We start from the raw sequence: 56,109 nt of genomic DNA, 5'->3' as shown, positions 1-56,109 counted from the left end.
GCGCCATCAAACGCTGATGGGAGGGATGCTGCGGACACGTTATCCCGTCGTCAATCGGCGTCCAGACCTCGCCCGCCTCCGCGCCCGCCATCGGATGCTCCACCGGCAAGGCCAACACGTAAGACTCGTCCCATAACTGCAGGAATAATTCATCCTTGCAACACATCTCCTCCACCGCCAGCCGGCCATCGCCCTGACAACCCTCTTCCAGGGTCAGGAGCAAATGGGACAATGCTTGATGCGCCATGCGCACAAACGCTTCGACCTGGCTGTCGGCGACATCACCTTCAATACCCAGCGTCAACGGCGCATGGTCCTGGCGACTGCGGAGCAATCGGCTCAACGCCTCGGCTTCTGCCACCATGCGCCGAGCCTGGGGATACAGTACCCGCGCTTCATCGCTGACCTCGACGCCACGGGGCTGGCGCGCAAACAGCGTGGCACCCAGCTCCTTTTCCAGCTGCTTGATGGTCACCGATAACGTCGGCTGGCTGACGAACAACCGTTGCGCGGCGCCCGTGATGTTGCGCTCCTCGAACACGGCGAGGAACGCTTTAAGGTGACGAATATCCATAGGAAATTCCGATTGCTGAGCGCCGCTGGCCACCCTCTCTTGTTGCTGGCGCGTCGAATAGACCGCCTGCAGGCACTGCAACTGCCCAATACGCTCAGTCGCCAGGTCGACATCACCGATCGCGCGGCATTGCTCGCGGCGGTGAGTGAGGCTCAGGGCCAGTTCGGCCCGGCGGATCTATTGATCAACAACGCCGGGGTTATGCTGCTGGGTGAAATGTCCAAACAGGACCCGGCGCAGTGGGACCAGATGTTCGACGTCAACGTGAAGGGTTTGCTCAACGGCCTGCACGCTGTAGTGACCGGGATGGTCGAGCGTAAGCAAGGGACCATCATCAACATCAGCTCGGTGGCCGAGCGCAAAACCTTCCCCCGACACGTTGCCTATGTCGGCAGCAAATTCGCCGTGCATGGTTTGTCGGAAAACCTGCGCGAAGAGCTCTCTGCGCACAAGGTTCGAGTCATCACCATTGCACCGGGCGCCGTAGAAACCGAGTTGCTCGGGCACACTACCGATGAAGCGATCAAAAGTAGCTACCAGGCGTGGAAACAGGAAATGGGCGGCACGGTACTGAACGCTGACGATGTCGCGGCGGCGATCGGGTATGCCTATCAACAGCCGCAGAACGTGTGCATTCGGGAGATTGTATTGGCCGCAACGCGGCAGCAGGCCTGACATCTTTTGCAGGAGCTTGATCACCATTGCCGGCTTACCCGCGATGGTGTCCTCGAAAAAACCGCTAATCCAACCCGCGCAACCGCCCCTCCAGAAACCGCCGTTCCGGCACCTGCTGCGTCAATTCCAGCGCTCGCCCATACGCCGCCCGAGCCTCTTCCACCCGGCCCAACTGCCGGCAGAACTCGGCCCGGGCCGAATGCGCCAGATGGTAATCGAGCAATTCGCCACGCTGCAGAATCCCGTCGACCAGCGTCAACCCCACCAATGGCCCATCACGTCGTGCCAACGCCGCCGCACGATTGAGTTCAACCACCGGTGACGGCACCGCCCGCAGCAACACGTCATACAAACCCACAATCTGCGGCCAATCCGTTTCCTGCGCAATCGACGCCTCGGCGTGCACCGCCGCAATCGCCGCTTGCAGGCAGTAAGGTCCGAAGCGTCCGCCGGACAAAGCACGCTCGATTAACCCGCAGCCTTCGGCGATCAGTCCGGCATCCCACAGCCCGCGGTCCTGCTCGTCCAGCACAATCAACTCGCCATCGGCGCAGGTTCGTGCCGGGCGGCGGGATTCGTGCAGCAGCATCAGCGCCAACAACCCCATTACTTCCGGCTCCGGCAGCAGCTCCATCAACAGACGACCCAGGCGAATGGCTTCGCAAGTCAGATCCTCACGGGTCAATTCGACTCCGACGGACGCCGAGTATCCTTCGTTGAACACCAGGTAAATCACCCGCAACACGCTGTCGAGGCGCTCGGGTAATTCCGTCAGCGTCGGCACTTGGTAAGGGATTTTTGCATCGCGAATCTTCGCCTTGGCCCGAACGATCCGCTGGGCGATGGTGGCGGGTGCAGCGAGGAATGCCCGGGCGATTTCTTCGGTGGTCAGGTCGCAGACTTCTCGCAGCGTCAGCGGCACCTGGGCGTCGGCCGCCAGTGCTGGGTGACAGCAGGTAAAAATCAGCCGCAGGCGATCGTCTTCCACTTCCTCGCCACTCCAGTCGGCCTGCTCCAGTTCCTCCAGTTGCGCGATCAATAGCGGGCGAGAGGCGTTGAAACGGGCACGCCGACGCAACACGTCGATGGCCTTGAAGCGCCCAGTGGACACCAGCCAGGTCCGCGGATTCGCCGGCACACCGTCCCGTTGCCAGCGTTCGACTGCGACGAAGAATGCTTCATGCAGCGCCTCTTCAGCCAGGTCGAAATCACCGAGCAGGCGAATCAACGTCGCCAGGATTCGCCGCGAATCTTCACGGTAAACCTGCTCGACCCGAGCACTGACAGCAGTGCCAGGCATCAGTCCGGCATGCCTTCGGTCACCAGCGTGACCAATCGATCCAGGCTCTGCCCCCAACCATCATGAAAGCCCATGGATTCGTGAGCCTGGCGGTCTGCTTCCGACCAATGCATCGCCCGCGCCGTGTACAGCGTCTTGCCTTCACGTTCTTCGAGCGTCACCTGCGCCGACATGAACGGTTTTCCCGACGGAATCCAGCCAGGAACAAACGCATCGGTAAACACCAGCCGCTCGGGCGCGACGATTTCCAGGAACACCCCCAGGGTCGGGTATTCGGTTCCATCCGGTGCGCGCATCAGGGTGCGAAATTGCCCGCCCACCCACAGGTCCATTTCGCATTCAGGCGTGGTCATTCCGTGGGGCCCCCACCACTGGGAGAGCAAGGCCGGCTCGGTCCAGGCGCGAAAAATTTTGCGCCGCGGCGCATCGATCAGGCGGCTGATGGATAACTCGAAAGCAGCAGGGGTCTGTTGAAGGGCATGCGGACTCATGAAAAATCTCCTGTTGTGATTGTTATTCAGGGATTCAACTGGCGAACGGGACGCACCTCGACACAGCCCACCCGGGCCGCCGGGATATTCCCGGCGACCTGCAAGGCTTCATTAAGGTCCCGGGCATCAATCAGGTAGAAGCCGGCCAACTGCTCCTTGGTCTCGGCAAACGGACCGTCGGTAATTGACACCTTGCCATTGCGCATGCGCACGGTGGTGGCGGTCTGGACCGACTCCAGCGCCTCGGCCGCGATCATCCGACCGCTGCCCTGGATCGACTCGGCATAGGCCATGCACTCTTCGTCTTTGGGGCTCTCTGGCAGCGAATGCAGTTCATGTTCGTTGCTGTAGACCAGGCATAAATACTTCATGGCACACTCCCGGATCGCACGGATCAACTATGGCTCAGTTTGGCGCCCTGGCGCCCTTTCCCGACGACCAGCCCGCAGATCAGGGCTGCAGATCGAACAGCACGGAGCCGCTCGCCATGTCGAACGGAGCTGACCAGTGTTCATGCACGATGCGCCACTGACCTGCGTCGCGACGGTAGCAGGCGGTGACGCGCATCCAGCAGGCCTGGGTCTCGCCCTTCTCGTTGGCACCGCCGCAATGGGTCAGCCAGTGGGCAAAAGCGATGTGCTCGTCGGCGACGATGTTGACGTGGTCAAAGTCGAAGGTGTGCGGGCCCTGGCACATTTCCATGCACTCCAGCCAATGTGCGCGGTAGGCGGCCTTGCCGCGAAATTGCAGGGCCTTGACCGCATCGTAGGAGACGACGTCGTCGGCATACAGGGCCATGATTTTCTCGACATCCTTGCCGATCACCGCTTGGCGGTAAGTATCGATCAGGGCCTGGATTTCGGTGGTCGCAGTCATGAGCGTTCTCCGTGGTTGTTGTGTAGACACCCTTAGTCGTCTGGTGGAATGCCAAATCGACAGTCCAAATAAAAATAAACCCTGCATGCAAAATCGCTAGAATCCGGGAACCATTTCTGTTGGAACAAGGACTCTCCAGTGACAGCCCAACTCGTGCCTTATGAAAGCCTGACGACGCTCCAGCGCCAGCAGGTCGAGGCCATTGAAGTTCATCCGCAGCAGATCCCGTTCTGCGGCGATATCCACGGCGCGCTGCATACCCTGCTGTCCAAGCCGGGCCCAGGGGTCAAGGGATTTGCCCTGCTGGTCGACGGAGTTCCCGTCGCCTTCCTGCTGCTCAAACGCCCGCCGGTGCTGCCTGCCTGGGCCAATGAACACAGCGCCACTTTGCATGCGCTGCAGGTCGATCAAAGGGCTCAAGGCAAGGGCTACGGCAAGGCTTGCCTGCAAGCGCTGCCCGAAGTGGCGCGCCAGGCCTGGCCGGAGATCAGGGGGCTGGAACTGTCGGTGGACGCCGACAATACGGCGGCGATCGCGCTGTACGGGAAGTTCGGCTGGGTCGACAGCGGCGAAGCTTATCGAGGCCGGATCGGCTACGAACGGCGCATGGGCCTGGTATTTGAGGAGTTGGGTCATGCTCAACAGCATTGAAGAATTGGAAGCCCTGTACGGCCTCCCCCACGACCGCGCCGTGCGCAAGCAGATCCCCTTCCTCAACGAGGACTACCAGGCGATGGTCCGCGCTTCGCCGCTAGTGATCATTAGCTCGGTAGGCCCCGACGGCATGGACGGCTCGCCGCGGGGCGACACGCCCGGTTTTGTGCGCATCATCGATTCGCAGACCCTGGCCATCCCCGACCGCCCCGGCAATAACCGCATCGACACGTTGCGCAATGTGGTGCTGGATTCGAGGGTGTCGCTGCTGTTCATCATTCCGGGGATCGGCGAGACACTGCGGGTCAACGGCACGGCGCAAATCAGCGCCGAACCGCAGTTGCTGGAGAGTTTTGCGGTCAACGGCAAGGCGGCGCGTACAGTGATGCTGGTGACCGTGGACGCGGCGTATTTCCATTGCTCGAAGGCGATGGTGCGCTCGGACCTGTGGAACCCGGAGAACTACCTGGATCGCTCGGCACTGCCGACGGCGGGAGCGTTTCACAAGCGGTTGAATGATGGGGCGTTTGATGCGGAGTCGTATGACCGGGACGCACCAGCGCGGGTGAAGGATACGCTCTACTGAATGCCGTACCGAATCCCTGTAGGAGCGAGCTTGCTCGCGAAAAACCTGAGGACGCCGCGGGGTGTCAGGTGCCCAGCGTGATCGTTGACGTCCATCGCGAGCAAGCTCGCTCCTACAGGCGGCGGGGTGCCAGGTGCCCGCTCCCACACGGGAATCGCGCTACAGGGTCAGGATCATCTCATGCCACGCCATCCCGCCATGATCCGACGCCGATGGCTTGATGTAGGCAAAACCGAAACCGGCATACAGCGGGACATGCCGCTTCTTGCACATCAGATGGATGCTCGCCTTGCCCATAGCGCGCATCCGTTCGATGAACTCGCCCAACAACACTTTCGCCAAGCCCTGCCCCTGATAATCCGGGTGCACCACCACCGACATGATCACCACGTTGGGCCCTGCCGGATCGTGGCCGATCAATTCCTTGAAGGCCTCGTCCGACATCTCCACTTCAAACGCCGCACCGGAATTGATGAAACCGGCTACCACACCGTCGCCTTCGGCGACGATGAAACCCTCAGGCCAGGTGGCAATGCGTGTCGCGATCTTTTCCCGGGTCGCGGCTTCATCGCCTTCGTAAGCGACGGTCTCAATGGCATAGCAGCGATCCAGGTCTGCAGGCGTGACGAGGCGGATAACAGGGGTCATGGCAACTCGATGTCAGCGATGAAAAAGGTCGGCGATCATAGATTATTCCGGCTTGAGCGGCAGCCAGATTTCCAGCACGCCGGTGTTCAGTGTCGGGTTGAAGTCTGCGCTGTAGCGCTCGAATTCCGGCGCGTCCGCAGCCTCGCGACCGGATTGTGGTAGCCAGGTTTTCCAGATGTACTGGAAAGTCTGGGGCAACCTGTCCAGCGCGCCTTTGTGCTCGAACACTGCGTATTGCTGGGGCTGAACCTCGACCCAGCGGTATTTCTCGGGCAGGTCATCGAGCTTGCTGATCTCGACGCCGGCAATGTATTCGAAGCCGCCCTTGCCATCGGGATTGCAGCAGATACCGTAGGTCACTTCGCCCTGCTGACCGGGAATATTGCCGATCTCGGGGATGAATTTTTCCCACAGATCGGGGATACCCGCGGTGGTCTCCTGGGTGAATCGTCCGCCAAGCCCTGCAATTAACAGGAAGTGGCCATGCTCGAGGCGAGGCTCAGTCACTTCCACGGTTTTTTGCTCGTCCATGACTCGACTCCTGGAATGTAAAAAATGGGTTCGGCTGGCAGTATAGAAGCCAAACCCGATTCGCCAAATTACAGTGTGTGCAACTGCTCGACGGCTGCGCCACCGAAAAACTCGTTATAGCCGGATAGAACCACATAGACCGCGAAATAGCAGAAGATCGCTGCAGAAGCCATATAGGAATAGCGCAACAGCTTATCGCCCAGCAGCTTGCCGCCATGACTCGCAGCGAAGCACAGGCCGCCGCTCCACAACAACCCGGCGCAGAAGAAACCAACCAGGAACAAGGCCGACCCCAGCGGGCCACCGGCCCCCGAGCGCGCAATCAAGGTGCCGCCCACTGCGGCGAACCAGAGGATGGCGCTGGGCGACGACATGGCCAGGAAGATCCCGCGCAAGAACTCCTTGCGATGGGAGTTCTGCCCCACCTCGGCAGTTTGCGCCAGCACTGCTTCGTGGTGAATGGCCGAATAGATCATCTTCGCCGCGAAGTACACCAGCAGCGCCGAGCCACCGATCCACAACACCCAGCGCACGGTTTCGTATTGCAGCAAAACCGTCATGCCCGCCAGTGCCAGCACGGCGTAGATCAGGTCGCCGACGCAGGTCCCCAAACCCAGGGCAAAACCCTGGAAATAGCCGCGTTGCATCGCCAGGGTGATCATCGCGATATTGGCCACGCCAATGTCCAGGCACAGAGAAAGGCTCAGCAAGAAGCCACTGGTGAATTCCATCTAACGGTTTCCTTCGGAAAATTTTGTTTACAAAGCCACTGGACAGTCTGCCATAGCTGCCCTTACATTCCGCCACAGGCCACCGCAGTGGCCAGCGTCGCTCGGACGGTTCCGGGCGCTTACGTTATCCGAGGCAACAATGGCCGAACAAGGTTCGCCGCGCCGCTTTGCGCGCATAGATCGACTCCCCCCTTATGTTTTCAACATCACCGCCGAGCTGAAAATGGCCGCCCGGCGTCGTGGCGAAGACATTATCGACTTGAGCATGGGCAACCCCGACGGCCCGACGCCGCCGCACATTGTCGAGAAACTGGTCACCGTCGCCCAGCGCGAAGACACCCACGGTTACTCCACGTCCAAGGGCATACCGCGCCTGCGCCGGGCGATTTCCAACTGGTACAAGGATCGCTATCAGGTCGACATCGACCCGGAAACCGAAGCCATTGTCACCATTGGCTCCAAGGAAGGCCTGGCGCACCTGATGCTGGCCACGCTGGATCAGGGCGACACCGTGCTGGTGCCTAACCCCAGCTACCCAATTCACATCTACGGTGCCGTGATAGCCGGCGCCCAGGTGCGGTCGGTGCCACTGATTCCCGGCGTGGACTTCTTCGCCGAGCTGGAACGGGCGATTCGCGGCTCGATTCCCAAGCCGAAGATGATGATTCTCGGTTTCCCGTCCAATCCCACGGCCCAGTGCGTGGAACTGGATTTCTTCGAGCGGGTAATCGCCCTCGCCAAGCAGTACGACGTGCTGGTGGTGCACGACCTGGCTTACGCGGACATCGTCTACGACGGCTGGAAAGCCCCGTCGATCATGCAGGTGCCAGGTGCCAAGGACATTGCGGTGGAGTTTTTCACCCTGTCCAAGAGCTACAACATGGCCGGGTGGCGCATCGGGTTCATGGTCGGCAACTCGGAACTGGTCAATGCCCTGGCACGGATCAAGAGCTACCACGACTACGGCACCTTCACCCCGCTGCAAGTGGCGGCCATCGCCGCGCTTGAGGGGGATCAGCAGTGCGTCAAGGACATCGCCGAGCAGTACCGGCAGCGGCGTAATGTGCTGGTAAAAGGCCTGCATGAACTGGGCTGGATGGTGGAAAACCCGAAAGCGGCGATGTACGTCTGGGCCAAGATTCCCGAGGCTTACGCGCATCTGGGCTCGCTGGAGTTCGCCAAGAAGTTGCTGGCCGAAGCCAAGGTCTGCGTCTCGCCGGGCGTGGGGTTCGGCGAATACGGCGATGATCATGTGCGGTTCGCCCTGATCGAAAACCAGGACCGAATCCGCCAGGCTGTCCGCGGGATTCGCGGGATGTTCCGCGCGGATGGGCTGACCAGCAAAACCAACAGCTAACACACCCTCAGGACCTGGCAGTTCTGATAGTTCACGGAGCAGGGGCACTATGAAATGATGCCTGCTGCCCCGTGGTTTTATCGGACCTGCCCATGCCCCCCAGCAAATACGTTCACTCATCGCAGTAGCTCGCTATTGGTCACCGACCACAAACAGTCGGTACTTGCTGAAATCGCCAGCGGTAGAACCAATCTCTTCGCCTACTCTGCCTACGGCCAGCGATCCTGCAAACAGGTGTCCATGACCGGGCTTGGATTTACTGGCGAACTGCGTGAGGCTGGACTTGATGGGTACATTCTGGGTAATGGATATCGCGCCTATAACCCGAGATTGATGCGATTCCACAGCTCAGACAGGTTCAGCCCGTTTGGCAAGGGAGGGCTGAACGCTTATCTGTATTGTGGTGGCGAGCCGATGATGCGGGCGGATCCGAGTGGCCAAGGTTGGTTTAGCGTATTCGCCACTTTGAATGAGCTTTTTTCGGGAGTGGGCCAGGCAGGTGGAGTGGTGAGCAAAACGAAATCAGTCCAAACCGTTAAGGACAGTGGTTTCAAGACCGCAGTGGGTCGCGTGGTTGATCAACTCTTCGCCAATGCCGACAGCCCTCGCCTAACCCAACAGAAAACAGGAGGTCGTCGAGCACGCGGCGCGCGCTCGAAGAAAGACAGTCACCCCCATTCGGCACCTGGCTTACCTTTACAGACGAGCGTTAATAACCAGCCGCCTGATAGCGGCGCAGGTGCCCCTGGTTTCGTTCTGGCAGGCAACTATGGTCAACGTAATCAAAACGCATACACAAAAATGAGGACGCGGGATGGCCTAACTATCAAGGGCGTTGAATCCGGCAGACATCAAGTTCCTTCAACTTCCAGTGCCAACGACGCCTCCCGCATCCGCCGTGGATAAGAAGTTGATTCACCCCCCGAACACCCACAAAAAAACCGCATCGCTGCGGTTTTTTTGCGCCTGCCAATCGCTTACACGAACATCGACAGCAGCAGAATAAAGCCCAACCCCACCACCGACAGGATGGTTTCCATCGCGGTCCAGGTTTTGAAGGTTTCTGCCACAGTCATGTTGAAGTACTGCTTCACCAGCCAGAAACCGGCGTCGTTAACGTGGGACAGGATCAACGAACCAGCACCAGTGGCCAATACCAGCAGCTCACGGTTCACACCCGGAATCATCCCTACCACCGGTACCACGATGCCTGCACCGGTGATGGTCGCCACCGTGGCCGAACCAGTCGCAATACGGATCACGGCAGCTACCAGCCAGGCCAGCAAAATCGGCGAGATCTGCGCGTTGACGGCCATGTGGCCGATAACGTCACCCACCCCGCTGGTCACCAGCATCTGCTTGAAGCCACCACCGGCACCAATAATCAGAATGATCGCGGCCGTCGGCGCCAGGCTGGAGTCGAGCAATTTGAGAATCTGGTTGGAGCCGATGCCCTGCCGGTGGCCGAAGGTGTACAGCGACAGCAGCAACGCCAGCAACAGCGCCGAGATCGGGTGACCAATCAGGTCCATGAAGGAGCGGAAGAAATTGCCGTCCGCCAGCGCAACATCGGCGAAGGTCTTGAGCAGCATCAGGAACACCGGCAGTAACACGGTGATCAAGGTAATGCTGAAGCTGGGCAGTTCTTTAGCGTCCGGCTCGCGCGCCAGTTGATCCACCAGCTCCTGATTGGGATGGCCGGGAATGTATTTGGATATGAAAGTACCGTAGATCGGCCCAGCAATGATGGCGGTTGGCAGCGCCACGATCAGCCCGTACAGGATAGTCTTGCCAATGTCGGCACCGAACACGCCGATCGCCAGCAATGGACCCGGATGCGGTGGCACCAGGCCGTGCACTGCCGACAGGCCGGCCAGCAGCGGGATGCCGATCTTGATGATCGACACACCGGTACGCCGCGCAACGATGAACACCAGCGGGATCAGGAGTACGAAGCCGATTTCGAAGAACAGCGGGATGCCGACCAGGAAGGCCGCGAACATCATGGCCCACTGCACCTTGTCCTTGCCGAATGCGCGAATCAGGGTCTGGGCGATCTGGTCTGCCCCGCCGGATTCGGCCATCATTTTGCCGAGCATGGTCCCCAGTGCCAGGATGATCCCGACAAAACCCAGCACCCCGCCGAAGCCGTCCTGGAATGCCTTGATGATGGTGCCGATCGGCATGCCCGAGGTCAGGCCGAGAAATGCGGCGGCGATGATCAGGGCAATGAACGGGTGGAATTTGAACTTGGTGATCAGGACGATAAGCCCGATCACCGTGACCACTGCATCAAGCAGCAGGAACGTCTCGTGGGACATGCCAAACATTAGGGGTGTCTCCTGGTTGTTGTTGTTATTAAAGCGGGTAAATCGCAGGCCATCAGGACAGCGCTATCTTTTCGCACAAAACTCATACGGCGAGTTTCAGGCCATGTTCGAGCCACCAGCGGTGTGCTTGAACGGCCAGCTCGTTGACGGAATGACTGGAGGCGTCCAGCGCCAGGGTCAGCGGTTCGCCCTTGGGCGACTCGAGTGTGGCGAACTGGCTGTCGATCAGGGTCGAAGGCATGAAATGGCCGGGCCGGTGCGACACGCGCTCGGCGGCCACTTCAGGGGTCAATTCGAGAAATACAAAACCCAGACCCGGCAACGCGCCGCGCAATACTTCGCGGTAGCTGTGCTTGAGGGCCGAGCAGGTCAGCACCGGGCGTTGGCCCTGAGCGTCGACGCGGCGCAGTTCATCGCACAGGCTGTCGAGCCAGCCGGCACGGTCTTGATCATTGAGGGGGATGCCTGCGCTCATCTTTTCGATGTTGGCAGCAGGATGGAAGGTGTCGCCTTCTATGGCGGTTGCGCCACTGAGCTGGCACAAGGCTTCGCTGACGCAGGTTTTGCCGCAACCGGCTACGCCCATGATGACCAGGGCGGTGATGGGATGATTCATGTAACACCTCAGCACGCAGACAGCGCTACCTTTGTCAGCTTTGACACCGGATCAAAAGCAGAAGTTGCCGACGCCTTCTTGTCATTTTTGTGGGTTGCAACATTTCGTACCCAACGCCGAAAAGCGAGGTTCAGGCAAAACTCGCTTACGCATTTGCAGCTGCTTCGGGACAGCGCTACCTTAGTGCCTCGAATTTTGTTTGGCAAGCCGTCCGATGATCTCACCTAAAAACGATAAAAATACGCGTACCACTGGCCGCCCTACTCTCAACGAAGTGGCGCGCCTGGCCGGTGTCAGCCCGATTACCGCTTCCCGCGCCCTGCGCGGGGTCAGTACAGTGGCCACCGATCTGGTGGAGAAAGTGCAGAAGGCGGCGCTGGAACTCAACTACGTAGTCAACCCCGCCGCCCGTGCCCTCGCCTCTGCACAGGGCCATTCCGTAGTGGTGCTGGTACCGTCGCTGTCCAACCTGCTGTTCATTGAAACCCTGGAAGCCATTCATCAGGTTTTGCGTCCCAAGGGCTTCGAAGTGCTGATCGGTAACTTCCATTACTCGCGCGACGAAGAAGAAAACCTGCTGCGCAACTACATGGCCTATCAGCCCAGGGGCTTGCTGCTGACCGGTTTCGACCGGACTGAAAGCTCGCGACGCATGATCGAGGCCAGCAACATCCCGTGTGTGTACATGATGGAACTGGACAGCGCCGCCGGGGTGAACTGCGTGGGCTTTTCGCAGCTGGCAGCGGGTGAGACGGCGGCGCAGCATTTGCTTTCCCGTGGTCGCAAGCGCCTGGCCTACATCGGCGCCCAGCTGGACCAGCGCACCCTGTTGCGCGGCGAAGGTTTTCGCAAGGCGCTGCAACAGGCCGGGCTGTACGATCCGGATCTGGAGGTCCTGACTCCGCGCGCGTCTTCCGTCGGCCTCGGTGGAGAGTTGTTCATGCAGTTGCTGGCCAGTCATCCCGACGTCGACGCAATTTTTTTCGGCAACGACGACCTGGCCCAGGGTGCGTTGCTGGAAGCCATGCGGTTCGGGATCAAGGTCCCGGAACAGGTGGCTATCCTGGGTTTCAATGACCTGCCGGCCTCCGCGCACATGGTGCCGCGCCTGAGCAGCATCAGTACTCCGCGAGAGGCCATAGGCCGTCGTTCGGCGGAGTTGATGCTGACCTTGCTGGCCGGCAATACCGTAGCCAAGCCGGTGCTGGATATGGGGTTTGAGCTGAAGGTGCGCGAGAGCACGTAATCGCCAGCAGCTACTGCACGATCAGTTGTTGGCCATGTGCTCCACAAACGCCAATGCCCCCTTCTGCAGCGGCTGGCTTTTGAGCCACACCGCATGCACCGGCAGCACCAGGCCATTCTCGATATTGCGGAAGTTCAGGCGCTTGAACCGGCCAGCGTCGAGTAATGGCTGCACCACCGACAGCGGGAAATTGCCCCAACCCAGTCCGGCTTCAACCATATCGAGCGCCATCGCCAGGGTGTCGGTACGCCAATGGGACTCGCCCACCAAAGGCCGCGTCTCACTGATCGGCAGGTCACAGCTGGCGACGATGATCTGGCGCAAGTGCACCAAGTCCTCCAGAAACAGATCTTGCCCCTGTATCAACGGGCAGTCAGCCGCCAGTGTGGCAATCATCCGTTCCGAACCGACGAACTGGAAACGCTCGAGCACGTTCATGCTCAAGCCGGCGAACGCCAGGCAAACACTCACCCGGCCGCTGTGCAGCATGGCCAGCACATCATCCTGTGGCGCACTGAGCAGTTCGACGTCGAGTAGTGGAAAACGCCGGGCAATGACCTTGATCGCTGCCAGCACCGCGCGCTTGTCCATGTCCGCCACCACTGCAATCGACAACTTGCTTTCCAGCCCCAACGACAGCTCGATGGCATGCACCTGCAACTGCTTGAGCTGCTCGGCGATCAGCCGTGCATGGGGCACCAGCGCAGTGGCCATGGCGGTGGGTACCGGTTCGCGATGACTGCGATCAAACAACGGGTAACCCAGTTCGGCTTCCAGGTTGGCGATGCCCATGCTGACCGCCGACGGTACCCTGCCCAGGAATCGGGCTGCAGCAGAAAACGATCCGCGCTCGATGACGGCAAGGAACAGTTCGATGCTGTCGCTGTTGAAATTCATGCTCACCTATCAATAGAACTGAAAGCTTCTGACTTTTTCTGTCATCAACATTGAAGCTATCTTGCGCCGCCTCCGCCAGTCTGTTCAACAAACCTGGCCGTTTATCCGTTCCAAAGAGGTTATATCCGTGCAAGGTGTTAAACGAAAGCTGGTCTACGTGTCGCTGTATGAAATCATCGGAATGACATTCTCGGCACTGGGTCTGGCGCTGTTGTCGGGCTCATCTCCCGGCAGCACCGGCCCCTTGGCCGTGATCATCACCACCATCGCCGTGACTTGGAATCTCATCTACACCTCGCTGTTTGAGCGCTGGGAAAGCCGTCAGGTCTCGCGTACCCGCACCGTGATACGACGCATCGCCCATGCAGTGGGATTTCAACTAACCTTGATAGTGTTTCTGATCCCGTTGATAGCCTGGTGGATGAACATCAGCCTCGTACAAGCCTTCCTGCTGGACGTGGCGCTGATCGTCTTCATCCCCTGCTACACGTTCGCGTTCAACTGGCTGTTTGATCGCACCTTTGGTTTGCCCGCGTCTGCACTACCGGACCCGGCCTGATTGCCAGTCGGCCGACACCCTGTCAGATTCCTGAAGCGGCCGATCGCTAAAGGAGTAGCTCAATGGAACATGCACTGAAAATTCTTGGTAAAGCGTCCTCAATCAACGTCAGAAAAGTCCTGTGGACCTGCGACGAACTGGGCGTTTCCTACGAACGTGAGGACTGGGGCAGCGGATTCGCGTCGACCCACAGCCCTGAGTTCCTCAGGCTCAACCCCAATGCCCAGGTGCCAGTGATCATCGACGACGCTGGCGTGTTGTGGGAATCCAATACCATCTGTCGTTATCTCGCCGGCAAGCACCACAACATCGAACTGTTGCCGACCGAGCCGGCAGCCAGGGCGCGTGTCGAGCAATGGATGGACTGGCAGGCCACTGAACTCAATCGTTCCTGGCGTTACGCGTTCACCGGCCTGGTGCGTCGGGATCCGGAGTGTCTCGACCCGCACTTGATCGCCACCGGGGTGCGCGGTTGGAACCAGAAAATGGCGATACTCGAGCAGCAGCTGAAGGCGACCGGCGCCTATGTCGCCGGGCCGCACTTCACCGTGGCCGATATCGTCATCGGTCTGTCGATCAACCGCTGGCTGATGACGCCAATGGATCGCCCCGACCTGCCCGCCGTCGATGAATACTTTCAACGGCTGGCGCAACGCCCGGGGTTTCTTAAACATGGCTGCAATGGCTTGCCATGAAGTCGCCTGAGTTGCTTGATCGCCAGCGGCCTGCACAGCGGTCCTTGACGTCCATCGCGAGCAGGCTCGCTCCCACTGGTGCTCATTTCAAATTCAGGGGATGTGCACGGACCAAACAAGCGCAGCGCGCCGGCTTGATGCCTTGGTCGGCCCGAAGGCCGCCACGGCGAAGCTGTTGATCGCAGGCGCCCCGTTAACCGCGCTGGCCGAATGCAGGTATTGCGCAGCGCGGCGATCAGTTCAACTGCAGCGTCGAGTTGAACTGGCTGATCGCATCCACCACATGTCGCGAGCCCTGCTGGATTTCCACGATCACCTCCCCCGCCTCGTTCGCCAGTTCGACGCCCAGCCCGGTTCTGCTCAGGCTTGACTGCATGCTCGTCACAGCGCTCAGCGACAGGTCATGGTTTTTGCGCACCACTTCGACAATCTCCAGCGTCGCCTGGCTGGTCCTCGCTGCCAGACTGCGTACTTCGTCGGCCACCACCGCAAAGCCACGGCCGTGCTCTCCCGCACGAGCCGCTTCGATGGCTGCGTTGAGTGCCAGCAGGTTGGTCTGGTCGGCGATGCCGCGAATGGTCTGGACGATGGTGCCGATGATTTCGGACTGTTTGCTCACGGCATCGATGCTCTGCGCCGCCTCGTTCAGGTCCCGGGAAATGTCCTGGATGATCTGGACGGTCTGCTGCACCACCTGAGAGCCCTTCTGTGCACAGGCATCGTTTTGTACCGAGGTGCTGTGGGCCGATTCCGCAGCGGTCTGCAGGGTGGTGACCTGAGACGTGATGTCACTGGCGAACTTGACTACTTTGTACAGGCGCCCCTTGGCGTCGAACAGGGGGTTGTAGGACGCTTCCAGAAATACCGTATGGCCGTACTTGTCCTTGCGCTCGAACCGGTGCGAGTGATACTCGCCGCGATTGAGCGAGGCCCAGAACGCTTTGTAGGCTTGCGTCTCGCTTTCACTGCGATGGCAAAACATGCTGTGGTGCTGGCCGACGACTTCGTTCAGCGAGTAGTGCATGGTTTTCAGGAAGTTATCGTTGGCCGTGATGACGGTACCGTCCGGCTTGAATTCGATGACGGCCATGGAGCGCCCGATAGCGGCGAGCAGGCTGTTGTTTTCGTGCTCATTGTTGATCCGGTCGGTTATGTCCGCCGCTACTTTCATCACGCTGCGGACCTGTCGGTCGGCACCGTACACTGGCAGGTAGCTGGCCTCCAGCCAGACCTCCCGGCCGTTCCTGTCCAGCCGCAAAAATGTGCCGCTGACCGGCTCACCCCGCGCCAGGTCCCGCCACAACTTCGCGTATTCCTCGCTGCGATAAAACGCTTCTTCACAAAAGATCCGGTGGTGCTTGCCGCGAACTTCTTCGGCGGTATAACCCATGGTGCTGCAGAAATTCTCATTGGCATCAATGACGATGCCATCGGGGGTAAACTCGATCATTGCCATCGAACGGCTGACAGCCGCCAGCTTGGCATTGGCTTCGGTCAACGCGCAACTGAAGCGCTCGATTTCCAGCAGGTCAGCCTTGTGATGTAGGTTAAACATGGTCGTATCACCCTAAGCGCGGTCTTTTTGAATGAAGAAAGTTGTTCGGCCTTTCTACGTATCCACCACAGTGTTCCATGGGACAGGCATACGCCCCCTCTGGTGGAGGGTTCGCTCAGGTGATAAATGATGTTCAATCGGAGGGTCCATGATGCGACGCTCTTATCAAGACATCCTTCTCTTGATAGCCCGGAATCGAGCCAACCCCTGACAGTTTCATGAATAATTCCCTTTTGCGTGTGGCTCCTTGACATTACCAATCAGCATAGACAGGCAATAACCGTAATCAAGGCCACTAGTCGGCCAGCACTCAACATAAATTGAACTTTTTCCGTTTTACTGGGCGAACAACACAAACATAGGGGAAAACGCAATGCTGACGATTCTGTCATCGTAAGGCGCCAGCCTGTCCTGACCGTGCACCTCGGTCCATACGCCTGAGGCGCTGGCTTTTTCCGGAATGCTGAAAGGGCAGCAGCCCCGGCCCAGGCGTACTTCCTTAATGTTGCTCATCATCATGTTGCCAATGGCGCCGGGCCCATCGATGCCGAAGATCTTCACGGTGTGGATTTTATTGTTGTGCTGCCAGGACGAGACCTGCTTGCCGAAGTTGTAGTCCGTCAGGTTGACGGGTCGGCTTGAGGGTTTGCTCAACAACGACAACTTCCTGCCGGTGAAACCCGGGTTCTCCCACAGGCACAAATATCCAAAATCACAGATCCCATCCGATTGATGGTTTTCACCGGGGATAGGGAATGTCACGACCACCGCCCCCTCGTCGTACACCACCTGAATTGGACTGACCTGCCTGCCTCCAGCTTTCCTGATGAGTTGCTCATCGATCAGTTGCTGAACCTGCGCAGATTGCGCGGCACTCATATCAGGTTTGAATACGGCGTATCGAGTCGTTCCAGGCGTCGACTGCATCGCAAAAAAGTAGAGGGTGAAAACCGCGACGCACAGGGCCGCAATAACGAGGAACAATCTGATGACCATGCTGAAATACTCCGCTCCTTGAGACGCTGGTAGTCACCAGCTTCGTTCAGGAGCAGAGTCGGATGCTTGTGCATACCTGTCTACTGTCACAATTGACAGCGTCGACCATCGGTATACCGCAGCCGTGCAGCAGGAGCCTGAGGGCCAGGCTCCCTTGTCTCGGGATCAATGGCCGAACACATCCACCTTCTTGGCCTTCTTGTCCGCGCGCTTTTCATCAGCGGTTTTCGCCGGTTTCTTCTTCGCTGCCTTCTTTGAATCCATGCCTTTGGCCATGATACGTACTCCACTCATACGGGATGTGAGATCAGGTATACACCTATCGCCGCGCGCGCGTTCTTTTATAATCGCAGGCTTTGCGCACCGACAGACCGAACCTATGCCCGACACCCAGTACGCCATGCTCGCGGAGCCTTTGTGGCCCCTGATGAACAAGTTTTATCGCAGCCATCAATCGTCGATGAAAGCCGTGCGTGGCGCTCAGCTATGGGTTGCGCGGCGTGAGCAGGTCATCGGTGCATTGTGTTTGCGGCCGGTGGCGGGCGGGCATTGGTTGACGGGGCTGTTGGTTGATCCTGGCTGTCGGAAACAGGGGATCGCTGGCGCGCTGATCGCCGAGGCCATAAAGGATCTGCAGGGGCCGGTGTGGTTGTTCTGTCATCCGGATTTGCGTGAATTCTACGAGCGTCGCGGGTTTACCTTCGACCCGGCGCTGCCCTATGCAATGGCTGAACGGTTAAGCCGTTATGCACGCAGCAAGCCGATGATTGCGATGGGGCTTTGCAGGGGTGGGCCTGCTCGCGATGGCGTCGAATGACGGCAAATTGTTGCTGACTGATGTTCACCAGCAAGCTCACTCCCACAGGATCACTCGTCGGCGTTCGGGTCAAGTTCTGGAAACATCACTTCGGTAAAGCCGAACTTGCTGAAATCGGTGATGCGCGACGGGTACAGGCGCCCGATCAGGTGATCGCATTCGTGCTGCACCACCCGGGCATGAAAGCCTGACGCGAAGCGCACGATCGGTTGACCTTTGGGATCAAAACCTTCGTAGCGGATTTCCCGATACCGATTCACGGAACCGCGCAGGCCCGGGACCGACAGGCAGCCTTCGAAACCCTCCTCCACCACAGGGCTCAATGGCGTGATCAGCGGATTGATCAGGATAGTCTGCGGCACTGCCTCAGCATCCGGGTACCGTTCGCTGTGCTCGAACCCGAAGATCACCAGTTGCAGGTCAACGCCGATTTGTGGAGCGGCAAGGCCGACCCCGCCGACGCTTTCCATGGTCTGGAACATATCGTCGATCAACTGCCACAGCTCGGGCGTGTCGTACATTTCGACAGGCACTGGCGGGGCGATCCGCAGCAATCGCTCATCGCCCATTTTCAGAATTTCACGGATCATTGGATGACTTCGTCAGTGGATGGCTTGATCGAGTGATCCCGACCTAGTCCGGAAACGTGTTGTTTAGGCTCTTCGGCGAACTCTCCGGGGGCTTTTTCTCCCGGGTCCTTGCCTTCGCCGGACATGTGTTCGATCACCGCATTCATTTCCGCGCCCAGCAACAATACGGCAGCAGAAATGTAGAAATAGAGGAGCAACACGATGATCGCGCCGATACTGCCATACATGGCGTTGTAGTTGGCGAACTCCTTGACGTAGAGGCCGAAACCCACGGACGCCAGGATCCACACCACCACCGCCAGCACCGAACCCGGCGTGATGAAACGAAATTCCTGTTTGACGTCAGGCATGACGTAGTAGATCAACGCCACTGCCACCATCAGCAGGATCACTACGACAGGCCAGCGGGCGATGGTCCAAAGGGTCACGATGAAATATTCCATGCCGACCTGTGCAGCGATCCAGCCCATAACCTGCGGCCCAAGCACCATCAGCGCTGCGGCGATCAACAGCATGCCGGCGATGCCGATGGTGTAGAAAATCGACAGCGGAAAGCGTTTCCAGACCGGCCGTCCTTCGACCACGTCGTAGGCAGCATTCATCGCACTCATCATCAAGCGTACGCCGGCAGACGCGGTCCACAACGCGATCACGATACCTACCGAGAGCAAGCCGCCCTTGGATTGCTGCAGCTGGTCGATCACCGGGTTTACCTGCTCCAGAGCTTGGGGCGGCAACACCAGTTCCGACTGCAGGCGCAGCCACGAGAAAAAGTCCGGCAGGTGCAGGAAACCGATAAGGGCGATCAGGAACAGAATGAAGGGGAATAGCGAAAACAACATCTGATAGGCCAGCGCCGACGCATAGGTCGACATCTCGTCATCGATGAACTCTGTGACCGTGCGCACCATCACGCGATGGATGGGCAGACCTTTCATGTCCGGGAAAATCATTAGCGTCTCCTTTCGCCGCAAAATCGGGTTCAAGTCTTGGCGACTCAGGGGCCGTTGCTTTCATCAATGTAGCCTGCATCAAAAATAGCCGTGTTCGGCCACTTTGAAACAAATTCTGTGTTCAAGTTCCAGCTGAAACAAAAACGGCCATCCGCGGATGGCCGTTCATAATAACGTCAAAGGCCATATCAGGCCCCATCGACGCCTTTCTTTACCGCATCTTTGGCTTTGCCCACTGCTTGCTGAACTTCGCCTTTCTTTTCCTGCACGACGCCCTCGGCGCGCATTTTGTCGTTGCCGGTAGCCTTGCCAACGCCTTGCTTGACGTTACCGACCGCTTCGTTGGCTACGCCTTTTACTTTATCGCCAGTGCTGCTCATGGTGTCTCTCCTGTGAACAATTGAACGAACGAAAGTGCTTACAGGAAGATTGACCGGAGGGATTTGCCGGGAGTTTCATTTTTTGTGCTGAACATTTCATCGATCAGGGCAGGTTTGGCTTTATGTTTGCGCGCCAACCCCCGAGAATGTGCAACGTATTCAGGCCAAGGCGCTGAAGAGCCAACCCCGTAGGAATGTTATGAAACTCGATAAAAAGCAGGCCATTGCCCGCAGAAACCAGGAACTCGGCGGTGCTGTGCTTGGCGTCAACAACTGCCATTTCACCGAATTGAACCGTAACCGCAATATCTGGTGGTTCGATATTCCGGTCGCGCGCCTGGCCGTTGGTCAGTACGAATGGATTCACCTGCTGATGCACACCCCCGACACCTACGAACTGCTGCACCTGAAGGTGCCGACGGTGTTCCTGCGCGAGAAGCTCGAGGGTCTGGTCGTGCGCAACGAAGGCAAGCGCAAGGCCGCCTTGAGCCTGGAACTCAGTGCCGACAAGGACTCGTATCTGCAGGACATGCGTCCAGCGGGCACCAACGTGAATTTCGCGCAGTTCCGCCTGTAAAAACACTGTGGCGAGGGAGCTTGCTCCCGCTGGGCTGCGAAGCGGCCCCAAATCGGTACTCGCGGTTCTCCAGACCGATAATGATCCAGGAACCAGGGGTCCGCTACACGGCCCAGCGGGAGCAAGCTCCCTCGCCACAGAGGCGAAAAAAAACCCCGCACCGGCGGGGTTTTCTGTGGCTTACGCGGTAGCTTTCTTCGCGTTGATCTTCTTCAATTCTTCATCACGCAATTCGCGCCGCAAAATCTTGCCGACGTTGGTGGTCGGCAGCGCGTCGCGGAATTCCACGGAGCGCGGCACCTTGTACCCGGTGACATTGGCGCGCATGTGCTCCATCACCTGTTCCTTGGTCAGGGTCACGCCCGGCTTGGCAACGATGAAGATCTTGATCGCTTCCCCCGACTTCTCGTCCGGCACGCCGATCGCTGCGCACTGCAACACGCCCGGCAGTATCGCCAGCACGTCTTCCAGCTCGTTGGGATACACGTTGAAGCCGGACACCAGGATCATGTCTTTCTTGCGATCGACAATACGCATGTAACCATCCGGCTGGATCAGGGCGATGTCACCGGTCTTCAGCCAGCCTTCACTGTCGAGGATTTCATCGGTGGCGTCCTGGCGCTGCCAGTACCCCTTCATCACCTGCGGCCCTTTCACGCACAGTTCACCAATTTCACCCAATGGCTGTTCCGCGCCGGCATCGTTGATGATCTTGCACAGGGTCGACGGCACCGGAATGCCGATAGTGCCGATCTGGATATTCTGGATCGGATTCACCGTGGCCACCGGACTGGTTTCGGTCATGCCGTACCCTTCACAGATGGAGCAACCGGTCACCGCCTTCCAGCGTTCGGCAGCCGCCAGTTGCAGGGCCATGCCGCCCGACAGGGTCACCTTCAGCGCCGAGAAGTCCAGCTTGCGGAAACCCTCGTTGTTGCACAGCGCAACGAAAAGAGTATTGAGGCCGACGAAACCGCTGAACTTCCACTTCGACAGCTCCTTGACCATCGCCGGCAAGTCGCGCGGGTTGCTGATCAAGATGTTGTGGTTGCCGATCAGCATCATCGCCATGCAATGAAAGGTGAAGGCATAGATGTGGTAGAGCGGCAGCGGCGTGATCAGGATCTCGCAACCTTCATTCAGGTTGGAACCCATCAACGCCTTGCACTGCAGCATGTTCGCCACCAGGTTACGATGGGTCAGCATCGCACCCTTGGCCACGCCGGTGGTGCCGCCGGTGTATTGCAACACGGCCACATCGCTGCTGGCCGGGCTGGCTTCGGTAACTGGCTGGCCGTGGCCCTTGCTCAATACGTCGTTGAACTTGATCGACTTGGGCAAGTGATAGGCCGGGACCATTTTCTTCACGTACTTGATGACACTGTTGATCAGCAGGCGCTTGAGCGGCGGCAGCAGGTCGGCGACTTCGGTAACGATGACGTGCTTGACCCCGGTTTTGGGCACCACGGCCTGCGCCAGATGCGCCATGTTGGCCAGGCAGACCAGTGCCTTGGCACCGGAGTCGTTGAATTGATGTTCCATTTCCCGCGCGGTATAGAGCGGGTTGGTGTTGACCACGATCAGCCCGGCGCGGATCGCACCAAATACGGCCACCGGGTATTGCAACACGTTCGGCAATTGCACGGCGATTCGATCGCCAGGCTGCAAGTCGGTATGCTGTTGCAGATAAGCGGCAAAGGCTCCGGACAGTTCGTACAGTTCACCGTAGGTGATTGTCTTGCCCAGGTTGCTGAATGCCGGCTTGTTGGCGAAGCGTTGGCAGGACTGCTTGAGCACTGCCTGAATATTCGGGTACTCGTCCGGATTGATGTCGGCAGCAACCCCGGCCGGGTACTTATCCTTCCAAAAGTCTTCGATCATGGAAGCCCACTCCTCAGCAACGCGAATTCAGCACCGCATTTGATGCGATTATTATTGGTGTTTGGTCAGGGGCAAATCCGGTGTTTTGAACAGGCCGGGAAGTCCCAAAGCGCGCCGAGAGTAGCAGCTTTGCCAGGGGTCGACTAGAGCCAAAAGCGGGCTCTATAGTCACATTAATGACTCTTGAATATCTTATAGTCAGTTTTAGAGCAAAGATTCTATAGGTCACTTAAAAGCAAAAGATCGCAGCCTTCGGCAGCGCCTACAGACGAGCGCATTCTCCTGCAGGAGCTGCCGAAGGCTGCGATCTTTTAGCGTCGTCTGACCCTAACGATATCTAAGCAATATCCCGCAACTCCCGCCGCAAGATCTTGCCCACAGGCGTCATCGGCAACGACTCACGCAACACAATATGCTTGGGTACTTTGTAAGCAGTGAAGTTTTCCTTGCAGTAGGCCTTCAGCTCTTCAAGGCTGACTCCGGACTCGCGCGCCACCACAAACAACTTCACCGCCTCCCCCGAGCGCTCGTCCGGTACGCCGATCACCGCGCAGTTGGCGACTTTCGGGTGGGCCATGACCACGTCCTCGATCTCGTTCGGATACACGTTGAAGCCCGAGACGATGATCATGTCCTTCTTGCGATCGACGATGCGCACAAAACCATCCGGGTCGATCACCGCGATATCACCGGACTTGAACCAGCCCTCGGCATCCAGCACCTCGGCTGTCGCCTCAGGCTTGTGCCAGTAGCCCTTCATGATCTGCGGCCCCTTTATGCACAGCTCGCCGCGCTCACCCAAGGCTTGCTCGACGCCCTCATCGTTGATGATTTTCAGCGTGGTGCCCGGCACTGGCAGCCCCACCGTACCGATGCGCGACTTGTCACCGTAGGGGTTGGTGCAGGCCACCGGCGAAGTTTCGGTCAAACCGTAACCTTCGGTGATGCGGCATCCGGTGAGTTTTTCCCAGCGTTCGGCAGTGGCCTTGACCAACGCAGTGCCGCCGGAATTGGTCAGTTTGAGGCTGGAGAAATCCAGGGTCTTGAAATCCGGATGATCCATCAATGCGACAAACAGCGTGTTGAGCCCCAGCAACGCGGAAAAACGCCAGTTCTTCAGCTCCTTGATAAAGCCCTTGATATCCCGCGGGTTAGTGATCAGCACGTTGTGGTTACCGGTCACCATCATGCACATGCAGTTCGCCGTGAATGCATAGATGTGATACAGCGGCAGCGGCGCGATCATCACCTCCTGCCCTTCGCGCAGCAGCGGCTGACCGTCGCTGCCAAACTGACCGAGGCAGGCACGCGCCTGTTGCATGTTCGCCACCAGGTTGCCGTGGGTAAGCATTGCCCCCTTGGGCAGGCCGGTGGTACCGCCGGTGTATTGCAGCACAGCGATATCGCCCAGACCGGCGTTCAACGGCTTGATGCCCTTCCCTTTGCCCATGCGCAGCGCGCTCTTGAAGGAGATGGCCTGGGGCAATGAAAAAGCCGGTACCATTTTCTTCACTTTGTCGACGACGGTATTGATCAACCAGCCTTTCGCGGCCGGCATCAGGTCACCCATTTTCGCTTCGATCAGGTACTGGATGTCGGTGTCCGGCAGCACTTCCTGGACTTTCTGCCCGAACATGTTCAGGTAGACCAGCGCCCGTGCCCCACAGTCCTTGAATTGATGGCGCATCTCCCGCGCGGTGTACAACGGGTTGGTGTTGACCACGATCAGGCCGGCACGCAAGGCGCCGAACACAGCGATCGGGTAATGCAGGACGTTAGGCATCTGTACCGCGATGCGATCTCCCGGCACCAGGTCGGTATGGGCTTGCAGATACCCTGCAAATGCGGCGCTGTGGCGTTCCAGTTCGGCGTAGGTCAGGGTCACGCCCATGTTGCTGAATGCCGGGCGATCGGCAAATTTCTTGCAGGAACGCTCGAACACCTCGATCACCGACTTGTAGGCCCCGAGGTCGATATCCAGGGGCACGCCGGCCGGGCGCTTGTCATTCCAGAAATCAGGTTGCATTGTTCTTGTCCTCTTTACCTGAGCCTATCCGGGCCGCTGTTCTGTCAGTTCCGTGAAACCTGACGCGAAAAGCGGAGCTTCACGGACACTAGCAGTTATGGCGAATCAGGCAAATACGACCGACACCCTCATTGATCGCGTGAATCTTCCTGCCGTGGTGTAGGGCAGTTCGCACGGCTGCATCAGGAATGCGCTATACAATGCATCGACCCAGCGCAAAGGAATCGCCATGATCCACGACACTTTCTGGCTGACCGCGAGTGACCGCAGCAGCCTGTACGTCAATCAGTGGCTGCCCGCAGCCCCCCTGAAAGCCATCGTGCTGCTGGCTCACGGCATGGCGGAGCACAGCGCCCGCTACGATGGCTTGGCGCAAAAGCTCTGCGACCAGGGCTACGGCGTGTACGCCCCAGACCTGCGTGGGCATGGCAAAACCGCTGAAAATGGCACCTTGGGTCATTTCGCCGACGAAGACGGCTGGTGCAAGGTGGTCGGCGACCTGGCCAGCCTTAATCAGCACATCGGTCAGCAGCATCACGGGGTACCGATCCTGCTGATCGGTCATAGCATGGGCAGCTACATCGCCCAGGCCTATCTGCTGCACCACAGTGCCAGCCTGCAGGGCGCAGTGCTCAGCGGCTCGAACTTCCAACCCGTGGCGCTCTACCGCGCAGCTCGCCAGATCGCCCGCGTCGAACGGCTGCGCCAGGGGCCCAAGGGCCGCAGCGCACTGATCGAGTGGTTGTCGTTCGGCTCGTTCAACAAGCGTTTCAAACCGGTACGCACGCCTTTTGACTGGCTGAGCCGCGACCTGGCCGAAGTAGACAAGTACGCCAATGACCCGCTTTGCGGATTTCGTTGCACCAATCAGCTGTGGGTCGACTTGCTGGGCGGCTTGCAGCAAATCAGCAAAGCGTCCAATCTCGCGCAGATTGATCCGGGCCTGCCGTTGCTGGTGATTGGCGGCGAATGTGATCCGGTGAGTGAAGGCAAGCGTCTCAAAGATCTGGCCAATGCCCTGCGCAAGGCCGGCAGCCAGAATCTGCACCTGATTATTTACCCCCAGGCGCGGCATGAATTATTCAACGAGATCAACCGCGATCAAGTCATCAACGACTTGTTGAACTGGATCGACCAAGCGCTGAGCCACCGCAGACCAACCCGGTCGGAATAGTTTTTTTGCAATTTATTTTATTCGTGACAGGAATTGAAACAGATGACCCAGGTTACCAACACCCCTTATGAAGCTCTCGTAGTCGGCCAGACCGCCAGCTACAGCAAGACGGTCGAAGAGCGCGACATCCAGTTGTTCGCTGCAATGTCCGGCGATCACAACCCGGTGCACCTGGACGCCGAATTCGCTGCAGGCACCATGTTCAAGGAGCGTATCGCCCACGGCATGTTCAGCGGCGCCCTGATCAGCGCAGCCGTGGCCTGTGAATTGCCCGGGCCCGGGACTATCTATATCGGCCAGCAGATGAGCTTCCAGAAGCCGGTGAAGATTGGCGACACCCTGACCGTGCGCCTGGAAATCCTCGAAAAGTTGCCGAAGTTTCGCGTGCGTATTGCCACCCGTGTTTTCAACCAGCGTGATGAGCTGGTGGTGGATGGCGAAGCCGAAATCCTCGCCCCGCGCAAGCAGCAGACCGTGACCTTGCCGACATTGCCGGCGATCAGCATCGGTTGAAAAGCAAAAGACGTAAAAAAACGCCGGATCAACCGGCGTTTTTTGTGGCGCCACGAACGCTTACGAGCGAGCGCGCGCCTGGTTCCGCAGGGCTTTCACCTGGTCGTGATTACGTTGTACGCCGTGGTACTGGCGTTCAACCAGGTCACGAATACCTACCAGATTGTGCTTGTTGATTTTTTCGATGGCTTCTTTGTAAGCCTTCAGCGCATGGTCTTCACCGCGCTCGGCTTCGTTCAGCACGGCTTCTTCATCCTTGCCGGTAAACATGGCTTTCACGTCGACCCAACGGCGATGCAGATCGGCGCCGACGCTGGTAGAAGTTTCCGGATCGCCCCCCATCGAACGCACAGCCGCTTGCAGCTCTGCGGCAGCGGTTGCGCAGTCAGCGGCACGGGTCACGAACAGGGCTTTCAATTCTGGGTGCTTGATGTCTTCAGCGCAGGTCTTGAACCCTTCCTGACCATCTTTGCTGACTTCGATCAGGTCGTTGAGTACAGAGATGGCTTCTTTATTGATGTCGGTCATTTTTCAATTCCTTGCGGGTTGATGAAAGATGCAATAGCTATTGCACCCTGCATGCCAGCTTCTCATTGAAAATAAATCAGTTATTTTTCAATAACTTATACTTTACAGCAAAATCCGTATCCGCTTTTTTTGCATGATCTGTCATTTGGCCTGCATGCAGAATGCCTGTATTTTCAGAATTGACTGAATCAAGACGATCAATTGATGAACCCGCAAAAGCTCGAACTGCTGATTACTCGCGAAATGCCCTTCGGAAAATATAAAGGACGCATCATTGCCGACCTCCCTGGCCAGTACCTCAATTGGTTTGCTCGGGAAGGTTTCCCCCAAGGCGAGCTGGGTGGTCTGCTCGCCTTGATGCAGGAGATTGATCACAACGGCCTGTCGGAGCTACTAGAACCGCTGCGCGCCAAACACGGCAAACCTGCCCCGCGTTATTGAATACTGAGTAAGCCATGCCCGATAACACTCGCCGCGCCCGTGATGAACTGTTCTGGAAGACCTTTGCCGACCGTTACTCGAATGAACCTGGCCCGATCAATTTAGAAAACGGTTATTTTGGCCGGATGTCGCGCACGGTGGTCGAGGAGTACCAGCGCAACATCGAGCTGATCAACCGCAGTAATTCGGTGCATGTGCGCCAGCGCTTTGAACAGGGCGAAAGCCTGGAGATTCGCGCGCAGCTCGCCGAACTGATCGGTGTGCGGGCTCAAGCCATCGCACTGACGCGCAATGCCACCGATAGCCTGCAGTCGCTGATCCGCAATTACAACCGCCTGCAACCGGGTGATCAGGTGCTGATCTGCGACCTGGAATACGACACGGTCAAAGGCGCCATGCGCTGGCTGGCGCGTTATCGAGGCGTGGAGGTGATAGAGATTGATCACCAGCACCCCGCCTCTTTCGATTCGCTGCTGGCCAGTTACCGTGAGGCTTTCGCGCGTTACCCTAGGCTCAAGCTGATGGCACTGACCCACGTCACCCATCGCACTGGGTTGGTGATGCCGGTGCAAGCGATTGCGGCGGCTGCCAGGGAACACGGTATCGATGTGATCCTCGACGGCGCCCATGCGCTGGGGCAGATGGAGTTCAATCTCCAAGAGCTGGGCATCGCTTTTGCGGGTTACAACCTGCACAAGTGGATCGGTGCGCCGCTGACGCTGGGCTTCATGTACATCGCCCCGGAGCGCCTGGCCGATATCGATCCGGACATGGGCGAGATACATTTCCCCCTCAACGACATTCGCGCCCGCACGCCGTATAGCACGCCCAATATCCCTGCATTGTTGACGCTACCGCAGGTATTCGAGGAACACCTGGCCATGGGCGGATCAGCCGCCAAGGGCGCGCGGCTCAACTACTTGCGCAATGAATGGGTCAGGGCTGCACGGAACTTGCCGGGCATCGAGGTGATGACCCCGGATGATCCGCGGCTGTATTGCGGGATAACTTCGCTGCGGTTTACCCGGCATGAGGATCAGCAGGTGATGGTCGACCGGCTGCTGAATGAGTACAACCTGTTTACCCTCGTGCGCAGTGGCGCGGCGAGCGGGCCTTGTATCCGCATTACCCCGGGGCTGACCACGACGGCTGGGGATATTGCACTGCTGATCAAGGCGCTGGACCAGTTGCGCTGATTCACCACGCACCTGCAGCCACCACCATAACTGTGGGAGCGGGCTTGGTTCGGGCGGCGTTCCGACGAAAGCGGTGGGTCAGCGGACACAAATGTTAAATGTACCGGCCCCTTCGCGGGCAAGCCTGCTCCCACAGGGGATAGATATACGACGTGAGACCAAGCTCGCTGCCACTGAGTTGCAGTGCGCATGGGTTTATTGCTGGCAAAAAAAACGGTGCGCCGACCAAGCGCACCGAAAAGCCGTAGAACACACAACGAAGTGTCAGGTAAAGCCAATCAGTCCAGCAGCGCCAACGCCTCGGCGGTGCATTCCTGGATGCGGGCCCAGTCGCCGTTCTTGATCCACTCGGGGTCAAGCATCCAGCTACCGCCCACGCACATCACGTTTTTCAACGCCATGTAGCTCTTGATGTTGGCCGGACTGACACCGCCAGTCGGACAGAATTTAACTTCGCCGAATGGGCCGCCCAGGGCCTTGATGGCTGCGACGCCACCGCTGACTTCCGCCGGGAACAGCTTGAAGCGGCGATAGCCCAGACCGTAGCCTTCCATGATCCCGGAAGCGTTGCTGATCCCCGGCAACAATGGAATCGGGCTGCCGACGCTGGCTTCCAGCAGGTCACGGGTAATGCCCGGCGTAACAATGAACTGCGAACCCGCCGCTTCGGCAGCGGCCAGCATGCTGCGATCCAGCACGGTACCGGCACCGGTCACCAGCTCCGGACGCTGCTCGCGCAGAATCTGGATGGCCTTTAGGCCGAACTGCGAACGCAACGTCACTTCCAAGGCGGTCAGGCCACCTGCGGCAAGCGCATCGGCCAAGGGCAGAACGTCCTGCTCGCGAGCGATAGTGATGACCGGCAGGATCCGCGCCTTGGCGCAGAGGCTGTCGATCAGGGCAACTTTGTCCGCCATGGAAACGGTCAGGGAAGTGTTTTTCATAGCGGCTGATCCTTGGCTCATGGGCACCAGTAAATCTCTAACGTAGGTTGCAGAAACGCGCGAATCGGCATGGCGGCAACATCGTCACCGGCCAATGCGGCACTCAGAGTAGTCAGCTTGGACTGACCGGAAATCGATAGAACGGTGGTCTTGGCCGAGGCCAGCAACGCACGACTCATGGTCAGGCGCTGATGCGGCACGGTCGGTGCCAGCATCGGATAGCAGCGACGAGTGCCATCTACTGTCAAAGCTTCTGCCAGGTTCGGGCTGTTGGGGAACAACGAAGCGGTGTGCCCGTCGTCGCCCATGCCGAGGATCAGCACGTCGATCGGCGGCAGCTCTGCCAACAGGCGGTCGGCTTGCTCGGCGGCCAGCTCCAGGTTCGCCGTGGCGCTGTACAGGCTCAAGAACTGCGCCTTGGCCGCTGGGCCTTGCAGCAGATAGCGCTTGAGCAGCCCGGCATTGCTGTCGGCGTGCTCAACTGGCACCCAGCGCTCGTCGGCCAGGGTGACAACCACCTTTGACCAGTCGAGCTTTTGCTTGGCCAGGTTCTGGAAAAACGCTACCGGGCTACGGCCACCGGACACCACGAGCGTCGCGGTGCCCCGCGCATCAATCGCATCGCTCAGTTGCTTGGCCACATTCAGTGCCAAGGCATCGGCCAGCAGCACTGGGTTCTTGTACTCATGGGCGCTGACGCCCTGAGGCAGTTTCAATTCAGATATCGCCATACCACGACCTCCCGTCCCGCGTGATCAATGCAATGGAGCTCATGGGGCCCCAGGACCCGGCCGCGTAAGGCTTGGGCGCATCACCGGATTTTTTCCACCCGGCGATCAACTGGTCACACCACTTCCACGCGGCTTCAATTTCATCTTTACGGACAAACAGGTTCTGATTGCCGCGCATCACTTCCAGCAACAAGCGTTCGTAGGCATCGGGAATCCGTGCGCTACGCCAGGTGTCGGAAAAATTCAGCTGTAACGGACCGCTGCGCAACTGCATGCCCTTGTCCAGGCCTTGCTCCTTGGTCATCACGCGCAAGGAAATACCTTCGTCCGGTTGCAGGCGGATAATCAGCTTGTTGCTGATCTGCAGGCGCTGTTCCGGAGCGAAGATATAGTGCGACGGTTCCTTGAAATGGATGACGATCTGCGACAGCTTTTGCGGCATGCGCTTGCCGGTACGCAGGTAAAACGGCACACCGGCCCAGCGCCAGTTGCGGATATCAGCTCGCAGGGCGACAAAGGTTTCGGTGTCGCTCTGGGTATTCGAATTCGGCTCTTCCAGGTAACCCGGCACCGGCTTTCCTTCGCCGTAGCCGGCGATGTACTGGCCGCGCACCACCTGGGTGGTCAGGCCTTCCGGGCTGATTGGCGCCAGGGCCTTGAGCACCTTGACCTTCTCGTCGCGAATGCTGTCGGCAGACAGGTCGGCCGGCGGGTCCATGGCGATCAGGCAGAGCAGTTGCAGCAGGTGATTCTGGATCATGTCGCGCAACTGGCCGGCCTTGTCGAAGTAGCCCCAGCGGCCTTCGATACCGACTTTCTCGGCCACGGTGATTTCCACGTGGGAGATGTAGTTCTGATTCCACTGGGTTTCGAACAGGCTGTTGGCAAACCGCAGGGCGATCAGGTTCTGGACGGTTTCTTTGCCCAGGTAGTGGTCGATGCGGTAGGTGCGGTTTTCCGGGAAAAACTCGGCCACCGCATCGTTGACTGTGCGTGAGGATTCGAGGTCCGAGCCGATCGGTTTTTCCAGCACCACGCGGGTGTTTTCAGCCAGGCCGACTTTCGCCAGGTTCTCGCAGATGGCGCCATAGACGGCGGCCGGGGTGGCGAAATAAGCGATTACCCGCTGGGCGCTACCGGCTTGCTCAGCCAGGGCGAGGTAATCGTCGGCCTTGAAGAAATCGACATGCAGATAACTCAGTCGGGCGAGGAAGCGCTCGACCACGGCTTCGTCCAGCTCCTTGGCGCCGACGTAACGGCGCAGCTCCGTGGCAATAAGCGCCAGGTGCTCCTGCTGGCTACCTGGCTCACGGGCCAGCGCGATGATGCGCGTGTCCTCGTGCAACAGGCCTGCGCCGTCAAGCTGATAGAGAGCAGGAAAGAGCTTGCGCAGGGCCAAGTCGCCAAGGGCGCCGAACAAGGCAAAGGTGCACGGTTCAACCGTAATCGAAGGCATGATGTTTGTTCTTTTATCAAGTTAAGCTACAAATACCTTTTTTCAAGGCAGTGCTCAAGAGAAAATGTAGTAATAACCACAACATTTTAGCAAAATATGGATTGCGAGTGGTGGTCAGTCGGAGCCATCAGTAGGATAGGCCACCGTCACGGGCCTCATCAAAGGCTCAATTCGCATAGCCGAGCGGCTTTTTACAGGTGAATCAAGGAACATATATGGACCGCGTGCGAAATTTACTGGAACAGATCCAGAATCGCCTTGAAGACCTGAACAAGGCCGAACGCAAAGTCGCTGAGGTGATCCTGCTCAACCCACAGCAGGCCACCCGCTTCAGCATCGCCGCCCTCGCCCAGGCCTCGAAAGTCAGCGAGCCGACCGTCAACCGTTTCTGCCGTTCGTTCGGCGTCAGCGGCTACCCGGAACTCAAGCTGCAACTGGCCCAGAGCCTGGCCAGCGGCGCCGCTTACGTCAGCCGTGCGGTCGAGGCGGACGATAATCCGGAAGCCTATACCACGAAGATTTTCGGCAGCGCCATCGCCTCCCTGGACAGCGCCTTGCAGGCCCTGGACCCGAACCTGATCAGCCGCGCTGTCGACCTGTTGATCCAGGCCCGGCAGATCCACTTCTTCGGCCTCGGCGCTTCGGCCCCGGTAGCGCTGGATGCGCAGCACAAGTTCTTCCGCTTCAACCTGGCCGTCACCGCCCATGCGGACGTGCTGATGCAGCGCATGATTGCTTCAGTGGCGCATACGGGCGAGCTGTTCGTGATCATTTCCTATACCGGCCGCACCCGCGAACTGGTGGAAGTGGCGCGCATCGCCCGGGAAAACGGTGCTTCGGTGCTGGGCTTGACCGCTGAGGGCTCGCCCCTGGCCAAAGCCAGCACCCTGAGCCTGAATATTCCACTGCCGGAAGACACCGATATCTACATGCCGATGACCTCGCGGATCATCCAACTGACCGTGCTGGATGTGTTGGCGACCGGCATGACCCTGCGCCGGGGCGTGGATTTCCAGCCGCATTTGCGCAAGATCAAAGAGAGCTTGAATGCAAGTCGGTATCCGGTGGGGGATGAGTTTAATTAAGGCAACATCTTTGTTGTCTAATCCGGCCCATCGCGGGCAAGCCCGCTCCCACAGAGATCTTCAGTGAACATGGATTTGTGTGCTTCGCATATCCCTAGATCTAGACACAAGCGGGCTTGCCCGCGATGAGGCCAGCCGCAACACCACCCATTCTGAGCTAAGCACCAACCCGCGCCTGCAAACTCAAATGCGCCCGCTCCCCCGGCGCCAAGCCCTGCCCTGCGCCACTCGCCGCCTCAACACAGACGAACTCGGAAATCTCGTTCCAGCTCACCCCCAGCAACGGCCGCGAACCCGGATGCCACACCACCGTGTCCGCATCATTCCCGGTATCAATGCACAACTGACGCTGCCAGGCATGATCCTTGAGCTGCAATTCGCCCTCGTGCTGGAATACCCGCTGACAGCCGCCGTCCACCCGCAGCTCGCCTTCCTGCTGGCAAACCCGGCGACTCAACTGGTCGTAACCTTGCACTCCGTCGAGCCCAGACAGCGCTACCTCACCGACATCGCCAATACGCCAGTAAGCGTGCAAAGCCTGGCTCAACTGGCACGGCAGGCTGTCCTGATGCTCGGTGCCCAGGCGCAGGTCCATGCGTTCGCCCAGATGCGCATGCAGGTCCACTTGCCAGTCGCAAAGCTGCAGCTGCCAGTGCAGGCGCACGCCGTCGTCGTCTGCGCTGCTGTCGAGCAGCTTCCAGTCGAGTAGGCGCGCCCAGCCATGGGAGGGCCAGGCATTTTCGCTGGGGTGACGGCCATACCAGGGCCAGCACACCGGTACTCCACCGCGAATCGCCCCAACATGCGGCCACTTCGCCGCGCACCACAGCCAGGGCTTCTGGCCAGTGGGCTGGAAGTGCAGCAGTTGCGCGCCCTGACGGCTGAACACGGCCTGGCAGAGCGGGTGATCGATCACCAGCACATCGCGCATCTGATAGCGCTCCCACGCGAACACCGGACGCTCGCGCAAGGATTTGAAGAAGCGTTGTAGCGGATGCTCATGCATGTGCCGCAGTCCTGAAAATCATCTGTTACCGGGATGTGCCAGCCCCAAAAAAAAGCGGACAGCCTTGGCTGTCCGCAAAATGCGCACATGGAGAGAAGCTTATCGCAACCGCGTTAGAACACCGACTGAATTTTCAGGCCGGCCACGATCGCGTCGTCCACCTGATCCACACCGCCTGGGTGCTTCACGTACTGCAGGTTGGGACGCACGGTCAGCCAATTGGTGACGTGGAAACCGTAGTTGATTTCAGCGTTGTACTCGGTGTCCTGGATCGGCAGGAAGGCCGGGTTGTCGTAGTCGTCGATACCGTTGACGCCATTGATCAGCTTGCGGTTTTTCTGCGCGTCTTCGTTGACGTGGATACGGGCGATACCGATGCCCACATCGTCTTTCGGGCGCGCGTTGAACGGGCCTTTGTAGACCAGCATCAGGTTCTGATAGTTGTCCACGACGTTCGTGTCCTTGTCATGGAACGTGGCGTTGGCCGCGATGCTCAGGCCACGGCTTTTGTCACCATTGTGGTCGGTCAGTTGTTGCTGGGCGACGAACCAGTAGCCGGACTTGCTGCTGTGACTGCGGTACGCATCACCGCTGACCGCCGCATCGTTGCCGTTGGCATCTTCGCGAACATCATTGGCCTTGGCGGTGCTTTTGTAATAACCGACGCGGTACTCGCCCGGCAGGCTGTTGACCTTAGGCGACCACACCAGTTCAACCGGGATGATGGTGCCCTTGGTACCGCTGCCGCTGAGCTTGAAGCCGTTGCCGGTTTCCAGTTGCGACGGGTTTTGGTTGTACGCGCCGACCTGCGCGTAGAGCTCGTCATTGATGTTGTACTTCACGCGGATAGCCGCCTGGCTGACCGGCCAGTTGTACCAGATGCCGCCGACCCAGTTACCCACCTGCGAACCGCAGAACGCCAGGTTCTGGAAGTCGCACGGAAAGCTGTTGAAGTCTTCGCCTTCGCCGAAGTAACCGGCCTTGACGTCCAGGGCACCGTCGAAATACTTCTGTTTGACCCACAACTGCGTCAGGCGCCAGGTCTGGCCCCGCCCCCAGACTTCCTGGGAAGAACTGAAGGTGCCGGCCCGCGGATCGCCGATGCGGTCGTTGGAGATGTTCTTGCCGCTACGCTCGGTGATCGCCAGTTTGAACTCGGCGTCTTTCCAGCCGAAGATCTTCTCCAGGTCCAGTTGTGCCCCCAAGGCAAACTGATCGCTGTAGCGCGCAGTCGTGTCATCGTTGTAGCCGCCCTTGAGGTTGGAACCCACTTCGCCCACGTACTCCAGGGTGAAGTCGTAACCCGCCTCGATCAGCTTGGTCCGCTCTCCACCCCAATCGCCCGTCATCCACTTCGATTCGGGGCTGAACGCTTCAGCGGCATGCACGGTGCCAGCCAGGCTCATTGCCGCAATCGCTGACAATTGGCAGATTAACTGAGCGTTGTTCTTCTTCTTCATCCCTACATCCTCGTTTTATTGTTATTAACTGTTTTTATCTAACGCGGTTTACAAATCCCCACTGTAGGAGCGAGCTTGCTCGCGAAAAACTTCAGGACGACGCGGTGAATCAGACTGCCCGCGTTATCGTTCACGCCCATCGCGAGCAAGCTCGCTCCTACAGGGCTAAAGCTTCCGGACAGCCTGAGCGACCGTTCTTGTCCATCGCGAGCAAGCTCGCTCGGACATCAGCGGCCTTTGAACTGGGTCACGTTGGCGTTGTGAGCCTCCGCCTTCGGAACACCGGCGACGCCCAGGCGCTCGCCGGTCCTGGCGTCGAATAACAAAACCTTCGACGGATCAAATTGCAGGGTCAGGGTCTCGCCGACATTGGGCGCGACGTCCGGCGCCAGGCGGCAGCAGACCTTGGTGTCGTTGAGGTTGACGAACACCAGGGTGTCGGGACCGGTCGGTTCGGTAACCTGCACTTCGGCGCGAATGGTCGGCAGCCCGCTCGGCTCGTTGCCCGCCAGGACGATCTGTTCCGGACGCAAGCCCAGAATCACTTCACGATCTTCAAGACCTGCGTCCTGCATGCCCAGCGGTAACTCGCAACGGGCCTGGCCGCTGTCGAGCAGAGCCAGCAGGCGACCCTCCTTACGCTGCAAACGCAGGGGAATGAAGTTCATTGGCGGCGAACCGATAAAGCTCGCCACGAACAGGTTGGCCGGGTTGTTGTAGATGTCTTTCGGTGTCCCGAACTGCTGAATGATCCCATCCTTCATTACCGCCACTTTGTCGCCCAGGGTCATCGCTTCGATCTGGTCGTGGGTCACGTAGACGGTGGTAGTTTTCAGGCGCTGGTGCATCAATTTCATTTCGGTGCGCATCTCGACCCGCAGCTTGGCGTCGAGGTTGGACAGCGGTTCGTCGAACAGGTAAATCTTCGGCCGCCGTGCCAGGGCACGGCCCATGGCCACTCGCTGTTGCTGACCACCGGAGAGCTGGCCGGGTTTGCGGCTGAGCAGGTGTTCGATCTGCAGCAGCTTGGCGACCCGTGCGACTTCTTCGTCGATTTCGGCCGTAGGCATTTTGCGAATCTTCAAGCCAAAGGCAATGTTGTCGCGCACGCTCATGGTGGGGTACAGCGCGTAGGACTGGAACACCATGGCGATGTCACGATCCTTGGGGCTCATGCCGCTGATGTCGGCATCGTCCACCAGGATCGCGCCGCCGCTGATGTTTTCCAGGCCGGCGATGCAGTTCATCAGCGTGGATTTACCGCAGCCCGACGGACCGACCAGGATCAGGAACTCCCCGTCATTGATCTTCAGCTCGATGTTCTTCAGGGTATCCGGCAAGCCGGCGCCATAGGTTTTGTTGACGTTGCGTAATTCGAGAGTTGCCATGTTCTACCCCTTGACCGCGCCGGACGTCAGCCCACGCAGGAAATACTTGCCAGCGAATATGTAGACCAGCAGTGTCGGCAGCCCGGCGATCATCGCGGCGGCCATATCAACGTTGTATTCCTTGGCCCCGGTGCTGGTGTTGACCAGGTTATTCAGGGCCACGGTAATTGGTTGTGCATCACCGCTGGCGAACACCACACCGAACAGGAAGTCATTCCAGATCTGCGTGAACTGCCAGATCAGGCAAACCATCACGATCGGGATCGACATCGGCAGCAGGATCTTCCAGAAGATCGTGAAGAAGCCCGCGCCATCCAGGCGTGCTGCCTTGACCAGCGCATCCGGAATGCTCACGTAGTAGTTGCGGAAGAACAGCGTGGTGAACGCCAGGCCGTACACCACGTGTACCAGCACCAGACCGGTGGTGGTGTTGGCCAGGCCGAGCTTGCCGAGGGTGAACGAGGCTGGCAGCAGGACGGTCTGGAACGGCAGGAAGCAGCCGAACAGCAACAGGCCGAAGAACAGTTGCGAGCCACGGAAGCGCCACATCGACAGCACGTAGCCATTCATTGCGCCGATGAAGGTGGAGATCAGCACTGCGGGCACGGTGATTTTCACCGAGTTCCAGAAGTAACTGCCGACACTGTCCCAGGCCTTGAGCCAGCCGATGCCATCGATCACGGTCGGCCAGCTCAGCAGGTTGCCGGTGCGGATGTCCTCGGGAGTTTTGAAGCTGGTCAGCAGCATCACCACCAGCGGGATCAGGTAGACCGCGGCGGCCAGCAGCAGCGTGGCGTAGATGGCGACGCGACTGAAGCTGATCGTCGATTTGCCCAGTTGATTACTCATGGCGTTTGCCTCGCAGTTCCGAGTACAGGTACGGCACCAGAATCGCCAGGATCGCGCCAAGCATCATCATGGCGCTGGCCGAACCAATGCCCATCTGGCCACGGCTGAAGGTGAAGGAATACATGAACATTGCCGGCAAGTCGGACGAGTAGCCGGGGCCGCCAGCGGTCATCGCCGCCACCAAGTCGAAGCTTTTGATTGCGATGTGCGCGAGGATCATGAAGGCGCTGAAAAACACCGGGCGCAGGCTCGGCAACACGATCTTCAGGTAGATGGTAGGCAAGCTCGCACCGTCGACTTGCGCGGCACGGATAATCGATTGATCGACACCGCGCAGGCCGGCCAGGAACATCGCCATGACAAACCCGGAGGCTTGCCATACGGCAGCGATGACCAGGCAATAGACGACGCGATCCTGATCCACCAGCCAGTCCAGACGAAAGCCTTCCCAGCCCCAGTCACGCAGCATCTTGTCCAGGCCCAGACCTGGGTTGAGCAGCCACTTCCAGGCAGTACCGGTGACAATCATCGACAGCGCCATCGGGTACAGGTAGACGGTGCGGATGAAACCTTCCTTGCGAATGCGCTGGTCCAGCAACACCGCCAGAAACACTCCCAGCACCAGGCTGATGCCGATGAACATGCCGCCAAACAGGGCGAGGTTCTTGCTCGCGACCCACCAGCGGTCGTTGTCCAGCAGTCGGGTGTATTGCTGCAGGCCAACCCATTTATAGCTCGGCATGAAGCTGGAATTGGTGAAGGACAGGACGAATGTCCAGATGATGTAACCGTAGAAACCAACCAACACGATGAGCATGCTCGGCGCGAGTACCAACTTGGGTAACCAGCGTTGCAGCGCATCGAACGGTGAGGCTTTGCTGAAAACCGCCACAGAGCTCATCGGGATAATCCAGGTTTAAATATAAAGGATCGAAGTGCGATCCTCTGTAGGAGCGAGCTTGCTCGCGATGGAATCAGGAACACCGAGTTCTGTCTGGATGAGCGCGGTGTCGGGTAGTCCATCGCGAGCAAGCTCGCTGCTACAGGGGTCACTCAGCGTCGGGGATTACTGGGCCGCTTTGACAGCCGATGCCAGTTGGGCGCTGGCCTTGGCCGGGTCAGCATTCTTGTCGTTCATGAAGTTGGTAACCACGTCGAAAATCGCGCCCTGCACGGCCAGGGAGGTGGCCATGTTGTGCGCCATGCTCGGTTGCAGGCCGCCGGTCTTCTCGTCAGCCAGGAAGTCCTTGGCTGCGGTCTGGGCGCAGGAATCGAAGCCCAGTGCGCTCATGTCGTTGAGCATGTCGGTGCGCACCGGGATCGAGCCCTTGTTGATGCTGAAGACTTTCTGGAAGTCGGTCCCCAGGGCGACCTTCGCCAGGTCTTGCTGAGCGGCGATGTCGCCTTTGCGATCAGCCTTGAGCTTGAACACGGCCAGGGAATCGATGTTGTAGGTGAAGGCTTTTTCGGTGCCCGGGAACGGCACGCATTGATAGTCCTTACCGGCGACTTTTTTCGCCGCAGTCCATTCGCTCTTGGCCCAGTCGCCCATCATCTGCATGCCGGCCTTGCCGTTGATGACGTCGGCAGCAGCGATGTTCCAGTCACGACCGGCGCGGTTCGGATCCATGTAGCCAGTGATCTTTTTCAGCTCGGTGAACGCCTTGGTCATTTCAGCGCCAGACAAGGTTTTCTGGTCCAGGTCTACCAGGGCTTTCTTGTAGCCTTCGGCGCCCATGGTGGAGAGCACCACGTCTTCAAATACAGTGCTGTCCTGCCAAGGCTGACCGCCGTGGGCCAGAGCGATGAAGCCGGCAGCCTTGAGCTTGTCGCCGGCGGCGTAGAATTCTTCGAGGGTGGTGGGGGCCTTGTCGATCCCGGCTTTCTTGAAGACTTCCGGGTTGATCCACAGCCAGTTGACGCGGTGGATGTTCACCGGAACGGCAACGTAGTTACCTTCATACTTGACGGTGTCGGAGACTTTCTTCGACAGCAGGCCATCCCAGTTTTCCGCCTTGGCGACGTCGGTCAGGGTGTCAGTGCTGAGCAGGCCGGTGCTGCCCCACTCCTGGATGTCCGGGCCCTTGATCTGGGCAACGCCAGGCGGGTTACCGGCTACGGCGCGGCTTTTCAACACGGTCATGGCCGTGGAACCGCCCCCCCCGGCGACAGCGCCGTCTTTCCAGGTGAAGCCGTCTTTTTCAACTTGAGCCTTGAGTACATCGACCGCTGCTTTTTCACCACCCGACGTCCACCAGTGAACCACTTCCACCGAACCTTTGGCATCGGCGGCAAGAGCACTGAGAGGAAGCGCAGACAGGGAGGCGAGAGAAATGAGCGTAGCGAGGCGAGAAATCGCATTCATCTGGAAGTACCTTTCTTGTTGTTATGCATGCAAGTCTGGTGCTTGCGCTGCATGGATTTTAAACAGGAGTTATCCCTGCGCAGGTAACGAAGGGACGCTGGAATGTCACCGCATGGTTACACAGGAACGCCCTGGGACAGCTGCCCCAGAGCAGTGGCCAGGCTCGGCGCCAGCGGCAGGCGCGGTATCAGGACGGCTTGCCAGGCGTGATACAGGTCGGGTTTGCCAGCCCAGATATCGGCACTCACGCGGTTTTGCGGGTCCAGTTCGTGATGCCAGCTGCCCGCGTCGCGGTCGATGAAGTGACTGTCACAGAACTCCCAGAACAGCCGGTACCAGGTTTCGTATTGGCTATCGCCGGTGCGCTTGAGCAATGCGCTGGCGGCGGCGCTGGCTTCGCAATGGGTCCAGTGCAGACGATGCCGTACCACCGCGCGGTTGTCCCAGTCGAGGGTGTAGACGATGCCCGGCGCACCGTCGACATTCCAGCCGTGACGGCAGTTGTGCTCGAAGAGTTTCTGCGCGTCGGTGACCAACCAGCCCGGCGTGAGCATCCCGGCCTGACCCCGCGCAGCTTCGAGGTGCAGCAACAGCCGCGACCATTCGAACCCGTGGCCGGGCGTAGTGCCGTAGGGGCGGAAACCGTCGGCCGGGTTATCGTGGTTGTACTCGCGCAGGGGCTGCCAGTCACGGTCAAAGTGCTCGACCACCAGATAGTCATTGGCGGCGGCATGCCCATGAATCACCCGCTCGACGATGCGCTGGGCGCGGCAGAGCCAGCGTTTGTCTGCGCCGACATCGGCGAGAGCCAGGAAGGCTTCGGTGGCGTGCATGTTGCTGTTGGCGCCGCGATAACTTTCTTCCTCACTCCAGTCTTGATTGAAGGATTCGCGCATGGCGCCCTCTTCCTCGCTCCAGAAACGAGAGTCGATGATATCTATGGCATCCGCGAGCAAGGCTTGCGCGCCAGGCCGTTGCGCGACTACGGCGGAGCTCGCAGCCAAAGCAACGAAGGCGTGCAGGTACGCGGCCTTGCCGGTGTTGCCATCACGGTGTTCGGCAACGGCGAACCAGCCACCGTGTTCGGCATCGCGCAAAGGCCCGCCGAGGGCTTTGACGCCGTGATCCACCCACTCGGCAAAACCCGGCAGACCCTGGATATGAGCCATGGCGAAACTGTGGGTCATGCGCGCGGTGTTCATGGTTTCGGCACGGGCGTTGGCCGGGAGGCGGCCTTTTTCATCGAGGTTGCCGAAGCCGTCTGGGAGCCTGGAAGCCTTGGCGAATTCCAGCAGGCGCAAGCCTTCGGCGGCCAGCCATTGCTGATGCGCGGGGGCGTTCAGCCAGCTGCTGAAGGCGGGTTGGAAGGTGTGCATGGGCGGCCTTTTTTGTTGTTATGACTGGAAACAGTCTAAACAACGGGGGGTGGCGGGCTTGTAACGAAGGGGGCGGGTTATGTCACCGGTTTGTGACATTGACACTGATCACCTGTGGCGACATCAATCAACCGAACGGGGTAACTGCAGGGTCACCCGCAATCCACCTTCACGCAGATTCTGCAGGCTGACTTCTCCGCCATGACTGTGGGCAATATTGCGCGCAATGCCCAACCCCAAACCATACCCCTGCTGCTGCCCGGCCAACCTGAAGTGCGGTTCGAACACCTGCTCCAACCGCTGCTCCGGCACACCTGGGCCTTCATCATCAACGTGCAGGATGAACGCGCTTTCGTCGTCGTCGATATGCAGGTGCGCGTTCTGCCCGTACTTCAATGCATTGTCGATCAGGTTGCCAATGCACCGCTTGAGCGCCAGTGGCTTACCCGGATAGGTCGCCAGGGCCCGGCCCTGCTGGGTCACCCGGCCGTTTCCGTTGGGCGCGAGGTACGGCTCCACCAGGCAATCGAGCACGTGATTGAGGTCCACCGCATCGATGTTCTCGTGGATGTCAGTGTCTTTGACGCATTGCAGCGCACCTTTGACCAGCAGTTCCAGTTCATCCAGATCGCGGCCGAACTTGGCTTGCAACTGTTCATCTTCAAGCAACTCCACGCGCAAGCGCAATCGGGTAATCGGCGTACGCAGGTCGTGGGAAATGGCGCTGAACAACTGGCTGCGCTCTGTCAGGTAGCGGCTGATGCGTTCGCGCATGGCGTTGAAGGCGCGGCCCACTTCGACCACTTCACTGCCTCCGCCTTCAGCCACTGGCTCTACTTCGGCCCCCAGGGACATGTCCCGCGCGGCTCGCGCCAGGCGCTTGAGCGGTCGGCTTTGCCAGTGCACCAGCAAGCCGATGAACAACAGCAGGAACCCACTGGTGAGCACGATGAACCACACCTGTTGCGCGGGCAGGCCTTGCTCTTCCAGGCTGGTGTAGGGCTCGGGCAGGAGCGAGGCAATGTACAACCATTCGCCGGGCGCCATCTGGATCTGCGTGACCAGCACCGGTGGGTTGACCGGCTCCAGGGTCAACGCGTAGTGCGCCCAGGAGCGTGGCAACTCGTCGAGCTTCAGGCCACCGTTGAAGATCCGCAGGTCCTCGGGGCTGACGAAGGTCACGGAAATATCCGCGTCCTGCCCCAGGGACTTGCGCAACACTTCGTCCACCGCCTTGAGCACTGCCGCTTTGCGCGGGGTGATCGGCAACACTTCCATACCCAGGGGTTTATCGTTGAGCGTCACCACAAAACGGGTGCCACCCATGCTACGCAACTGGTCGAGGACCAGCGGCCTGTATGCGACGGGTAAGGAGCGAAAGTAACTGACGCTCGCGGTCATCGAATGCGCGAGGCTGCGGGCACTGGTGACCAGGCCTTCGAGCTGGGTAGCACGCAGTTGCGAGACCCAGATCACGCTCGACAACGCCTGCGCAAACAACACTGCCAACAGTGTCAGCAGCAACATCCGCCCCAGCAACGAACGCGGCACCGGCACCCTGGCAGCCAGTTTGCGCAGGAACTCAGTGACCATTGCTGGCAACCACATTGGCTGCCAACTGATAGCCGCTGCCCCGTACGGTGCGGATCAGCCGTGGCGGTTTTTCCGTATCGCGCAGGCGTTGACGCAGGCGGCTGACCGCCATGTCGACGATACGATCCAGCGGCATCAGGTCACGGCCACGGGTGGCGTTGCCGATGGTGTCGCGGTCGAGGATTTCCTGGGGATGGTCGAGGAACAGCTTGAGCAAGGCGAAATCGGCGCCGGAAAGAATGACTTCCTCGCCGTCAGTGTGGAACAGCCGATGGCTGACCATGTCCAAGCGCCAGTCATCGAAGGCCAGCACTTCACTGCCGCTGCGCTCCTGACCAAACTGCGCGCGCCGCAACAGCGCCTTGATACGCGCTTGCAGTTCCCGAGGACTGAAGGGTTTGCCAAGGTAGTCGTCGGCGCCGAGCTCCAGGCCGATGACGCGGTCGGCTTCATCGGAGCTGGCGGTGAGCATGATGATCGGTACCTGGGCCTGCCGTGGATGCTGGCGAATCCAGCGGCACAGGCTGAAGCCGTCTTCGTCCGGCAGCATCACGTCGAGGATCACCAGATCGCTCGGCGCTTCGTTCATGGCCTGCCGGAAGCCGGCGCCGTCCGGTGTGGTACGCACCTGAAAACCCGCGCGGGTCAGGTAGGTATCCAGCAACTCGCGTATCTCCTGATCGTCATCGACCAGCAAAATCGACTTGTTGACTGAGCTCACGGGGCGGCGTCCTTGTTGTTTGAGTTGGGGCGGATTATGCCTGATGAACCTTGGAAATTTGTTACCTGTTCAGGCCTTCATCGCGGGCAAACCCGCTCCCACAAGATGATGCGCACATTCTAAGATGTAGGTAATCCTGTGGGAGCGTGGCTTGCCCGCGATGAAGGCGACGCGGTTTCAGGCTTGGTCGAGCGCCACACCCGCACCCATCAACCCGGAATACGGCGCCGTCACCAGCCACACCGGAATGCCCTTGAAGTAATCGCTCATGCACCCCTTGTCGGCAAAGCACCGGGCAAACCCGCTTTCAATGAAGAAATCGGCGAACCGCGGAATAACCCCACCCACGATGTACACGCCGCCCCGTGCGCCAGTGGTGAGCACGTTATTGCCCGCCACACGGCCGAGCCAACAGCAAAACTGCTCCAGCACTTCCAGGGCAACCAGGTCGCCCGCCAATCCGGCGGCGGTAATCGACTCCGGGGTATCGAGCACCGCTTCATGCCCATCCACCGCACAAATCGCCCGGTACACCCGCGGCAAGCCCCCGCCACTCAACGCCGTCTCGGCGCTGACATGCCCGATCTCATTGAAAATGTGCTGCCACAGCTGGGTTTCCCGCAGGCTGCTCAGGGGCAGGTCGACGTGCCCGCCCTCCCCGGGCATGGCGGCAAAACGCCCGGCGCCCAGGTCCAGCAAGGTGCCGACACCCAGACCGGTGCCCGGACCGATCACCACCGCCGGACGCAACGGTTCCGGCGTGCCTGCGCACACCACCCGAAACTCGTCCGGCTGCAACCGGGTCATGCCCAGCGCCATGGCCGAGAAATCGTTGACCAGCAGCAGTTGATCCACCTGTAGCACCTGGCAGAACGCCTTGCGACTGAGCCGCCAGTGATTGTTGGTGAACTTGAATTCGTCGCCGCTCACCGGGCCGGCTACCGACAGGCACACCGAGCCGATGGCGCCCGGCGCCAGGCCGAGCCCGCCAAGGTACAAGGCAATCGCCTCTTCCGGACTGGCGTGATCGGCCGTCGCCAGCACCTGGATGGCTTCCAGCTGCTGGTCTTTCCACAACGCAAACCGTGCGTTGGTCCCACCGATGTCACCGACCAAAGCCAGTTTCAATTAAGCGTCTCCAGGGCAGAAGTGAAGGCGCTGGCGCCCTGCTCCGCCGAGCTGAAGGCCATGCGCATGAAACCAAACAGTTCGCGGCCACTGCCGATGTTATTGCCCAACAGGCCCTTGGCAGGTTCGCGCGCTGCGAATTCGTCGGCGTCCACCTTAAGCTCCAGGGTGCCTTTAACGCCATCGACGCGGATGATATCGCCCTCTTGCACCCGTGCCAAAGCGCCGCCTACGTATGCTTCAGGACTGATATGGATCGCCGCCGGGATTTTCCCCGATGCACCGGACATGCGCCCGTCCGTCACTAGCGCCACTTTGAAGCCGCGATCCTGCAGCACGCCCAGGAATGGCGTCATCTTGTGCAGTTCCGGCATGCCATTGGAACGCGGGCCCTGGAAGCGCATGACGGCGACAAAATCCTTCTCCAGCAGCCCGGCCTTGAACGCATCGGCCAGATCCTGCTGGTCCTGGAACACCATCGCCGGCGCTTCGACTATCTGATTTTCCAGAGCCACTGCCGAGACTTTCATCACGCCGCGGCCAAGGTTGCCTTCCATCACCCGCAGGCCGCCCTCAGGGGAAAACGCTCGGGCCACCGGACGCAGGATGCTCTCGTCGAGACTTTCGGTCGGGCCTTCGCGCCACACCAGTTCGCCGTTATCCAGGAACGGCTCCAAGGTGTAGCGACTCAGGCCGTGACCCAGCACGGTATTGACGTTTTCATGCAGCAACCCGGCCGCCAGCAGTTCGCGGATCAGGAACGACATGCCGCCCGCCGCCTGGAAGTGGTTGATGTCGGCTTTGCCGTTCGGGTACACGTGGCTCAAGGTCGGGACCACCTCGGAGAGGTCGGCCATGTCCTGCCAGGTCAATTGAATACCCGCTGCCATTGCGATGGCCGGCATGTGCAAGGTGTGGTTGGTCGAGCCGCCAGTGGCATGCAGCGCCACGATCGAGTTGACCAGCGAACGCTCGTCGACGATTTCCCCGATGGGCATGAAGTTGCCGTTCTGCTTGGTCAGGCGGGTGACCTGATGTGCCGCTTCGCGGGTCAAGGCGTCGCGCAACGGCGTGTTCGGGTTGACGAAGGAGGCGCCCGGCAAGTGCAGGCCCATCACTTCCATCAACAACTGGTTGGTATTGGCGGTGCCGTAGAAGGTGCACGTACCCGGGCTGTGGTAGGACTTCATTTCCGATTCCAGCAGCTCTTCGCGGCTGGCCTTGCCTTCGGCGTAGCGCTGACGCACATCGGCTTTCTGTTTGTTGGAAATACCCGAAACCATCGGCCCGCCGGGGACAAAGATCGTCGGCAGATGCCCGAAGCGAAGTGCGCCCATCATCAGGCCCGGCACAATCTTGTCACAGATGCCCAGCATCAATGCGCCGTCGAACATGTTGTGGGACAGGGCCACGGCGGCCGATAGCGCGATGACTTCGCGGCTCGGCAGACTCAGTTCCATGCCGGGCTCGCCCTGCGTCACGCCATCGCACATGGCCGGAGTTCCGCCGGCGAACTGGCCGACCGAACCAATCTCGCGCAACGCCTTCTTGATCTGCTCAGGAAAGACTTCATACGGCTGATGCGCCGAGAGCATGTCGTTATATGACGAAACAATTGCGATGTTGGCGGAATTCATCATCCGCAGGCTGTGCTTGTCTTCAGTGCCGCAACCGGCCACGCCATGGGCGAAGTTGGCGCACTGCAGCTTGCCGCGCATCGGACCGTCGCTGGCGGCACCGCGAATGAGCGCAAGGTAAGCCTCGCGGGTGGCGCGGCTGCGGGCGATAAGCCGTTCGGTGACCTCAAGGACGCGGGGATGCATGTGTAGAACTCCAGGCTAACGGATGTGGCGACCTGATTGTCTATGCTGAACAAGCACCGCTGTGATCGGGATGACAGACGGTTTTCTTGCTCGGTCGGACCAGTTGATTCAGGTCACTCGTTGTAGATTGAACAAAATATTGCCATTAAAAAGGCTTGTTTTCTATTTTTATGCGAATAATCTTGTAATTCCAACAACAAAACGACGGCGGCCCAGTTAAATGACTCTTCGAATTGCAATCAATGGTTTTGGCCGTATCGGCCGCAACGTCCTGCGCGCACTGTATACCCAAGGCTATCGCCAGGATCTTCAGATCGTTGCCATCAATGACTTGGGCGACAGTTCGATGAACGCTCATCTGCTCAAGTACGACACCGTTCACGGCACTTTCGACGCCGATGTCCAGCATGATCAGGAAAGCCTGACCGTCAACGGCGACCGCATCGCCGTCAGCGCCATTCGCAACCCGGCAGACCTGCCCTGGGCTGAGGAAAAAATCGACGTGGTGTTCGAATGCACCGGGCTGTTCACCGACCGGGCCAAGGCCGCTGCGCATATTACTGCCGGTGCGCGCAAAGTCATCATTTCGGCCCCGGCCAAAGGCGCCGACGCCACCGTGGTGTATGGCGTTAACCACGACATCCTGCGCCAATCGCACCAGATCATTTCCAATGCCTCCTGCACCACCAACTGCCTGGCCCCCGTAGCCCAGGTACTGCACCGTGAATTGGGTATTGAAAGCGGCCTGATGACCACGATTCACGCCTACACCAACGACCAGAACCTGACCGACGTCTACCACACCGACCCGTACCGCGCCCGCTCGGCGACCCAGAACATGATCCCGAGCAAGACCGGTGCAGCTGAAGCAGTCGGGCTGGTGCTGCCGGAACTGGCGGGCAAACTGACGGGCATGGCGGTACGGGTGCCGGTGATCAATGTGTCGCTGGTGGACCTGACCGTGCAGTTGAAACGCGAAGCGTCGGCTGATGAAGTGAACGCACTGCTCAAGGAAGCCAGCCAGCACTCGAAGATCCTTGGCTACAACACACTGCCGCTGGTCTCCAGTGACTTCAATCACAACCCGCTGTCGTCGATCTTTGACGCCAACCACACCAAATCCAGTGGCAAGCTGCTGAAGGTGTTGGCCTGGTACGACAATGAGTGGGGCTTCTCCAACCGTATGCTGGATAACTGCCTGGCGCTGTGTAACGCCGAATAAACACACTCCACTTGTAGGAGCGAGCTCGCTCGCGATGGACGTCAACGATCACGCGGCGGGCCTGACTCCCTACGGCGCCCTCAGGTTTTTCGCGAGCAAGCTCGCTCCTACAGTATGGTCTGCCCCCCCTTTGTAGGAGCGAGCTCGCTCGCGATGGACGTCAACGATGACGCGGGGGGCCTGCGCGGATTTTCACGATTAAGCGCTTGACCATTAGAGTAGATGATAAGCATTATCATTCGATCAAAATGGATCAGGTCCTCCCGTGAGTCAATCGCGCTTCAATCACGTCTTCATCGCCCAGCGGGTTTCCCTGCTGCGCACGCTGGAGCGGATGGTCAACAATCACAGCACCGCCGAAGACCTCCTGCAGGAGACCTACCTGCGGGTGACCCGCGCGCTCAGTGAGCGGGCCATCGATCACCTTGAACCCTTTGTGTTCCAGACCGCCCGCAACCTGGCGCTGGACCATCTGCGCGCGCGCCGTATTCAGTCGCGCACCCTGGTCGATGACGTGCCGCCGCAGGTGGTCGAAAGTGTCGCCGCGCCGGTCAGTAGCGCCGAGGATGCCGCCCATGCCGAACAATTGCTGGAGCGCTTGAACGTAAGTCTCAATCAACTCAGTTCGCGCCAACAGAAAATTTTCATCCTCAGTCGCCTGCACGGCCACAGTTACCTGAGGATCGCCGAACAACTGGACGTCTCGCTGAGCACCGTGCAAAAGGAACTGAAGCTGATCATGGCGATCTGCATCGGAGTTGCCGAACGTCTGAACGGCGACTGAGATCGCGGGGCTTTGCTACCCTTGCGTCTTTTCACGCTCCACTACAAAAACAGCAGTGCACAGACACTGCCGAGGAAACACCGTGACGCACACTCGCCGCCCGCCTCCGCCCTCCCCGGCCCAGGACCGCGCCACCGCGATGGACCAGGCCCTGGACTGGCTGATTGTGCTGGGCAGTCCGAGCGCGGAACAGACCCAGGCGTTCAATGCCTGGCTCGCTGCCGACCCTCTGCATGCCCAGGCGTTCGCCAAGGCCCAGACGATCTGGGACGGCCCGCAAGTGATGCTGAGCGCGCAGACCCTGGCCGCTCGGCCGCCAAAAGTAACGGTGCTTTCGCACCTGCGTCCGCACTGCAAACCCCTGGCGACCGCTGCCGTGCTGATCCTCGGCTTGTTCAGTTTCAGTAATCTGCCCATGCGCCTGCAGGCCGATCACCTGACCGTGGTCGGCGAGCGCCAGCGCCTGCAACTGGAGGACGGTTCAAAAGTCCTGCTCAATACCAATTCGGCTTTTTCCAGCACCATCGATGATCAGCAGCGCATTGCCCGCCTGTATCAGGGCGAAGCGTTTTTTGAAGTGGCCGGCAACCGCGCCCAGCCGCTGGAAATCGATGCCGGACCGGTCAAGGCCAGCGTGCGCGATACCGCCTTTGCCGTGCGTTACCTGGACGGCGTGGCACAGGTTCGAGTGCAGCGCGGGGATGTCGACTTGCGCGCGACCCGCGACGATGCGCGGGTGCGCCTGTCGGCCGGGGAAAGCATTAGCATTGGCCCCAACGGTTTTGATCGCCCGGCCAAGCTTGACGCCACCGACCTGGCCTGGGTCCAGGGCCGCCTGGTCTTCGAGAACTGCCCCTTGAGCCAGGTACTGACGGAACTGCGTCGCTACTATCCGGGCTGGATCATCAACAACAATGAGCAGTTGTCGGACATTAACGTGACCGGCAATTATCGCCTCGACCAGCCTTTGGACGTGGTGCGCTCGCTGGCCCACATCACCTCGGCGCAGCTCAGGGAATTCCCGGCGCTGGTGATCTTGAACTAAATAAGAATTATTTTTACTCGATAGGCAAAGCTCGTTCGTCTCGTTATAGCCAATGCAATTGATTCGCATATACAAATGCTAATCAGCACCTATAAAGATTCGTGCGACACGGAGCGCTATCGATGTCCTCTCGCCTTACTCGCCAGTCCTCTACCCCTTCGCGCGTGTTGTCGCTGCTGACCGCCGCCATTCTGATGGCCGGCAGTGCGCCACTGCTGGCCGCCACCGCCGACGCTCAACAGAGCCGCAACATGGGTGACTACTCGTTTGCCATTCCCCAGCAATCGCTGGTGTCGGCGCTGAACGCGTTCACCGCTGTGACGGGCTGGCAGGTCGGGTTCTCCGCCGAACTGGCGCAAGGGGTGGCGTCGCCCGGCGTGCGCGGATCCTTGGCGCCGGAAACTGCCCTCGATCGCCTGTTGGTGGGGACCAACCTGAGCTATCGCAAACTGGGCCACAACAACATCGTTCTGGAGCTGCGCAGCAACAGCGGCGCGCTGAACCTGCAGCAGGTAACCATCAGTGCGACCCGCCAGGAACAGGACGTGAGCAGTGTACCGAGCACGGTCACGGTGCACACCCGCGACGAACTCGACCGCAACAACGTCAACTCGATCAAGGATTTGGTGCGCTACGAGCCGGGCGTTTCCGTGGGTGGCACGGGGCAGCGCTCCGGTATCACCGGCTACAACATCCGCGGCATCGATGGTGACCGGGTGCTGACCCAAGTCGATGGCGTGCAGGTGCCCGACGGCTTCTTCAACGGCCCCTACGCCCAGACCAACCGCAACTACGTCGACCCGGAAATCGTCAAGCGCGTGGAAATCCTCCGCGGCCCGGCCTCGGTGCTGTACGGCAGCAACGCGATCGGTGGCGCAGTCAGCTACTACACCCTGGACCCGGACGACATCATCAAACCCGGCCAGGATGTCGGCGCTCGCCTGAAGACCGGCTACAGCTCAGCCGACGAAAGCTGGCTGACTTCCGGTACCGTCGCCGGGCGCACCGGCGACGTCGATGGCCTGCTGCACCTGAGCCAGCGCAACGGCCATGAAACCGAGTCCTATGGCGAAACCGGCGGTACCGGCCTCAATCGCACCGAAGCCAACCCGGAAGACGTGCGCACCACCAACATCCTCGCCAAGCTGGGTTGGGACTACGCCGAGGACGGGCGCTTGGGCCTGACTTACGAGCACTACAAGGACGACCGTGACACCCACCAGCTGAGTGCCGTGGGCGGACCGTTCAACGCGGGGCGCGGCTTTGGTTTCTACAAGGCGCGTCGCGGCAACGAAACCATTACCCGCGAGCGTTTTGGCCTCGATAACCGCTTCGGCCTCGACAGTATTCTGGCCGACGACATCAAGTGGACACTGAACTACCAGATCGCCAAGACCGACCAGAGCACCCAGGAAATCTACGCGCCGCCAGGACGCACGGTACTGCGTAACCGCGATACCACCTACAAGGATCGCCAGTGGGTGTTCGATGCCCAGGCCGACAAGGCGTTTGCCATCGCCAAGACCGACCACCTCGTCACCTACGGCACCACCCTCAAGCAGGACAAGGTGACCGGCCTGCGCACCGGTGACGGCACCTGCCTGACCGTGGCCGGCGCCTGCCGGGTGATCGGCGCACCGAGCGCCGCCGACACCCTGACCCCGGCCAGCGACTTCCCCGACCCGACCATCAACACCTATAGCCTGTTTGCCCAGGACCAGATCAGTTGGAACAACTGGACCTTCGCGCCCGGCCTGCGCTACGACTACACCCAGCTCAAGCCGCACCTGACCGACAAGTTCCTGGCCACTGCCGACCAAAGCGGCAATGGCGAGGTGAATGACAGCACCAAGAACTGGCATCGCCTGTCGCCGAAGTTCGGCACCACGTACCAGTTCAACGATCACTACACCTGGTACGGCCAGTACGCCGAAGGTTTCCGCACGCCCAGTGCCAAGGCCCTGTATGGCCGCTTCGAAAACACCTCTGGCGGTTATCAGGTGGCGCCCAACCCCGACCTCGAACCGGAAAAGAGCAAGAGCTATGAAACCGGCCTGCGTGGCCAATTTGAAGCCGGCAACTTTGACGTCGCGGTGTTCTACAACAAGTACCGCGACTTCATTAACGAGAACGCCATTACCCCGGGCTACGACGAACTCACCTTCCAGAGCAACAACATCAAGCACGCCACCATCAAGGGCGTGGAGCTCAAGGGTCGCCTGAACCTCGACACATTCGGCGCACCAGGCGGCCTCTATACCCAGGGTTCGCTGACTTATCTGTACGGGCGCAACGATGACAGCGGCGAACCGCTGAACAGCATCAACCCGCTGACCGGCGTGTTCGGCCTCGGTTATGACCAGGACAAGTACGGCGCGTTGCTCAGCTGGACCCTGGTCAAGCGCAAAGACCGGGTCGACAGCACCATGTTCAACACCCCTGACGGCACCAGCACCCAATTCAAGACCCCGGGTTATGGCGTGCTCGACCTCGCTGGGTTCTACAAGGTGACTGACGACGTGACCGTCAACGCCGGCCTGTACAACCTGACCAACAAGAAATACTGGCAGTGGGATGACGTGCGCGGCTACGACAACGTGGGCGAAGCCTCGGTGACCCAACCGGCCAACCTCGACCGCCTGACCCAGCCGGGGCGCAATTTCTCGGTCAATCTGGTCTGGGATATCTGATCCAGCGAGCCTGATTGCGCGACGGCTTTTCCCCCGCGCAATCAGGTTTTTTTACTGTCCGGCGCCTGTTCGTTCGTCTCGTTACCAGGCGCCCATTTCTCCCAAGGATTTGTCATGACCCACCAGGACACTGCTCAACGCCCCGCTCTGCGTTCACAACGCTTAAACCAGATCACCCACGAACCCCACACCAAACTCGACGCACTGGTCAAAGCCCACGCACCGTTCGAGACCCAGGCCAATTTCGCCCGCTTCGTCATCGCGCAGTACCTGTTCCAGTCGGAACTGGTGGCGCTGTATAACGATGCCGAACTGAGCACCATCATTCCCGATCTGCCGGATCGTTGCCGGGCTGAAGCGGCCAAGGCTGACCTGGCTGACATGGACACCGAGGTACCGGCACCGGTGGCAGGCGCGGTGATCCATCCGACCAAGGCCGAGGCCCTGGGCTGGCTGTTTGTGTCCGAAGGTTCGAAGCTGGGTGCGGCGTTTCTGATCAAGCGTGCGGTGGGCCTGGGACTGAGTGAGACCTTTGGTGCGCGCCACCTCGCTGAACCCGCCGGGGGCCGGGCTGAAGGCTGGAAGCGCTTCGTGAAGACACTTGATGGGCTGGAGTTGAGTGCGCAGGAAGAAGCGGAACTGGATAAAGGTGCGATCGATGCCTTTAACCGCTTCACCGTGCTGCTGGAACAGGCGTACGCCGCGGAATTCGCCTGATCATCCGATCCTCTGTTGGACGCACTTTCCTGTGGGAGCTGGCTTGCCTGCGATGGTCGTTAACGATGACGCGGGAAGCCTGACACCCCGCAGCGCTCTCGAGTTTCTCGCGAGCAAGCTCGCTCCTACAAGGAAACATCACGCCCCACATGCGTTACCTTGAGCCTATGCCCTCATCTTCCAGACTCGTGCGTTTCCTTTTCGGCCTGCTGGCCTACCTCAGCCTGGGCATAGGCCTGGTCGCCATTGTCGTGCCTGGCCTGCCAACCACCGAATTCATCCTGCTCGCGGCCTGGGCCGCCACCCGAAGTTCCCCACGGCTCAGCGCCTGGCTGGAAAACCATCGCCTGATCGGTCCGATACTGAGCAACTGGCGCAACGGCAAAATCATATCCCGTCGTGCCAAAGTCAGCGCCACCGTGAGCATGCTGCTGTGCGCCGGGTTGATGCTGGTGATGCTCGATCACGGCTGGCCGATCTACCTGGCCATTGCCGGAATGAGCTTGGGCAACCTGTGGATCTGGTCGAGGCCCGAGACCCTGGCGCACGCTTCCTGACAGACCGGGTTGCCTGCATCGCCAGCAGGCTGGCTCCCACAGGTGAGCTCCAGAATTATTGGGCTTAATGTGGGAGCGAGCCTGCTCGCGATAGCGATCTCCCAAACACCGAATATCCCCCGCAAACGCTTGCGCCGACCGTTCATCGATTTTTACTCATGCAAACCTCCCCCGCGCCGATGCCTTTCCCATGGCGCTGAATGGACTTGGCGAACCCGGTCGATCCCGACCCACAGCCAACACCCCATTCATTTGCGAGTTCGCCTTATGTTCGACTCTCTCTCCATCCGCCTGAAAATCGTGCTGCTGTCCGGCCTGTGCCTGCTGGGCGTGATTGCCCTGATCGTGGGCATGAATATCTACCAGACCAACCAGAACGATAAATTGGTCAGCGCCTCCAGCAGCAGAATGCTCAACGACAGCGTGCAGGATCTGCTGCAAGCCAAGGCCGCCGAGCAAGCCGTGCGGGTGCAGAAAACCTTCGGCGAAAGCCTGACGGTGGTCACGTCCCTGGCGGATCAGATCAAGGACCTGCGCAACATGGCGGCCAAGCGCTCGCTGGAAGCGGGCGCTGTGCGTGAGGAGTTGAACCGGAGCCTGCAAACCGCCTTCGAGCGCAACAGCAAAGTGCTGGGGATCTGGCTGGCATTCGAACCCAACAGCCTGGACGGCAAGGACAGCGAATTCGCCAACGACGCGGCGCGCCAGTCCAACGAAGCCGGGCGCTTTGCCAGTTACTGGAGCCGTGCCGGTGGTACCGGGGTCAACACGATCATGGTCGAAGATGACATGACCAAGACCACCCTCAACATCAACGGCACGCCCTATAACAGCTGGTACACCTGCCCTCGTGACAGTAAGCGCACCTGCCTGCTGGACCCGTATGCCGACACCGTCGGCGGCAAGGAAATGCTGATGACCACCATTTCCGTACCGCTGTTGGTGGATGGCAAATCCATCGGGGTCGTCGGTGTGGACATCGCCCTCGACGCCCTGCAAGCGGCCGCGGTCGAATCCCAGCGCGACCTGTTCAATAGCGCCGGGCACATGCTGATTGTATCCGGCAGTGGCGTGCTCGCCGGCTACAGCGTCGACGCCAGCAAGGTCGGCAAAAGCATCGCCGACACCCTGGGCACGGATGCCAAGGAAGTGCTGCAGTTGCTCAGCGCTGGCACACCGAAAATTCTCGAACAGGGCGAACTGATTCGCGCCGTGTATCCGGTCAGCCCGATTGGCGATTCCAAGGCCTGGGGTGTGGTGATCGACCTGCCGAAGCAGGTGTTGCTGGCTGACTCGGCCAAGCTGCAAGCCGTACTTGATGACGCCCACCAAAGCGGCACCATCAAAGCCGTGCTAGTCGCCGTTGCGGCTGGCCTGGTCGGCCTGCTGCTGATATGGCTCACCGCCTCGGGCGTGACCCGGCCGATCAACAGCGTTGCCCAGATGCTCAAAGCCATTGCCAGCGGCGACGGCGACCTGACCCAGCGCCTGCACTACGGCAAGAAAGACGAACTGGGTGAACTGGTCAGTTGGTTCAACCGCTTCCTCGACAAGCTGCAGCCAACCATCGCGCAGATCAAACAGAGCATTACGGACGCCCGCGGCACGGCCGACCAGTCCTCGGAAATCGCCCGCCAGACCAGTGAAGGGATGCAGGTGCAGTTCCGCGAGATCGACCAGGTTGCCACCGCCTCCAATGAAATGAGCGCCACCGCCCACGACGTCGCCAACAGTGCCTCGAATGCGGCCAATGCGGCCAAGGGCGCGGACCAATCGGCCCGCGATGGCATGCAGATCATCGAGCGCAGCACCCGCGACATCAGTCAGCTGGCCGATGAGGTCAGCAAGGCGGTTGTCGAAGTCGAAGCCCTGGCGGTCAACAGTGAGCAAATCGGCTCGGTGCTGGAGGTGATCCGCAGCATTGCCGAACAAACCAACCTGCTGGCCCTCAACGCAGCTATCGAAGCCGCCCGCGCCGGCGAGAGCGGGCGTGGTTTTGCGGTGGTGGCTGATGAAGTGCGCAACCTGGCCAAACGTACCCAGGACTCGGTGGAAGAAATCCGCACGGTGATCGAACGCATCCAAACTGGCACCCGCGGCGTCGTTGCCACCATGCACTCGAGCCAGACCCAGGCCCACAGCAACGCCGGTCAAATTCAGCAAGCAGTACAGGCCTTGAGCAAGATCAGCGATGCGGTCACCGTGATCAGCGACATGAACCTGCAAATTGCCAGCGCCGCCGAACAGCAAAGCGCCGTGGCCGAAGAGGTCAACCGCAACGTCTCAGCCATCCGTACCGTCACCGAAACCCTGACCGGGCAAGCGACCGAATCGGCACAGATCAGCAGTCACCTTAATTCGCTGACGACCCATCAGATGAAGTTGATGGATCAGTTCCGCGTGTAGGAGCAGGCTCGCTCCAACAGTTTTCATCCGGCACTGCACATTTTTTGATCTATGATCGGCCCTCTTCCGGAGGGCCTTCGATGACTGATCTATTCACGTCCATTCAAGCCGCACTCGGCTTGCCCAATACCCCTATCCCCTGCACATCGAGCGGCGCCCTGCCCTGCGCGTTTGCGGTCACCGACCTGGCCTGCGCCAGCATTGGCGTGGCCGGTCAGGCAATCTGCGACCTGTTGCATCGGCACACCGGGCGCCTTCCCGGCCTGGAAGTCGACCGGCGCCTCGCGTCGTTCTGGTTTGCCACCTCGCTGCGTCCGCTGGGCTGGAATGTTCCGCCCTTATGGGACCCGGTCGCGGGCGACTACGCCAC

General features: G+C 59.6%; 55 protein-coding genes and 4 pseudogenes (2 of these 59 cut by a window edge). 25 read left to right on the top strand and 34 right to left on the bottom strand.

Annotated features, from left to right (window positions below):
- On the bottom strand, window positions 1–574 hold the 5' portion of the coding sequence (locus L9059_RS15550) for a LysR family transcriptional regulator (RefSeq protein ID WP_247291890.1). Its footprint begins 269 nt before the window's first position; the window shows 574 of its 843 coding nt (coding positions 1–574); the start codon lies at window positions 572–574; its stop codon lies beyond the left edge, outside the window.
- Here L9059_RS15550 and L9059_RS15545 point away from each other — a divergent pair.
- A complete protein-coding gene (locus L9059_RS15545) occupies window positions 560–1,249 on the top strand; it encodes an SDR family oxidoreductase (protein ID WP_247291889.1) in 690 nt (229 codons plus the stop codon). The genes L9059_RS15550 and L9059_RS15545 overlap by 15 nt on opposite strands.
- Window positions 1,250–1,313: 64 nt before the next feature.
- On the opposite strand, the gene L9059_RS15540 is transcribed toward L9059_RS15545, so the two are convergent.
- The 4 genes from L9059_RS15540 to L9059_RS15525 form a co-directional block, all read right to left on the bottom strand.
- The gene (locus tag L9059_RS15540; RefSeq protein WP_247291888.1) at window positions 1,314–2,549 is read right to left on the bottom strand and encodes an RNA polymerase sigma factor; all 1,236 of its coding nucleotides are present in this window, start codon (window positions 2,547–2,549) and stop codon (window positions 1,314–1,316) included.
- Window positions 2,549–3,040, bottom strand: a complete 492-nt coding sequence (locus L9059_RS15535; protein ID WP_247291887.1) for an SRPBCC family protein — start codon at window positions 3,038–3,040, stop codon at window positions 2,549–2,551. The genes L9059_RS15540 and L9059_RS15535 overlap by 1 nt, the downstream gene beginning before the upstream one ends.
- 26 nt (window positions 3,041–3,066) lie before the next feature.
- Complete coding sequence (locus L9059_RS15530) at window positions 3,067–3,411, bottom strand: YciI family protein (RefSeq protein WP_247291886.1); 345 nt, start codon at window positions 3,409–3,411, stop codon at window positions 3,067–3,069.
- 79 nt (window positions 3,412–3,490) lie between these two features.
- Entirely contained in the window at window positions 3,491–3,916 is a 426-nt protein-coding gene (locus tag L9059_RS15525; RefSeq protein ID WP_247291885.1) for a YybH family protein, read from the bottom strand.
- 138 nt (window positions 3,917–4,054) lie between these two features.
- On the opposite strand from L9059_RS15525, the gene L9059_RS15520 reads away from it, so the two are divergent.
- Together L9059_RS15520 and L9059_RS15515 are read left to right on the top strand one after the other, a co-directional pair.
- Window positions 4,055–4,567: a GNAT family N-acetyltransferase gene (locus L9059_RS15520; RefSeq protein WP_247291884.1), complete on the top strand. Its 513-nt coding sequence runs from the start codon at window positions 4,055–4,057 to the stop codon at window positions 4,565–4,567.
- Window positions 4,551–5,156: a pyridoxamine 5'-phosphate oxidase family protein gene (locus L9059_RS15515; protein WP_247291883.1), complete on the top strand. Its 606-nt coding sequence runs from the start codon at window positions 4,551–4,553 to the stop codon at window positions 5,154–5,156. The genes L9059_RS15520 and L9059_RS15515 overlap by 17 nt, the downstream gene beginning before the upstream one ends.
- 159 nt (window positions 5,157–5,315) lie before the next feature.
- On the opposite strand, the gene L9059_RS15505 is transcribed toward L9059_RS15515, so the two are convergent.
- The 3 genes from L9059_RS15505 to L9059_RS15495 form a co-directional block, all read right to left on the bottom strand.
- Window positions 5,316–5,804, bottom strand: coding sequence for a GNAT family N-acetyltransferase (locus tag L9059_RS15505; RefSeq protein ID WP_247291882.1), 489 nt, complete (start codon window positions 5,802–5,804; stop codon window positions 5,316–5,318).
- Between the two features lie 42 nt (window positions 5,805–5,846).
- Window positions 5,847–6,335 carry a GyrI-like domain-containing protein gene (locus L9059_RS15500; RefSeq protein ID WP_247291881.1) on the bottom strand — a complete coding sequence of 163 codons (489 nt, stop codon included), beginning with the start codon at window positions 6,333–6,335 and terminating at the stop codon, window positions 5,847–5,849.
- Between the two features lie 68 nt (window positions 6,336–6,403).
- Window positions 6,404–7,066: a LysE family translocator gene (locus L9059_RS15495; RefSeq protein ID WP_247291880.1), complete on the bottom strand. Its 663-nt coding sequence runs from the start codon at window positions 7,064–7,066 to the stop codon at window positions 6,404–6,406.
- A 139-nt stretch (window positions 7,067–7,205) separates the two neighbouring features.
- Here L9059_RS15495 and alaC point away from each other — a divergent pair, with 139 nt between their 5' ends.
- Both alaC and L9059_RS15485 read left to right on the top strand, forming a co-directional pair.
- A complete protein-coding gene (gene alaC / locus L9059_RS15490; protein WP_247291879.1) occupies window positions 7,206–8,423 on the top strand; it encodes an alanine transaminase in 1,218 nt (405 codons plus the stop codon).
- 135 nt (window positions 8,424–8,558) lie between these two features.
- Window positions 8,559–9,329 carry an RHS repeat-associated core domain-containing protein gene (locus tag L9059_RS15485; protein WP_247291878.1) on the top strand — a complete coding sequence of 257 codons (771 nt, stop codon included), beginning with the start codon at window positions 8,559–8,561 and terminating at the stop codon, window positions 9,327–9,329.
- A gap of 71 nt (window positions 9,330–9,400) precedes the next feature.
- On the opposite strand, the gene L9059_RS15480 is transcribed toward L9059_RS15485, so the two are convergent.
- Both L9059_RS15480 and L9059_RS15475 read right to left on the bottom strand, forming a co-directional pair.
- Window positions 9,401–10,753 carry a GntP family permease gene (locus L9059_RS15480; protein WP_247291877.1) on the bottom strand — a complete coding sequence of 451 codons (1,353 nt, stop codon included), beginning with the start codon at window positions 10,751–10,753 and terminating at the stop codon, window positions 9,401–9,403.
- 82 nt (window positions 10,754–10,835) lie between these two features.
- Window positions 10,836–11,369: a gluconokinase gene (locus tag L9059_RS15475; protein ID WP_247291876.1), complete on the bottom strand. Its 534-nt coding sequence runs from the start codon at window positions 11,367–11,369 to the stop codon at window positions 10,836–10,838.
- A gap of 214 nt (window positions 11,370–11,583) precedes the next feature.
- Here L9059_RS15475 and gntR point away from each other — a divergent pair, with 214 nt between their 5' ends.
- Window positions 11,584–12,615: an HTH-type transcriptional regulator GntR gene (gntR, locus tag L9059_RS15470; RefSeq protein WP_247291875.1), complete on the top strand. Its 1,032-nt coding sequence runs from the start codon at window positions 11,584–11,586 to the stop codon at window positions 12,613–12,615.
- 21 nt (window positions 12,616–12,636) lie between these two features.
- Here gntR and L9059_RS15465 read toward each other — a convergent pair whose 3' ends face one another.
- A complete protein-coding gene (locus L9059_RS15465; RefSeq protein ID WP_247291874.1) occupies window positions 12,637–13,512 on the bottom strand; it encodes a LysR family transcriptional regulator in 876 nt (291 codons plus the stop codon).
- A 127-nt stretch (window positions 13,513–13,639) separates the two neighbouring features.
- Here L9059_RS15465 and L9059_RS15460 point away from each other — a divergent pair, with 127 nt between their 5' ends.
- Both L9059_RS15460 and L9059_RS15455 read left to right on the top strand, forming a co-directional pair.
- A complete protein-coding gene (locus tag L9059_RS15460) occupies window positions 13,640–14,071 on the top strand; it encodes a PACE efflux transporter (RefSeq protein WP_247291873.1) in 432 nt (143 codons plus the stop codon).
- A 62-nt stretch (window positions 14,072–14,133) separates the two neighbouring features.
- The gene (locus L9059_RS15455; RefSeq protein ID WP_247291872.1) at window positions 14,134–14,766 is read left to right on the top strand and encodes a glutathione S-transferase family protein; all 633 of its coding nucleotides are present in this window, start codon (window positions 14,134–14,136) and stop codon (window positions 14,764–14,766) included.
- Between the two features lie 235 nt (window positions 14,767–15,001).
- Here the strand turns inward: L9059_RS15455 and L9059_RS30985 are convergent.
- The 3 genes and pseudogenes from L9059_RS30985 to L9059_RS15445 form a co-directional block, all read right to left on the bottom strand.
- Window positions 15,002–15,424, bottom strand: a pseudogene (locus tag L9059_RS30985) (methyl-accepting chemotaxis protein); the annotation flags it as partial.
- A 120-nt stretch (window positions 15,425–15,544) separates the two neighbouring features.
- Window positions 15,545–16,216: pseudogene (locus tag L9059_RS30980) on the bottom strand (PAS domain-containing protein); the annotation flags it as partial.
- Between the two features lie 441 nt (window positions 16,217–16,657).
- Entirely contained in the window at window positions 16,658–17,317 is a 660-nt protein-coding gene (locus L9059_RS15445; RefSeq protein WP_247291870.1) for a peptidase inhibitor family I36 protein, read from the bottom strand.
- Between the two features lie 379 nt (window positions 17,318–17,696).
- Here L9059_RS15445 and L9059_RS15440 point away from each other — a divergent pair, with 379 nt between their 5' ends.
- On the top strand, window positions 17,697–18,134 hold the full coding sequence (locus L9059_RS15440) for a GNAT family N-acetyltransferase (RefSeq protein ID WP_247291869.1): 438 nt from the start codon (window positions 17,697–17,699) through the stop codon (window positions 18,132–18,134).
- Window positions 18,135–18,184: 50 nt separating this feature from the next.
- On the opposite strand, the gene def is transcribed toward L9059_RS15440, so the two are convergent.
- From def to L9059_RS15425, 3 genes are all read right to left on the bottom strand, one after another.
- Window positions 18,185–18,724: a peptide deformylase gene (gene def / locus L9059_RS15435; RefSeq protein WP_247291868.1), complete on the bottom strand. Its 540-nt coding sequence runs from the start codon at window positions 18,722–18,724 to the stop codon at window positions 18,185–18,187.
- Window positions 18,721–19,677 (bottom strand): YihY/virulence factor BrkB family protein, encoded by a 957-nt coding sequence (locus L9059_RS15430; protein ID WP_247291867.1) that lies wholly within the window; start codon window positions 19,675–19,677, stop codon window positions 18,721–18,723. The genes def and L9059_RS15430 overlap by 4 nt, the downstream gene beginning before the upstream one ends.
- 188 nt (window positions 19,678–19,865) lie before the next feature.
- A complete protein-coding gene (locus tag L9059_RS15425) occupies window positions 19,866–20,057 on the bottom strand; it encodes a CsbD family protein (RefSeq protein ID WP_247291866.1) in 192 nt (63 codons plus the stop codon).
- A 199-nt stretch (window positions 20,058–20,256) separates the two neighbouring features.
- Here L9059_RS15425 and L9059_RS15420 point away from each other — a divergent pair, with 199 nt between their 5' ends.
- Window positions 20,257–20,634 (top strand): hypothetical protein, encoded by a 378-nt coding sequence (locus L9059_RS15420; protein WP_247291865.1) that lies wholly within the window; start codon window positions 20,257–20,259, stop codon window positions 20,632–20,634.
- Between the two features lie 180 nt (window positions 20,635–20,814).
- Here the strand turns inward: L9059_RS15420 and fadD1 are convergent, their stop codons facing one another.
- A complete protein-coding gene (gene fadD1, locus L9059_RS15415; RefSeq protein WP_247291864.1) occupies window positions 20,815–22,515 on the bottom strand; it encodes a long-chain-fatty-acid--CoA ligase FadD1 in 1,701 nt (566 codons plus the stop codon).
- A 337-nt stretch (window positions 22,516–22,852) separates the two neighbouring features.
- Window positions 22,853–24,541: a long-chain-fatty-acid--CoA ligase FadD2 gene (fadD2, locus tag L9059_RS15410; RefSeq protein ID WP_247291863.1), complete on the bottom strand. Its 1,689-nt coding sequence runs from the start codon at window positions 24,539–24,541 to the stop codon at window positions 22,853–22,855.
- A 229-nt stretch (window positions 24,542–24,770) separates the two neighbouring features.
- On the opposite strand from fadD2, the gene L9059_RS15405 reads away from it, so the two are divergent.
- Both L9059_RS15405 and L9059_RS15400 read left to right on the top strand, forming a co-directional pair.
- Window positions 24,771–25,715, top strand: coding sequence for an alpha/beta hydrolase (locus L9059_RS15405; RefSeq protein WP_247291862.1), 945 nt, complete (start codon window positions 24,771–24,773; stop codon window positions 25,713–25,715).
- Window positions 25,716–25,757: 42 nt separating this feature from the next.
- Complete coding sequence (locus tag L9059_RS15400) at window positions 25,758–26,228, top strand: MaoC family dehydratase (RefSeq protein WP_247291861.1); 471 nt, start codon at window positions 25,758–25,760, stop codon at window positions 26,226–26,228.
- 60 nt (window positions 26,229–26,288) lie between these two features.
- Here the strand turns inward: L9059_RS15400 and L9059_RS15395 are convergent, their stop codons facing one another.
- A complete protein-coding gene (locus L9059_RS15395) occupies window positions 26,289–26,756 on the bottom strand; it encodes a PA2169 family four-helix-bundle protein (protein WP_247291860.1) in 468 nt (155 codons plus the stop codon).
- A gap of 204 nt (window positions 26,757–26,960) precedes the next feature.
- Here L9059_RS15395 and L9059_RS15390 point away from each other — a divergent pair, with 204 nt between their 5' ends.
- Window positions 26,961–27,197 carry a DUF3820 family protein gene (locus L9059_RS15390; protein ID WP_247291859.1) on the top strand — a complete coding sequence of 79 codons (237 nt, stop codon included), beginning with the start codon at window positions 26,961–26,963 and terminating at the stop codon, window positions 27,195–27,197.
- A 14-nt stretch (window positions 27,198–27,211) separates the two neighbouring features.
- Entirely contained in the window at window positions 27,212–28,393 is a 1,182-nt protein-coding gene (locus L9059_RS15385; protein WP_247291858.1) for an aminotransferase class V-fold PLP-dependent enzyme, read from the top strand.
- Window positions 28,394–28,671: 278 nt separating this feature from the next.
- Here the strand turns inward: L9059_RS15385 and L9059_RS15380 are convergent, their stop codons facing one another.
- From L9059_RS15380 to zwf, 3 genes are read right to left on the bottom strand one after another with little or no spacing between them, the layout of a single operon-like run.
- Window positions 28,672–29,337, bottom strand: a complete 666-nt coding sequence (locus L9059_RS15380) for a bifunctional 4-hydroxy-2-oxoglutarate aldolase/2-dehydro-3-deoxy-phosphogluconate aldolase (RefSeq protein WP_247291857.1) — start codon at window positions 29,335–29,337, stop codon at window positions 28,672–28,674.
- 17 nt (window positions 29,338–29,354) lie between these two features.
- Window positions 29,355–30,068, bottom strand: a complete 714-nt coding sequence (gene pgl / locus L9059_RS15375) for a 6-phosphogluconolactonase (protein WP_247291856.1) — start codon at window positions 30,066–30,068, stop codon at window positions 29,355–29,357.
- Window positions 30,055–31,524 carry a glucose-6-phosphate dehydrogenase gene (gene zwf / locus L9059_RS15370; protein ID WP_247291855.1) on the bottom strand — a complete coding sequence of 490 codons (1,470 nt, stop codon included), beginning with the start codon at window positions 31,522–31,524 and terminating at the stop codon, window positions 30,055–30,057. Before zwf ends, pgl begins: the two co-directional genes overlap by 14 nt.
- 224 nt (window positions 31,525–31,748) lie before the next feature.
- On the opposite strand from zwf, the gene L9059_RS15365 reads away from it, so the two are divergent.
- On the top strand, window positions 31,749–32,609 hold the full coding sequence (locus L9059_RS15365; RefSeq protein ID WP_247291936.1) for a MurR/RpiR family transcriptional regulator: 861 nt from the start codon (window positions 31,749–31,751) through the stop codon (window positions 32,607–32,609).
- 157 nt (window positions 32,610–32,766) lie between these two features.
- Here L9059_RS15365 and L9059_RS15360 read toward each other — a convergent pair whose 3' ends face one another.
- The 11 genes from L9059_RS15360 to edd all read right to left on the bottom strand — a co-directional run bounded on the left by L9059_RS15360 (window position 32,767) and on the right by edd (window position 46,318).
- Complete coding sequence (locus L9059_RS15360; RefSeq protein WP_247291854.1) at window positions 32,767–33,615, bottom strand: D-hexose-6-phosphate mutarotase; 849 nt, start codon at window positions 33,613–33,615, stop codon at window positions 32,767–32,769.
- A 113-nt stretch (window positions 33,616–33,728) separates the two neighbouring features.
- On the bottom strand, window positions 33,729–35,075 hold the full coding sequence (locus L9059_RS15355; RefSeq protein ID WP_247291853.1) for a carbohydrate porin: 1,347 nt from the start codon (window positions 35,073–35,075) through the stop codon (window positions 33,729–33,731).
- A 227-nt stretch (window positions 35,076–35,302) separates the two neighbouring features.
- Entirely contained in the window at window positions 35,303–36,463 is a 1,161-nt protein-coding gene (locus tag L9059_RS15350; protein ID WP_247291852.1) for an ABC transporter ATP-binding protein, read from the bottom strand.
- 3 nt (window positions 36,464–36,466) lie between these two features.
- The gene (locus L9059_RS15345; protein WP_247291851.1) at window positions 36,467–37,312 is read right to left on the bottom strand and encodes a carbohydrate ABC transporter permease; all 846 of its coding nucleotides are present in this window, start codon (window positions 37,310–37,312) and stop codon (window positions 36,467–36,469) included.
- Window positions 37,305–38,213, bottom strand: a complete 909-nt coding sequence (locus L9059_RS15340; protein WP_045059712.1) for a carbohydrate ABC transporter permease — start codon at window positions 38,211–38,213, stop codon at window positions 37,305–37,307. Before L9059_RS15340 ends, L9059_RS15345 begins: the two co-directional genes overlap by 8 nt.
- A 165-nt stretch (window positions 38,214–38,378) precedes the next feature.
- The gene (locus tag L9059_RS15335; protein WP_247291850.1) at window positions 38,379–39,677 is read right to left on the bottom strand and encodes an ABC transporter substrate-binding protein; all 1,299 of its coding nucleotides are present in this window, start codon (window positions 39,675–39,677) and stop codon (window positions 38,379–38,381) included.
- 116 nt (window positions 39,678–39,793) lie between these two features.
- The gene (locus L9059_RS15330; protein WP_247291849.1) at window positions 39,794–41,053 is read right to left on the bottom strand and encodes a D-mannose isomerase; all 1,260 of its coding nucleotides are present in this window, start codon (window positions 41,051–41,053) and stop codon (window positions 39,794–39,796) included.
- Between the two features lie 123 nt (window positions 41,054–41,176).
- Window positions 41,177–42,646, bottom strand: coding sequence for an ATP-binding protein (locus L9059_RS15325; protein ID WP_247291848.1), 1,470 nt, complete (start codon window positions 42,644–42,646; stop codon window positions 41,177–41,179).
- Window positions 42,636–43,367 (bottom strand): response regulator, encoded by a 732-nt coding sequence (locus L9059_RS15320; RefSeq protein WP_101208023.1) that lies wholly within the window; start codon window positions 43,365–43,367, stop codon window positions 42,636–42,638. Before L9059_RS15320 ends, L9059_RS15325 begins: the two co-directional genes overlap by 11 nt.
- Before the next feature lie 177 nt (window positions 43,368–43,544).
- Window positions 43,545–44,495: a glucokinase gene (locus tag L9059_RS15315; RefSeq protein WP_247291847.1), complete on the bottom strand. Its 951-nt coding sequence runs from the start codon at window positions 44,493–44,495 to the stop codon at window positions 43,545–43,547.
- Window positions 44,492–46,318, bottom strand: a complete 1,827-nt coding sequence (gene edd / locus L9059_RS15310) for a phosphogluconate dehydratase (protein WP_247291846.1) — start codon at window positions 46,316–46,318, stop codon at window positions 44,492–44,494. Before edd ends, L9059_RS15315 begins: the two co-directional genes overlap by 4 nt.
- A gap of 220 nt (window positions 46,319–46,538) precedes the next feature.
- On the opposite strand from edd, the gene gap reads away from it, so the two are divergent.
- From gap to L9059_RS15265, 10 genes and pseudogenes are all read left to right on the top strand, one after another.
- On the top strand, window positions 46,539–47,540 hold the full coding sequence (gene gap / locus L9059_RS15305; protein ID WP_247291845.1) for a type I glyceraldehyde-3-phosphate dehydrogenase: 1,002 nt from the start codon (window positions 46,539–46,541) through the stop codon (window positions 47,538–47,540).
- A gap of 34 nt (window positions 47,541–47,574) precedes the next feature.
- Window positions 47,575–47,658: pseudogene (locus L9059_RS15300) on the top strand (outer membrane lipoprotein carrier protein LolA); the annotation flags it as partial.
- Between the two features lie 147 nt (window positions 47,659–47,805).
- Window positions 47,806–48,324, top strand: a complete 519-nt coding sequence (locus L9059_RS15295; protein ID WP_247291844.1) for an RNA polymerase sigma factor — start codon at window positions 47,806–47,808, stop codon at window positions 48,322–48,324.
- An 82-nt stretch (window positions 48,325–48,406) separates the two neighbouring features.
- Entirely contained in the window at window positions 48,407–49,369 is a 963-nt protein-coding gene (locus tag L9059_RS15290; RefSeq protein WP_247291843.1) for a FecR domain-containing protein, read from the top strand.
- 122 nt (window positions 49,370–49,491) lie between these two features.
- Window positions 49,492–52,059, top strand: a complete 2,568-nt coding sequence (locus L9059_RS15285; RefSeq protein ID WP_247291842.1) for a TonB-dependent receptor — start codon at window positions 49,492–49,494, stop codon at window positions 52,057–52,059.
- A gap of 114 nt (window positions 52,060–52,173) precedes the next feature.
- On the top strand, window positions 52,174–52,776 hold the full coding sequence (locus L9059_RS15280; RefSeq protein ID WP_247291841.1) for a biliverdin-producing heme oxygenase: 603 nt from the start codon (window positions 52,174–52,176) through the stop codon (window positions 52,774–52,776).
- A gap of 149 nt (window positions 52,777–52,925) precedes the next feature.
- Window positions 52,926–53,333, top strand: coding sequence for a YbaN family protein (locus L9059_RS15275; RefSeq protein ID WP_428480272.1), 408 nt, complete (start codon window positions 52,926–52,928; stop codon window positions 53,331–53,333).
- A gap of 267 nt (window positions 53,334–53,600) precedes the next feature.
- Window positions 53,601–54,881, top strand: a pseudogene (locus L9059_RS30975) (methyl-accepting chemotaxis protein); the annotation flags it as partial.
- A 102-nt stretch (window positions 54,882–54,983) separates the two neighbouring features.
- The gene (locus L9059_RS30970; protein ID WP_428480274.1) at window positions 54,984–55,739 is read left to right on the top strand and encodes a methyl-accepting chemotaxis protein; all 756 of its coding nucleotides are present in this window, start codon (window positions 54,984–54,986) and stop codon (window positions 55,737–55,739) included.
- Between the two features lie 80 nt (window positions 55,740–55,819).
- Window positions 55,820–56,109, top strand: partial view of a CoA transferase gene (locus tag L9059_RS15265; RefSeq protein ID WP_247291839.1) — the 5' portion only. It continues 1,042 nt past the right edge of the window; 290 of the gene's 1,332 nt are visible here — the first part of the coding sequence; its start codon is at window positions 55,820–55,822; its stop codon lies off the right edge, out of view.

It is taken from the genome of Pseudomonas violetae, assembly GCF_023072615.1.
GTDB lineage: Bacteria > Pseudomonadota > Gammaproteobacteria > Pseudomonadales > Pseudomonadaceae > Aquipseudomonas > Aquipseudomonas violetae.
This window is presented reverse-complemented; position numbering and strand designations above follow the sequence as displayed.

What these genes read in the sequence shown, in the direction of transcription:
- L9059_RS15480 (WP_247291877.1), bottom strand. Translation starts at nt 10,753, where the DNA reads ATGTTTGGCATGTCCCACGAGACGTTCCTGCTGCTTGATGCAGTGGTC.
- L9059_RS15280 (WP_247291841.1), top strand. Translation starts at nt 52,174, where the DNA reads ATGACCCACCAGGACACTGCTCAACGCCCCGCTCTGCGTTCACAACGC.
- pgl (WP_247291856.1), bottom strand. Translation starts at nt 30,068, where the DNA reads ATGGCGATATCTGAATTGAAACTGCCTCAGGGCGTCAGCGCCCATGAG.
- L9059_RS15455 (WP_247291872.1), top strand. Translation starts at nt 14,134, where the DNA reads ATGGAACATGCACTGAAAATTCTTGGTAAAGCGTCCTCAATCAACGTC.
- fadD1 (WP_247291864.1), bottom strand. Translation starts at nt 22,515, where the DNA reads ATGATCGAAGACTTTTGGAAGGATAAGTACCCGGCCGGGGTTGCTGCC.
- L9059_RS15445 (WP_247291870.1), bottom strand. Translation starts at nt 17,317, where the DNA reads ATGGTCATCAGATTGTTCCTCGTTATTGCGGCCCTGTGCGTCGCGGTT.
- L9059_RS15540 (WP_247291888.1), bottom strand. Translation starts at nt 2,549, where the DNA reads ATGCCTGGCACTGCTGTCAGTGCTCGGGTCGAGCAGGTTTACCGTGAA.
- L9059_RS15425 (WP_247291866.1), bottom strand. Translation starts at nt 20,057, where the DNA reads ATGAGCAGCACTGGCGATAAAGTAAAAGGCGTAGCCAACGAAGCGGTC.
- L9059_RS30970 (WP_428480274.1), top strand. Translation starts at nt 54,984, where the DNA reads ATGCAGGTGCAGTTCCGCGAGATCGACCAGGTTGCCACCGCCTCCAAT.
- L9059_RS15400 (WP_247291861.1), top strand. Translation starts at nt 25,758, where the DNA reads ATGACCCAGGTTACCAACACCCCTTATGAAGCTCTCGTAGTCGGCCAG.
- L9059_RS15345 (WP_247291851.1), bottom strand. Translation starts at nt 37,312, where the DNA reads ATGAGTAATCAACTGGGCAAATCGACGATCAGCTTCAGTCGCGTCGCC.
- L9059_RS15285 (WP_247291842.1), top strand. Translation starts at nt 49,492, where the DNA reads ATGTCCTCTCGCCTTACTCGCCAGTCCTCTACCCCTTCGCGCGTGTTG.
- L9059_RS15535 (WP_247291887.1), bottom strand. Translation starts at nt 3,040, where the DNA reads ATGAGTCCGCATGCCCTTCAACAGACCCCTGCTGCTTTCGAGTTATCC.
- L9059_RS15325 (WP_247291848.1), bottom strand. Translation starts at nt 42,646, where the DNA reads ATGGTCACTGAGTTCCTGCGCAAACTGGCTGCCAGGGTGCCGGTGCCG.
- L9059_RS15475 (WP_247291876.1), bottom strand. Translation starts at nt 11,369, where the DNA reads ATGAATCATCCCATCACCGCCCTGGTCATCATGGGCGTAGCCGGTTGC.
- L9059_RS15355 (WP_247291853.1), bottom strand. Translation starts at nt 35,075, where the DNA reads ATGAAGAAGAAGAACAACGCTCAGTTAATCTGCCAATTGTCAGCGATT.
- L9059_RS15385 (WP_247291858.1), top strand. Translation starts at nt 27,212, where the DNA reads ATGCCCGATAACACTCGCCGCGCCCGTGATGAACTGTTCTGGAAGACC.
- gap (WP_247291845.1), top strand. Translation starts at nt 46,539, where the DNA reads ATGACTCTTCGAATTGCAATCAATGGTTTTGGCCGTATCGGCCGCAAC.
- L9059_RS15380 (WP_247291857.1), bottom strand. Translation starts at nt 29,337, where the DNA reads ATGAAAAACACTTCCCTGACCGTTTCCATGGCGGACAAAGTTGCCCTG.
- def (WP_247291868.1), bottom strand. Translation starts at nt 18,724, where the DNA reads ATGATCCGTGAAATTCTGAAAATGGGCGATGAGCGATTGCTGCGGATC.
- L9059_RS15465 (WP_247291874.1), bottom strand. Translation starts at nt 13,512, where the DNA reads ATGAATTTCAACAGCGACAGCATCGAACTGTTCCTTGCCGTCATCGAG.
- L9059_RS15420 (WP_247291865.1), top strand. Translation starts at nt 20,257, where the DNA reads ATGAAACTCGATAAAAAGCAGGCCATTGCCCGCAGAAACCAGGAACTC.
- L9059_RS15440 (WP_247291869.1), top strand. Translation starts at nt 17,697, where the DNA reads ATGCCCGACACCCAGTACGCCATGCTCGCGGAGCCTTTGTGGCCCCTG.
- gntR (WP_247291875.1), top strand. Translation starts at nt 11,584, where the DNA reads ATGATCTCACCTAAAAACGATAAAAATACGCGTACCACTGGCCGCCCT.
- L9059_RS15335 (WP_247291850.1), bottom strand. Translation starts at nt 39,677, where the DNA reads ATGAATGCGATTTCTCGCCTCGCTACGCTCATTTCTCTCGCCTCCCTG.
- L9059_RS15430 (WP_247291867.1), bottom strand. Translation starts at nt 19,677, where the DNA reads ATGATTTTCCCGGACATGAAAGGTCTGCCCATCCATCGCGTGATGGTG.
- alaC (WP_247291879.1), top strand. Translation starts at nt 7,206, where the DNA reads ATGGCCGAACAAGGTTCGCCGCGCCGCTTTGCGCGCATAGATCGACTC.
- L9059_RS15350 (WP_247291852.1), bottom strand. Translation starts at nt 36,463, where the DNA reads ATGGCAACTCTCGAATTACGCAACGTCAACAAAACCTATGGCGCCGGC.
- fadD2 (WP_247291863.1), bottom strand. Translation starts at nt 24,541, where the DNA reads ATGCAACCTGATTTCTGGAATGACAAGCGCCCGGCCGGCGTGCCCCTG.
- L9059_RS15275 (WP_428480272.1), top strand. Translation starts at nt 52,926, where the DNA reads ATGCGTTACCTTGAGCCTATGCCCTCATCTTCCAGACTCGTGCGTTTC.
- L9059_RS15515 (WP_247291883.1), top strand. Translation starts at nt 4,551, where the DNA reads ATGCTCAACAGCATTGAAGAATTGGAAGCCCTGTACGGCCTCCCCCAC.
- L9059_RS15495 (WP_247291880.1), bottom strand. Translation starts at nt 7,066, where the DNA reads ATGGAATTCACCAGTGGCTTCTTGCTGAGCCTTTCTCTGTGCCTGGAC.
- L9059_RS15395 (WP_247291860.1), bottom strand. Translation starts at nt 26,756, where the DNA reads ATGACCGACATCAATAAAGAAGCCATCTCTGTACTCAACGACCTGATC.
- L9059_RS15525 (WP_247291885.1), bottom strand. Translation starts at nt 3,916, where the DNA reads ATGACTGCGACCACCGAAATCCAGGCCCTGATCGATACTTACCGCCAA.
- L9059_RS15405 (WP_247291862.1), top strand. Translation starts at nt 24,771, where the DNA reads ATGATCCACGACACTTTCTGGCTGACCGCGAGTGACCGCAGCAGCCTG.
- L9059_RS15360 (WP_247291854.1), bottom strand. Translation starts at nt 33,615, where the DNA reads ATGCATGAGCATCCGCTACAACGCTTCTTCAAATCCTTGCGCGAGCGT.
- L9059_RS15390 (WP_247291859.1), top strand. Translation starts at nt 26,961, where the DNA reads ATGAACCCGCAAAAGCTCGAACTGCTGATTACTCGCGAAATGCCCTTC.
- edd (WP_247291846.1), bottom strand. Translation starts at nt 46,318, where the DNA reads ATGCATCCCCGCGTCCTTGAGGTCACCGAACGGCTTATCGCCCGCAGC.
- L9059_RS15505 (WP_247291882.1), bottom strand. Translation starts at nt 5,804, where the DNA reads ATGACCCCTGTTATCCGCCTCGTCACGCCTGCAGACCTGGATCGCTGC.
- L9059_RS15500 (WP_247291881.1), bottom strand. Translation starts at nt 6,335, where the DNA reads ATGGACGAGCAAAAAACCGTGGAAGTGACTGAGCCTCGCCTCGAGCAT.
- zwf (WP_247291855.1), bottom strand. Translation starts at nt 31,524, where the DNA reads ATGCCTTCGATTACGGTTGAACCGTGCACCTTTGCCTTGTTCGGCGCC.
- L9059_RS15330 (WP_247291849.1), bottom strand. Translation starts at nt 41,053, where the DNA reads ATGCACACCTTCCAACCCGCCTTCAGCAGCTGGCTGAACGCCCCCGCG.
- L9059_RS15340 (WP_045059712.1), bottom strand. Translation starts at nt 38,213, where the DNA reads ATGAGCTCTGTGGCGGTTTTCAGCAAAGCCTCACCGTTCGATGCGCTG.
- L9059_RS15530 (WP_247291886.1), bottom strand. Translation starts at nt 3,411, where the DNA reads ATGAAGTATTTATGCCTGGTCTACAGCAACGAACATGAACTGCATTCG.